At 64.7% G+C, this 55,741-nt stretch carries 52 protein-coding genes and 1 tRNA gene (2 of these 53 cut by a window edge); 23 read left to right on the top strand and 30 right to left on the bottom strand.

Translation table 11 applies throughout. From position 1 onward, the window contains the following. The 7 genes from ACP2YP_RS00495 to ACP2YP_RS00465 all read right to left on the bottom strand — a co-directional run. On the bottom strand, positions 1-263 hold the 5' portion of the coding sequence (locus ACP2YP_RS00495) for an Hsp20 family protein (RefSeq protein ID WP_426421714.1). It extends 163 nt beyond the left edge of the window; 263 of the gene's 426 nt are visible here — the first part of the coding sequence; it begins with the start codon at positions 261-263; its stop codon lies beyond the left edge, outside the window. Between the two features lie 245 nt (positions 264-508). Continuing rightward, complete coding sequence (locus tag ACP2YP_RS00490; protein ID WP_426421713.1) at positions 509-1,594, bottom strand: sn-glycerol-3-phosphate import ATP-binding protein UgpC; 1,086 nt, start codon at positions 1,592-1,594, stop codon at positions 509-511. Between the two features lie 6 nt (positions 1,595-1,600). Then, positions 1,601-2,449, bottom strand: a complete 849-nt coding sequence (ugpE, locus tag ACP2YP_RS00485) for a sn-glycerol-3-phosphate ABC transporter permease UgpE (RefSeq protein ID WP_426421712.1) — start codon at positions 2,447-2,449, stop codon at positions 1,601-1,603. After that, positions 2,449-3,330 (bottom strand): sn-glycerol-3-phosphate ABC transporter permease UgpA, encoded by an 882-nt coding sequence (ugpA, locus tag ACP2YP_RS00480; RefSeq protein ID WP_426421711.1) that lies wholly within the window; start codon positions 3,328-3,330, stop codon positions 2,449-2,451. The genes ugpE and ugpA overlap by 1 nt, the downstream gene beginning before the upstream one ends. A 54-nt stretch (positions 3,331-3,384) precedes the next feature. Further along, a complete protein-coding gene (ugpB, locus tag ACP2YP_RS00475; protein ID WP_426421710.1) occupies positions 3,385-4,701 on the bottom strand; it encodes a sn-glycerol-3-phosphate ABC transporter substrate-binding protein UgpB in 1,317 nt (438 codons plus the stop codon). A 229-nt stretch (positions 4,702-4,930) separates the two neighbouring features. Further along, a complete protein-coding gene (locus ACP2YP_RS00470; RefSeq protein WP_426421709.1) occupies positions 4,931-6,133 on the bottom strand; it encodes a CaiB/BaiF CoA transferase family protein in 1,203 nt (400 codons plus the stop codon). A gap of 176 nt (positions 6,134-6,309) precedes the next feature. Next, positions 6,310-6,735, bottom strand: a complete 426-nt coding sequence (locus ACP2YP_RS00465; protein WP_027531600.1) for an organic hydroperoxide resistance protein — start codon at positions 6,733-6,735, stop codon at positions 6,310-6,312. A gap of 156 nt (positions 6,736-6,891) precedes the next feature. On the opposite strand from ACP2YP_RS00465, the gene ACP2YP_RS00460 reads away from it, so the two are divergent. Then, positions 6,892-7,350 (top strand): MarR family winged helix-turn-helix transcriptional regulator, encoded by a 459-nt coding sequence (locus ACP2YP_RS00460; RefSeq protein WP_426421708.1) that lies wholly within the window; start codon positions 6,892-6,894, stop codon positions 7,348-7,350. A gap of 1 nt (position 7,351) precedes the next feature. Here ACP2YP_RS00460 and ACP2YP_RS00455 read toward each other — a convergent pair whose 3' ends face one another. The 3 genes from ACP2YP_RS00455 to ACP2YP_RS00445 all read right to left on the bottom strand — a co-directional run bounded on the left by ACP2YP_RS00455 (position 7,352) and on the right by ACP2YP_RS00445 (position 8,459). Then, positions 7,352-7,594 carry a GIY-YIG nuclease family protein gene (locus ACP2YP_RS00455; protein WP_426426438.1) on the bottom strand — a complete coding sequence of 81 codons (243 nt, stop codon included), beginning with the start codon at positions 7,592-7,594 and terminating at the stop codon, positions 7,352-7,354. A gap of 287 nt (positions 7,595-7,881) precedes the next feature. Next, positions 7,882-7,957 (bottom strand) — tRNA-Ala (locus ACP2YP_RS00450). A 91-nt stretch (positions 7,958-8,048) separates the two neighbouring features. Further along, positions 8,049-8,459 (bottom strand): TIGR02300 family protein, encoded by a 411-nt coding sequence (locus tag ACP2YP_RS00445; protein ID WP_426421707.1) that lies wholly within the window; start codon positions 8,457-8,459, stop codon positions 8,049-8,051. Between the two features lie 157 nt (positions 8,460-8,616). Between ACP2YP_RS00445 and aroA the strand changes: the two genes are divergently transcribed. The 13 genes from aroA (at position 8,617) to ACP2YP_RS00380 (ending at position 21,241) form a co-directional block, all read left to right on the top strand. Continuing rightward, complete coding sequence (gene aroA / locus ACP2YP_RS00440; protein WP_426421706.1) at positions 8,617-9,954, top strand: 3-phosphoshikimate 1-carboxyvinyltransferase; 1,338 nt, start codon at positions 8,617-8,619, stop codon at positions 9,952-9,954. After that, on the top strand, positions 9,951-10,589 hold the full coding sequence (gene cmk, locus ACP2YP_RS00435; protein WP_426421705.1) for a (d)CMP kinase: 639 nt from the start codon (positions 9,951-9,953) through the stop codon (positions 10,587-10,589). The genes aroA and cmk overlap by 4 nt, the downstream gene beginning before the upstream one ends. Before the next feature lie 265 nt (positions 10,590-10,854). Continuing rightward, positions 10,855-12,561, top strand: a complete 1,707-nt coding sequence (gene rpsA / locus ACP2YP_RS00430) for a 30S ribosomal protein S1 (protein ID WP_426421704.1) — start codon at positions 10,855-10,857, stop codon at positions 12,559-12,561. A gap of 184 nt (positions 12,562-12,745) precedes the next feature. Then, entirely contained in the window at positions 12,746-13,726 is a 981-nt protein-coding gene (gene sppA / locus ACP2YP_RS00425; RefSeq protein ID WP_426421703.1) for a signal peptide peptidase SppA, read from the top strand. Between the two features lie 182 nt (positions 13,727-13,908). Continuing rightward, on the top strand, positions 13,909-14,214 hold the full coding sequence (locus ACP2YP_RS00420; RefSeq protein WP_007598410.1) for an integration host factor subunit beta: 306 nt from the start codon (positions 13,909-13,911) through the stop codon (positions 14,212-14,214). Between the two features lie 71 nt (positions 14,215-14,285). Continuing rightward, entirely contained in the window at positions 14,286-14,678 is a 393-nt protein-coding gene (locus ACP2YP_RS00415) for a DUF1049 domain-containing protein (protein ID WP_426421702.1), read from the top strand. 64 nt (positions 14,679-14,742) lie between these two features. Continuing rightward, entirely contained in the window at positions 14,743-15,402 is a 660-nt protein-coding gene (locus ACP2YP_RS00410; RefSeq protein WP_426421701.1) for a phosphoribosylanthranilate isomerase, read from the top strand. Beyond that, positions 15,399-16,616 carry a tryptophan synthase subunit beta gene (gene trpB / locus ACP2YP_RS00405; protein WP_426421700.1) on the top strand — a complete coding sequence of 406 codons (1,218 nt, stop codon included), beginning with the start codon at positions 15,399-15,401 and terminating at the stop codon, positions 16,614-16,616. Before ACP2YP_RS00410 ends, trpB begins: the two co-directional genes overlap by 4 nt. After that, positions 16,613-17,449, top strand: a complete 837-nt coding sequence (gene trpA, locus ACP2YP_RS00400; RefSeq protein ID WP_426421699.1) for a tryptophan synthase subunit alpha — start codon at positions 16,613-16,615, stop codon at positions 17,447-17,449. Before trpB ends, trpA begins: the two co-directional genes overlap by 4 nt. Before the next feature lie 110 nt (positions 17,450-17,559). Continuing rightward, positions 17,560-18,501, top strand: a complete 942-nt coding sequence (gene accD, locus ACP2YP_RS00395) for an acetyl-CoA carboxylase, carboxyltransferase subunit beta (RefSeq protein WP_426421698.1) — start codon at positions 17,560-17,562, stop codon at positions 18,499-18,501. Continuing rightward, a complete protein-coding gene (locus ACP2YP_RS00390) occupies positions 18,498-19,841 on the top strand; it encodes a bifunctional folylpolyglutamate synthase/dihydrofolate synthase (RefSeq protein ID WP_426421697.1) in 1,344 nt (447 codons plus the stop codon). Before accD ends, ACP2YP_RS00390 begins: the two co-directional genes overlap by 4 nt. A 139-nt stretch (positions 19,842-19,980) precedes the next feature. After that, entirely contained in the window at positions 19,981-20,721 is a 741-nt protein-coding gene (locus tag ACP2YP_RS00385) for a metallophosphoesterase family protein (RefSeq protein WP_426421696.1), read from the top strand. 85 nt (positions 20,722-20,806) lie between these two features. After that, a complete protein-coding gene (locus ACP2YP_RS00380) occupies positions 20,807-21,241 on the top strand; it encodes an SRPBCC family protein (protein WP_426421695.1) in 435 nt (144 codons plus the stop codon). Between the two features lie 72 nt (positions 21,242-21,313). Here ACP2YP_RS00380 and trxA read toward each other — a convergent pair whose 3' ends face one another. The 11 genes from trxA to ubiE form a co-directional block, all read right to left on the bottom strand. Then, positions 21,314-21,634, bottom strand: coding sequence for a thioredoxin (gene trxA / locus ACP2YP_RS00375; protein ID WP_426421694.1), 321 nt, complete (start codon positions 21,632-21,634; stop codon positions 21,314-21,316). Between the two features lie 69 nt (positions 21,635-21,703). Continuing rightward, positions 21,704-25,216: a double-strand break repair helicase AddA gene (gene addA / locus ACP2YP_RS00370; protein WP_426421693.1), complete on the bottom strand. Its 3,513-nt coding sequence runs from the start codon at positions 25,214-25,216 to the stop codon at positions 21,704-21,706. Continuing rightward, positions 25,210-28,356: a double-strand break repair protein AddB gene (gene addB / locus ACP2YP_RS00365; protein ID WP_426421692.1), complete on the bottom strand. Its 3,147-nt coding sequence runs from the start codon at positions 28,354-28,356 to the stop codon at positions 25,210-25,212. Before addB ends, addA begins: the two co-directional genes overlap by 7 nt. Before the next feature lie 220 nt (positions 28,357-28,576). Then, the gene (locus ACP2YP_RS00360; RefSeq protein ID WP_426421691.1) at positions 28,577-29,299 is read right to left on the bottom strand and encodes a nucleotidyltransferase family protein; all 723 of its coding nucleotides are present in this window, start codon (positions 29,297-29,299) and stop codon (positions 28,577-28,579) included. 124 nt (positions 29,300-29,423) lie between these two features. Next, entirely contained in the window at positions 29,424-29,741 is a 318-nt protein-coding gene (locus tag ACP2YP_RS00355; RefSeq protein WP_426421690.1) for a PilZ domain-containing protein, read from the bottom strand. Between the two features lie 87 nt (positions 29,742-29,828). Next, positions 29,829-31,349: a tRNA (adenosine(37)-N6)-threonylcarbamoyltransferase complex ATPase subunit type 1 TsaE gene (gene tsaE / locus ACP2YP_RS00350; RefSeq protein WP_426421689.1), complete on the bottom strand. Its 1,521-nt coding sequence runs from the start codon at positions 31,347-31,349 to the stop codon at positions 29,829-29,831. Next, a complete protein-coding gene (locus ACP2YP_RS00345; RefSeq protein WP_426421688.1) occupies positions 31,346-33,850 on the bottom strand; it encodes an ATP-binding protein in 2,505 nt (834 codons plus the stop codon). Before ACP2YP_RS00345 ends, tsaE begins: the two co-directional genes overlap by 4 nt. 365 nt (positions 33,851-34,215) lie before the next feature. Then, complete coding sequence (gene dut / locus ACP2YP_RS00340) at positions 34,216-34,674, bottom strand: dUTP diphosphatase (protein ID WP_426421687.1); 459 nt, start codon at positions 34,672-34,674, stop codon at positions 34,216-34,218. Further along, positions 34,671-36,119, bottom strand: coding sequence for a bifunctional phosphopantothenoylcysteine decarboxylase/phosphopantothenate--cysteine ligase CoaBC (coaBC, locus tag ACP2YP_RS00335; protein WP_426421686.1), 1,449 nt, complete (start codon positions 36,117-36,119; stop codon positions 34,671-34,673). Before coaBC ends, dut begins: the two co-directional genes overlap by 4 nt. Positions 36,120-36,174: 55 nt before the next feature. Further along, positions 36,175-37,749, bottom strand: a complete 1,575-nt coding sequence (ubiB, locus tag ACP2YP_RS00330; RefSeq protein ID WP_426421685.1) for a 2-polyprenylphenol 6-hydroxylase — start codon at positions 37,747-37,749, stop codon at positions 36,175-36,177. Further along, positions 37,746-38,507 (bottom strand): bifunctional demethylmenaquinone methyltransferase/2-methoxy-6-polyprenyl-1,4-benzoquinol methylase UbiE, encoded by a 762-nt coding sequence (gene ubiE / locus ACP2YP_RS00325; protein WP_426421684.1) that lies wholly within the window; start codon positions 38,505-38,507, stop codon positions 37,746-37,748. The genes ubiB and ubiE overlap by 4 nt, the downstream gene beginning before the upstream one ends. An 81-nt stretch (positions 38,508-38,588) precedes the next feature. Between ubiE and mutM the strand changes: the two genes are divergently transcribed. Then, on the top strand, positions 38,589-39,488 hold the full coding sequence (gene mutM / locus ACP2YP_RS00320; RefSeq protein ID WP_426421683.1) for a bifunctional DNA-formamidopyrimidine glycosylase/DNA-(apurinic or apyrimidinic site) lyase: 900 nt from the start codon (positions 38,589-38,591) through the stop codon (positions 39,486-39,488). A gap of 38 nt (positions 39,489-39,526) precedes the next feature. On the opposite strand, the gene ACP2YP_RS00315 is transcribed toward mutM, so the two are convergent. Both ACP2YP_RS00315 and ACP2YP_RS00310 read right to left on the bottom strand, forming a co-directional pair. Then, entirely contained in the window at positions 39,527-40,246 is a 720-nt protein-coding gene (locus ACP2YP_RS00315) for an AAA family ATPase (RefSeq protein WP_426421682.1), read from the bottom strand. A 220-nt stretch (positions 40,247-40,466) separates the two neighbouring features. Then, positions 40,467-41,207, bottom strand: a complete 741-nt coding sequence (locus ACP2YP_RS00310; protein ID WP_426421681.1) for an AAA family ATPase — start codon at positions 41,205-41,207, stop codon at positions 40,467-40,469. 243 nt (positions 41,208-41,450) lie between these two features. On the opposite strand from ACP2YP_RS00310, the gene ggt reads away from it, so the two are divergent. Continuing rightward, complete coding sequence (gene ggt, locus ACP2YP_RS00305; protein ID WP_426421680.1) at positions 41,451-43,130, top strand: gamma-glutamyltransferase; 1,680 nt, start codon at positions 41,451-41,453, stop codon at positions 43,128-43,130. 181 nt (positions 43,131-43,311) lie between these two features. Here the strand turns inward: ggt and ACP2YP_RS00300 are convergent, their stop codons facing one another. After that, positions 43,312-44,673: a serine protease gene (locus ACP2YP_RS00300; protein WP_426421679.1), complete on the bottom strand. Its 1,362-nt coding sequence runs from the start codon at positions 44,671-44,673 to the stop codon at positions 43,312-43,314. 218 nt (positions 44,674-44,891) lie between these two features. Between ACP2YP_RS00300 and ACP2YP_RS00295 the strand changes: the two genes are divergently transcribed. After that, on the top strand, positions 44,892-45,695 hold the full coding sequence (locus ACP2YP_RS00295; protein ID WP_426421678.1) for a HesA/MoeB/ThiF family protein: 804 nt from the start codon (positions 44,892-44,894) through the stop codon (positions 45,693-45,695). A gap of 9 nt (positions 45,696-45,704) precedes the next feature. On the opposite strand, the gene ACP2YP_RS00290 is transcribed toward ACP2YP_RS00295, so the two are convergent. Beyond that, entirely contained in the window at positions 45,705-46,712 is a 1,008-nt protein-coding gene (locus tag ACP2YP_RS00290; RefSeq protein ID WP_426421677.1) for an aldo/keto reductase, read from the bottom strand. Between the two features lie 119 nt (positions 46,713-46,831). On the opposite strand from ACP2YP_RS00290, the gene ACP2YP_RS00285 reads away from it, so the two are divergent. Beyond that, positions 46,832-47,743, top strand: a complete 912-nt coding sequence (locus ACP2YP_RS00285) for a LysR family transcriptional regulator (protein WP_426421676.1) — start codon at positions 46,832-46,834, stop codon at positions 47,741-47,743. Positions 47,744-47,880: 137 nt separating this feature from the next. On the opposite strand, the gene ACP2YP_RS00280 is transcribed toward ACP2YP_RS00285, so the two are convergent. Further along, a complete protein-coding gene (locus ACP2YP_RS00280; RefSeq protein WP_045004896.1) occupies positions 47,881-48,882 on the bottom strand; it encodes a 2-hydroxyacid dehydrogenase in 1,002 nt (333 codons plus the stop codon). Positions 48,883-49,202: 320 nt separating this feature from the next. Between ACP2YP_RS00280 and ACP2YP_RS00275 the strand changes: the two genes are divergently transcribed. After that, positions 49,203-49,733: an SH3 domain-containing protein gene (locus tag ACP2YP_RS00275; RefSeq protein WP_426421675.1), complete on the top strand. Its 531-nt coding sequence runs from the start codon at positions 49,203-49,205 to the stop codon at positions 49,731-49,733. A 144-nt stretch (positions 49,734-49,877) separates the two neighbouring features. On the opposite strand, the gene irrA is transcribed toward ACP2YP_RS00275, so the two are convergent. Next, a complete protein-coding gene (gene irrA / locus ACP2YP_RS00270; RefSeq protein ID WP_426421674.1) occupies positions 49,878-50,369 on the bottom strand; it encodes an iron response transcriptional regulator IrrA in 492 nt (163 codons plus the stop codon). 347 nt (positions 50,370-50,716) lie between these two features. On the opposite strand from irrA, the gene fabA reads away from it, so the two are divergent. From fabA to fabI, 3 genes are all read left to right on the top strand, one after another. After that, positions 50,717-51,238, top strand: a complete 522-nt coding sequence (fabA, locus tag ACP2YP_RS00265) for a bifunctional 3-hydroxydecanoyl-ACP dehydratase/trans-2-decenoyl-ACP isomerase (protein WP_426421673.1) — start codon at positions 50,717-50,719, stop codon at positions 51,236-51,238. Positions 51,239-51,277: 39 nt separating this feature from the next. Further along, complete coding sequence (gene fabB / locus ACP2YP_RS00260) at positions 51,278-52,501, top strand: beta-ketoacyl-ACP synthase I (protein ID WP_426421672.1); 1,224 nt, start codon at positions 51,278-51,280, stop codon at positions 52,499-52,501. Positions 52,502-52,645: 144 nt separating this feature from the next. Then, positions 52,646-53,446 (top strand): enoyl-ACP reductase FabI, encoded by an 801-nt coding sequence (fabI, locus tag ACP2YP_RS00255; protein WP_426421671.1) that lies wholly within the window; start codon positions 52,646-52,648, stop codon positions 53,444-53,446. Positions 53,447-53,554: 108 nt separating this feature from the next. Here fabI and ACP2YP_RS00250 read toward each other — a convergent pair whose 3' ends face one another. From ACP2YP_RS00250 to ACP2YP_RS00240, 3 genes are read right to left on the bottom strand one after another with little or no spacing between them, the layout of a single operon-like run. Beyond that, a complete protein-coding gene (locus ACP2YP_RS00250; RefSeq protein WP_426421670.1) occupies positions 53,555-54,151 on the bottom strand; it encodes a glutathione S-transferase family protein in 597 nt (198 codons plus the stop codon). Beyond that, positions 54,148-54,612 (bottom strand): GNAT family N-acetyltransferase, encoded by a 465-nt coding sequence (locus tag ACP2YP_RS00245; protein ID WP_426421669.1) that lies wholly within the window; start codon positions 54,610-54,612, stop codon positions 54,148-54,150. Before ACP2YP_RS00245 ends, ACP2YP_RS00250 begins: the two co-directional genes overlap by 4 nt. Before the next feature lie 7 nt (positions 54,613-54,619). Beyond that, on the bottom strand, positions 54,620-55,546 hold the full coding sequence (locus ACP2YP_RS00240; protein WP_426421668.1) for a LysR substrate-binding domain-containing protein: 927 nt from the start codon (positions 55,544-55,546) through the stop codon (positions 54,620-54,622). Positions 55,547-55,660: 114 nt separating this feature from the next. On the opposite strand from ACP2YP_RS00240, the gene katG reads away from it, so the two are divergent. After that, positions 55,661-55,741 carry the beginning of a catalase/peroxidase HPI gene (katG, locus tag ACP2YP_RS00235; protein WP_426421667.1) on the top strand. 2,085 nt of this gene lie beyond the right edge of the window, so the window shows 81 of its 2,166 coding nt (coding positions 1-81); it begins with the start codon at positions 55,661-55,663; the stop codon falls past the right edge of the window.

The following is a 55,741-nucleotide window of genomic DNA, read 5'->3' as shown; positions in this document are numbered from 1 at the left end:
ATGTATTGCCGGGTCTTGTCGTCCTGCTGCCGTCCGCGGATCACGAGCTGGTTTTCCTCAATGCTTACATCGAGTTGGTCGCGGGTGAATCCGGCGACCGCCAGCGTGATGCGCAGCCGCTCGGGCTGGCCGTCCGACCGGTCGCACCTCTCGATATTGTAGGGAGGATAACCGTCGGCGCCTTTGACGACGCGACCGAGCACGCGCTCGATCTCGTCGAAGCCCAAAAGGAACGGACTGGAAAGCGTGGGAACACGAGACATAGTTTACAAAGTCCTCTCGAAGCGACTTTGGCATTTCAGGGCCCGGAACCGGCGCCCCTTGGTCAGCAATATGGGCATATCCCCGTGCGGGTTCAAGCACGTAGCGGAGGGCTTTGGATTCACTGCTTCCGCGGTCGCCCGGCCATGACGAATCTGCGGGGCGATTTATCCAATGAAAACAGACCCCCTCTACTGTGCATGGGGTTGTTTTCGGGTTTCTTGTCGGCCGGACCTTTCGGAACCGGTCAGGCCTCGATCCGCGTCCGCCCGTCGCCGCTGAACAGGTGCAGCTTTGGGCGCACGGAGGCGACACGGATCCTCTCACCGATAGCGGGGGCTTCGGTTCCGGGGATGCGGACGATCACCTCGCCGGGTGGCAGCTCGCCCGGCGTGGCGGCGACACGCTGCTCGTCCTGGGCGCGCGAGCCGTAAATAAAAGTTTCGGCGCCGACACGTTCGATCGCTTCCACGGTGAGCGGCAATGCGACGCCGCCGGCAGGCGTCTGGTCGGTGATGACAAAATCTTCCGGACGGATGCCGAGGATGCCGGCCTCAGTTGCGCTGCCGCCGAGCTGCGACTTGATCTCCTCGGTGCGCGTCGACATCAGGTTCATCGGCGGTGCCCCGATGAAGGAGGCGACGAAGGTCGTTGCCGGCTTCTCGTAGATCGCCAGCGGATTGCCGACCTGCTCGACCTGGCCGCCGTTCATCACGACCAGGACGTCGGCGAGCGTCATCGCCTCGAGCTGGTCGTGGGTGACGTAGATCGACGTCGTGTTGAGTCGACGCTGCAATTTGCGGATCTCGACGCGCATCGCGATGCGCAGCTTGGCGTCGAGGTTGGAGAGCGGCTCGTCGAACAGGAACACTTTTGGCTGGCGCACGATGGCGCGTCCCATGGCGACGCGCTGGCGCTGGCCGCCGGAGAGCTGGCGCGGCTTGCGCTCCAGCATGGGCGCGAGCTCGAGCACGCGCGCGGCTTCCTCGACGCGGGTCTTGACCTCGGCTTCCTTCATGCCGCGATTGCGCAGGCCGTATGCCATGTTGTTGAAGACGCTCATATGCGGATAGAGCGCGTAATTCTGGAACACCATCGCGATGTCGCGATCGGCGGGCTCGACCTGGTTGACGATTCGGCCGCCGATGTCGATCTCGCCGCCGGTGACGGTCTCCAGCCCCGCGACCATACGGAGCAGCGTCGACTTGCCGCAGCCGGAGGGGCCAACCAGTACGCAGAACTGGCCGTCGCCGACATCGACGTTGACGCCTTTGATGGCCTCGAAGCCGCCGGTATAAGTCTTGCGGACGTTGCGCAGCGTGACGTTGGCCATAACTCTCTACTTCTCCGTCTCGACCAGACCGCGCACGAACAATTTCTGCATGGCGACGACGACGAACACGGGGGGCAGCATGGCCAGCACGGCGGTCGCCATCACGACCGGCCATTCGGTCAGCGCGTCGGTGGTGGTGATCATCTTGCGGATGCCGACCTGGATGGTCTGCATGTCGTCGCGCGTGGTGATCAAGAGCGGCCAGAGATATTGATTCCAGCCGAGGATGAAGAGGATCACGAACAGCGCCGCCATGTTGGTGCGCGACAGCGGCAGCAGCGTATCCCAGAAGAAGCGCAACGGACCGGCGCCGTCGATGCGCGAGGCTTCCAGCAATTCATCCGGCACGGTCATGAAGAATTGCCGGAACAACAGCGTCGCGGTGGCGGATGCGATCAGCGGCAGCGCGAGGCCGGCATAGCTGTCGAGCATGTGCAAATCGGCGACGATCTTGTAGGTCGGATAGATGCGCACCTCGACCGGCAGCATCAGCGTGATGAAGATGATCCAGAAGATCGGCATCCGGAACGGAAAGCGGAAATAGACGATCCCATAGGCCGAGATGATCGAGATCGCGATCTTGCCGACTGCGATCAACAGCGCCATCACCAGCGAGTTCAGCATCATGTTGTAGACCGGCTCGCGGGTCGAGCCGCTCGTGCCCACGAAAATGGTCTGGTAGTAGACTTCGAAGAGATGCCCGCCCGGCAGCAGCGACATCTGTCCGTTCGCGATCAGCGCGTTGTCCTGGGTCGAGGCGACGATCGCGATGTAGACGGGGAACGCGACGATCGCGATCCCGATCCAGAGAATGAAGTGGGCGACGTAGCGCCGAAAGCCTTCGTCTTCGACCATCAGTAGGTCACCTTGCGTTCGACGAAGCGGAACTGGATTCCCGTGAGCACGATGACCATGACCATCAGGATCACCGATTGCGCCGCGGAGCTGCCGAGATTGCCGCCGAGCAGGCCGTCGGAATAGACCTTGTAGACCAGCGTCACCGTCGACGTTCCCGGACCGCCGCGCGTCATGGTGTCGATGATGCCGAACGTGTCGAAGAAGGCGTAGACGATATTGACGACCAGCAGGAAGAAGATGGTCGGCGACAGCAGCGGGAAGGTCACGGTCCAGAACCGCCGCATCGGGCGCGCGCCGTCGATCGCGGCGGCCTCGAACACGCTTTTCGGAATGGCTTGCAGGCCGGCGAGGAAGAACAGGAAGTTATAGGAGATCTGCTTCCAGGCGGCCGCGAGGATGATCAGCGCAGCGGCCTGGTTGCCGTCGAGCAGCGGATTCCAGTCGATGCCGGCGGCGCGCAGGTAACGCGCGAGCACGCCGAGCGAGGGATGCAGCATGAAGATCCAGAGCACGCCGACGACGGGCGGCGCCACGGCATAGGGCCAGATCAGCAGCGTGCGGTAGAGCATCGAGCCGCGCAGCGGCTTGTCGGCCATCACGGCGAGCAGCAGCGCGAAGGACAGCGACGACACCGCGATCGCGAACGAGAAGAAGAAGGTCCGGACGATCGCTTCGAAATAAGCGGGGTCCCTGAACAGCTCAATGTAGTTGTCGAACCAGACGAAGTTCGACGAAAGACCGAAGGCGTCCTGCAGCAGGAAGGACTGGATCACCGCCTGCAAGGCCGGCCAATAGAAGAAAATCAGGACGATCGCGAGTTGCGGGGCAACCAGCGCGTAGGGCAACAGCTTTGATTGGAAAATGGCTTGCTTTTGCATGATGGGGGTGACGCCGGCAGGCCGCTCATCGTGCGGCCTGCCGGCGCCTTCGCCTTACTTTACGGCGGTCTTTTCGAACTGGCGCAGCATCGTGTTGCCGCGCTCGACAGCCGCATCCAGCGCCTGCTTGGCTGTCTTCTTGCCGGCCAGCGCCTGCTCGATTTCTTCCGACCAGACATCACGCAGCTGAACCATGTTGCCGAGGCGCAGACCGCGGGAGTTCTCGGTCGGCTCCTTGTTGGTCAGCTCGAGCAGCGGGGTCTCGAGATAGGGCTGATCCTTGTAGAAGCCCTCGGCCTTGGCCTTGTCATAGGCGGCCTTGGTGATCGGCAGATAGCCCGAGGCCTTGTGGATGTAGACCTGACGATCGGTGTCAGAGAGGAAGGTCAGGAATTTTGCAACGCCCTTGTAGTCGTCGGCCGACTTGCCGCCCATCACCCAGAGCGAGGCGCCGCCGATGATCGAGTTCTGCGGCGCGCCTTTGGCATCCGGATAATAGGGCATCGGCACGGCGGTGAAGTTGAACTTGGCCTGCGCCTTGACGTTGCCGAAGAAGGCCGACGAGGTCAGGTAGATCGGGCATTCGCCCGAGGTGAAGCGGCCTTCGCCGGTGTTGGTGCGGCCGGCGTAGTCGTAGGTCTTGTCCTTCTGGAGCTCGACCAGGTTTTCGAGATGCTTGACCTGCAGCGGGCCGTTGAACTCCAGCACGGTGTCGAAGCCGTCGAGGCCGTTGGCCTTGCTGGCGAGCGGCACGTTGTGCCAGGCGGAGAGCTGCTCGAGATTGACCCAGGTGATCCACGAGCCGGAGAAGCCGCAGGTGGCGTGGCCGTTGGCGTGGAGCTTCTTGGCAGCTTCGAAGGTCTCAGGCCAGGTCTTGGGGATCTCGACATTTGCCTTCTTCAGCTCGTCGAGGTTCACCCACATCACGGTCGACGACGAGTTGAAGGGGAAGGACAGCATCTCGCCCTTCGAGGTCGAATAGTAGCCGGTGATCGCGGGAAGGTAGATCTTGGGATCGAATTTCTCGCCGGCCTCGGCCATCAGCTTGTAGACGGGCTTCACGGCGCCGGTCGCGGCCATCATGGTCGCGGTGCCGACTTCGAACACCTGCATGATGTGCGGGGCGTTGCCGGCGCGGAAGGCCGCGATGCCAGCGTTCATCGTGTCGGCATAGTTGCCCTTGTAGGTCGGGATGACCTTGTAGTCGCTCTGCGACGCATTGAAGTCGTTGGCGAGCTTGACGATGACGTCGTTGTTGGCGCCGGTCATCGCGTGCCACCACTGGATTTCAGTCGCAGCCAGCGCCGGCGAAGCCGTCATGCCAACCGTGACCGCAAAAGCGGCAGCCGCCCCAAAATGTCGAAGAGCCATCAAGTAAACCTCCCTTGGCCGTCCCTTGGCCGTCAAAAAGATCGCTTGCGCTAGCAGCGCCATATGACGTTCACATGACTGTGTAAGCGGCCGAAGCGAAGGCAGCAAGCGCTGCCAAAAGGGAAGTCGTCAAATGGGCGAACGCGCGCTCGGGCAGCCTCCTCCGTTCGCGGTGCACATGCGTGCCCGCGCCGCAGTGCGGCATTTGCTTGGGTGAGGCGGCAGGGTCCTAGCGCTTGCGCTCGGTCCCACAGACCACGCCGTTGGCGACCATCGCGTCGATCTCCGCCTTTGAGTAGCCGAATTCACCCAACACCTCCTGGGAGTGTTGGCTGAACTTCGGCGGCAGGCGGCGCAGGCTCGGCTTGCTGCGATCGAGCCGGATCGGCGAGGCCACGCCCTTGTACCAGTCCTTCTCGATGACATCGCCGCGCGCGATCGTGTGCGGGTTGGTCAATGCCTGGTCGATCTTCTGCACCGGGCCCGCGGGCAGGCCCGCAGCCAACAGGCGATTGCACAACGGCTCGGCCTCGTGCTGGCTGAACACCGCGGCAAGCTCGGCGCGCAGCGCGTCGCGATTGGCGATGCGGTCCTTGTTGCGGGCAAAGCGCGGATCGGTGCCGAGCTCGGGCTTGCCGATCTCGTTGGCGAGCTTGCGGAAGGTGCCGTCATTGCCGACGCCGATGAAGATGTTGTCGGTCTTGGTCGGGAAGATCGCGTAGGGCACGAGGTTGGGATGCTCGTTTCCGGTGAGGCCCGGCGGCTTGCCATGCATGAAATAATTCGCGGTGTGCGGATGCATGATGGCGAGGCCGGTTTCGTACAGCGTCGTCTCCAGGAACTGGCCTTTGCCCGAACGTTGCCGCTCGGACAGCGCCATCAGGATGCCGATCGCTGCGTAAAGACCGGTGGTGATGTCGACCAGCGGCACGCCGATCCGCATCGGCCCGCTCTCGGGCGAGCCGGTCGCCGCGATCATGCCGGTCATCGCCTGGATAATCGCGTCATAACCGGGATTGCCGCCGCGCGGGCCGTCGGCGCCGAAGCCGCAGATCCGGCAATGCACCAGGCGCGGATATTTCTGGCTGAGCACATCGTTGCCGATGCCCCATTTCTCCAGCGTGCCCGGCTTGAAATTCTCGATCAGGACGTCGGCCGTCTCCAGCATCTTGAGCAGCACGACGCGGCCGCCCTCGGAAGCGAGGTCGAGGCCGATCGAGCGCTTGTTGCGGTTGATGCCGACGAAATAGGCCGCGTCGTCCTCGTGGAAGGGAGGACCCCAGTCGCGCACCTCGTCGCCTGCCGGCGGCTCGACCTTGATGACGTCGGCGCCATGGTCGGCGAGAATCTGGGTGCAGTAGGGACCGCCGAGCACGCGCGTGAGATCGATGACGCGCAGTCCGCTCATTGCGCCGGTTGCGGCTTCAGTCATTTCCTTCGCTTCCCCTGTGTCGATATTTGACCACAGGCCTAGCGAGGTTCGTCCAAGCCAGCAATGGCTTGTCGCGTAGAGGGTCATGCAGCGCCGGCGGCAATCCCGCAGCATGGCAAATCGAGCGGAAGCGGCCGGCCCGAGAGGGATCCCGGGCCAGCCAATCCACCGTCAGATCAGACGACCGTCAGGCGAACGTCGACATTGCCGCGCGTCGCGTTGGAATACGGGCACACCTGGTGCGCCTTCTCGACCAGCGCCTCGGCGTCGGCGCGGGACAGCCCCGGCAGCGAGACCGCCAGATCGATGTCGAGGCCGAAGCCGCCGGCCGAGCGCGGGCCGATGCCGACGGTCGAGGTTACGGAGGCGTCGGCAGGGACCTTCGGGCCGCCCTGCGAGGACACGAACTTCATCGCGCCGATGAAGCAGGCGGCATAGCCGGCCGCAAACAGCTGCTCGGGATTGTTGCCGGCGCCGCCGCCGCCGCCGAGCTCCTTCGGCGTGGTGAGCTTGACGTCGAGTGCGCCGTCGAGGGTCGCCGCATGGCCGTCACGGCCGCCGGTGGCTTTTGCGCTGGTCTTGTAAAGGACGTTCACGGACATTTTCGTCTCCTCGGGGTCTTCGGGTTGGGGTACAATCTGTATCGCAAACAATTATATTGCGCGCAATTGAAATCTGCATGCCTCACATTTAATTGTTCGCAATTGAATGTCGGCCCGCCCGGTCCCACAATGCGGGTCAATCTCATGAGATTCCCTATGGCCCGGAAATTATCGACCCTGGATCCGCAACGCCTCGACAACCAGATCTGCTTCGCCGTCTATTCGGCCGCGCACGCCTTCAACCGCGTCTACAAGCCGCTGCTCGACCGGCTCGGCCTGACCTATCCGCAATATCTGGTGATGCTGGTGCTGTGGGAGCGCGACGACGTGCCGCTCAAGGATATCGGCGAAAAGCTGTTTCTCGATTCGGGCACGCTGACGCCGCTGCTCAAGCGGCTCGAAGCCGCGCACCTCGTCAAGCGCACGCGCTCCAGCGAGGATGAGCGTCAGGTCCTGATCGCGCTGACCCCGCAGGGGCACGCGCTGAAGGACAAGGCGCGCAGCGTCCCGCAGTCGATCCTGGCCGCGTCGGATTGCTCGGTGTCGGAGCTGGTCGCGATAAAGGACGAGATCGTCGCGCTGCGGGATCGGTTGAATGCGGTGATTGGGGAGTAGGCTAGCGGAGCCGCTTTTTCGAGAAGGCGCGGCCTGAGTGTGATTTGAGATATTTCTCGAATGCAAGGGCCTTCATCTTGTCGGGAAAAGCGCAGTACCAAACCAACTTCCATGGCTTGAACTTGGCTGTGTGAGCGGATTTGCCGGCATTGTGCTCAGGCACCCGTCGCTTCAGATCTTCCGTGGCGCCAATGTATTCCTGGTCGGGGAATTCGATGCTGCGGAGAATGTAGACGTACCACATTGACGCCTCGCGTCTGGGCAGTCGGATAGCGGAGCAGAGGATGGGATAGAACGTGAGGCAGTCCGTGCGGGCTTCGCCGGACACCACGCTTCGTCCTTCGGGCTACGCGCGGCTGCGCCACGCGTAGCCTGAAGGGCCGCACTATATTGGCGGCTTCTGCCTATGTCGTCGATAGTTTGATCAGGATCGTCACCGGTCCGTCTTCGCCCTACGGGCTACGCCGGACACCACGCTTCGTCCTTCGGGCTATGCGCGGCTGCGCCACGCGTAGCCCGAAGGGCGAAGCGTGGTGGAGCCAGGCGGGATCGAACCGCCGACCTCTTGCATGCCATGCAAGCGCTCTCCCAGCTGAGCTATGGCCCCTTAAGTCCTGGGACGATCCTATCGGATCACTCCCGACCGGCGAGCCTGGTGACTCGCGCGGTGCACCCTTTTTCACAGATCAGGGCTGATCTCAAGTCTCTTCATCACCTCCGACATCACCAATGATGTCGGTCACGTCCTCATCGCCTTCTTCCTCGTCGGCAATGAAGGTCGAATCATCGTCATCGTCATCGTCGAGGGTCTCGTCGACCTCGATATCGTCCTCGGATTCGGGGACGACAGCCTTGACCTTGCCGGTGTTCTCCTCGGCATCGGCCTCCTCCAGCGAGACCTCCTCGACCTCCGCCGGCTCCGGCGGGGTGTCGGCGGCGGCTGCAGCGTGGCGGGCTTCGGCGCCGCGCGGTACACGCGCCGGCGCCACGGGCGCGATCGGCACAACTTCGCCGGTATAGGGCGAGATCACCGGGTTCTTGTTGAGGTCATAGAATTTCTTGCCCGTCGTGGGGCAAATACGTTTGGTTCCGAGTTCGGACTTGGCCACGGCAGAGGAATCCTGGGATGTCTGAAAAGCGGTGTTTCACTTGGCTAGTTGGCGGCCCGCTGTCAATAGCGCATTACGAGAGAAAGACATGCCGGTGACGGCGGGGAGACCATGTGGTACCTGCCCCAGCCTCTCAGGCGCATCCGAGGACACAATCTTGACCCATTCCGACAAGCCCACGCCGCTGCAGTCGCGCGCAAGCGGCCCCCTGACCGGGAAAGTACGGGTGCCCGGGGACAAGTCGATTTCCCACCGTGCCCTGATCCTGGGCGCGCTCGCCGTCGGCGAGACCCGGATTTCGGGTCTCCTGGAGGGCGAGGACGTCCTTAACACCGCCAAATCCATGCAGGCCCTCGGCGCCAAGGTTGAGCGCACCGGCGATTTTGCCTGGAAGGTAAAAGGCGTGGGCGTCGGAGGCTTCGCCGAGCCGAAGGCGGCGCTGGATTTCGGCAACTCCGGCACCGGTTGCCGGCTGGTCATGGGCGCGGTCGCCGGCTGCCCGATTGCGGCGGTGTTCGACGGCGATGCCTCGCTGCGCAGCCGCCCGATGCGCCGGATCCTCGATCCGCTTGAAAAGATGGGCGCCAGGGTTGTTTCCGGAGGCGAAGGCGGCCGCCTGCCGCTGACCGTTCAGGGCGCGCGCGATCCGCTGCCGATCACCTACAAGACGCCGGTTGCCTCGGCCCAGATCAAGTCGGCGGTGCTGCTGGCGGGCCTGTCTGCGCCGGGCACCACGACCGTGATCGAGAACGAGGCCAGCCGCGACCACACCGAGCTGATGCTGAAGCATTTTGGCGCGGATATCACCTCGGTCGCCGAGGGGGCTCACGGCCGCCGCATCACGCTGGTCGGCCAGCCCGAGCTGCATGGCGCGACCGTCATCGTGCCCGCTGATCCGTCCTCAGCGGCATTTCCGGTCGTCGCGGCGCTGATCGTTGAAGGCTCCGATGTCGTTCTTTCCGACGTGATGACCAATCCGCTGCGCACCGGTCTTTTCACGACGCTGCGCGAAATGGGCGCGTCCATCGAGGAAAACGAAGTGCGCGGCGACGCCGGCGAGCCGATGGCGCAGCTGCGCGTCCGCGCGTCGAAACTGCGCGGCGTCGAGGTGCCGCCGGAACGCGCACCCTCGATGATCGACGAATATCTCGTGCTGGCGGTTGCGGCTTCGTTCGCCGAAGGCACGACCATCATGCGCGGCCTGCAGGAGCTGCGCGTCAAGGAATCCGACCGGCTCGAGGCCACCGCAGCCATGCTCCGCGTCAATGGCGTGAAGGTTACTGTTTCCGGCGACGATCTGATCGTCGAGGGCCGCGGCCACGTCCCCGGCGGCGGCACCGTCGCCACGCATATGGACCACCGCATCGCGATGTCCGCGCTGGTGATGGGCTGCGCGTCCGATCAGCCGGTGACGGTCGACGACATCGCCTTCATCGCCACCAGTTTCCCGGACTTCATTCCGATGATGCGGTCGCTGGGGGCCGAGTTTTCATGATCATCGCGATCGACGGACCCGCAGCCTCGGGCAAGGGCACGCTCGGCAAGCGCCTCGCCCATCACTACGGCTATCGTCATCTCGATACCGGCGTGATCTATCGCGCGGTCGCCTACGCCCTGATGCAGTCCGGCCATGACCTCCGGGATGAGGCGGCCGCGGTGCAGGCCGCGCTGGAGCTCGATCCCGAAAAGTTCGGCAATCCCGCCCTCAAGACCCAGATGGCCGGCGAGGGCGCCTCCATCGTCTCGGCGATCCCCAGAGTTCGCGAGGTCCTGCTCAATTTCCAGCGGCAATTCGCCGCCGGTCCGCCCGGCGCGGTGCTGGACGGCCGGGACATTGGAACCGTGATCTGCCCCGATGCCGACGTGAAGATTTTCGTCGTGGCTGACCCAAAAGTCCGCGCCCGCCGCCGCACCATGGAGGCGAGGGCGCGGGGCGAGGAGGCCGACGAGGCGGCGGTGCTGGCCGACATCATCCAGCGCGACGAACGGGACAAGAACAGGCCGATTGCGCCTTTGAAACCGGCCGCGGATGCTTACTTGCTAGATAACTCCCAACTGGATATAGAAGGCGGCGTCCGGGCCGCCATCGACATTATCGAGGCTGTCCGAGCGGGCCGGTCGCGGGGTTAAACCGCAGCCGTCATTGGAGGAAGTGCCCGCTCCCGCTCTTTGAGGTCGATACTCTCGGTCCCTGTTGGGGGCCGACGCGATCCAGGCTCCGGACAAAGATTTCCACGTATCGAACGTGCGGGCCTCAGCCGGCCCGCTTCCGCTGTTCCGGTCGCAGACCCGAGCAACGAGCGGTCGCTCGAAGGTTTTGTGGACCTTCCGACACTGCACGTCCGATACGCCCAAAAACCCAACGGCCGGCAAGACTTCCGCAACTGGAGAACAAATGGCTTTGACTTCCGCTGATACCTATAGCCCCTCGCGCGACGATTTCGCCGCGATGCTCGACGAGTCTTTCGCAGGTGGCAACCTGCAGGAGAGCTCGGTCGTCAAGGGCAAGGTGGTTGCAATTGAAAAGGACATGGCCGTCATCGACGTCGGCCTGAAGACCGAAGGCCGCGTTGCGCTGCGCGAATTTTCCGGCCCCGGCCGTGAGAGCGAGATCAAGGTTGGCGACGAGGTGGAAGTGTTCCTCGATCGCATCGAAAACGCCCTCGGCGAAGCCGTGCTGTCGCGCGACAAGGCGCGCCGCGAGGAGAGCTGGGGCAAGCTGGAGAAGGCGTTCCAGAACAACGAGAAGGTCACCGGCGTCATCTTCAACCAGGTCAAGGGCGGCTTCACCGTCGACCTCGACGGTGCCGTGGCCTTCCTGCCGCGCTCGCAGGTCGACATCCGTCCGATCCGCGACGTTGCGCCGCTGATGAACAACGCGCAGCCGTTCCAGATCCTCAAGATGGACCGCCGCCGCGGCAACATCGTCGTCTCCCGCCGCACGGTTCTCGAAGAGACCCGCGCCGAGCAGCGTCAGGAGCTGGTGCAGAACCTCGAAGAGGGCCAGGTCATCGACGGCGTGGTCAAGAACATCACCGACTACGGTGCGTTTGTTGACCTCGGCGGCATCGACGGCCTGCTGCACGTCACCGACATCGCATGGCGCCGCGTCAACCACCCGACCGAGGTGCTCTCGATCGGCCAGACCGTGAAGGTCAAGATCATCAAGATCAACCACGAGACGCACCGCATCTCGCTGGGCATGAAGCAGCTGCTGGACGATCCGTGGCAGGGCATCGAAGCCAAGTACCCGCTGGGTGCCCGCTTCACCGGCCGTGTCACCAACATCACCGACTACGGTGCGTTCGTCGAGCTCGAGCCGGGCATCGAAGGCCTGATCCACGTCTCCGAGATGTCGTGGACCAAGAAGAACATGCACCCCGGCAAGATCGTGTCGACCTCGCAGGAAGTCGATGTGCAGGTGCTGGAAGTCGATTCCGTCAAGCGCCGCATCTCGCTCGGCCTCAAGCAGACCATGCGCAACCCGTGGGAGGTCTTCGTCGAAGGTCATCCGACCGGTTCGGTGGTCGAGGGCGAAGTCAAGAACAAGACCGAGTTCGGTCTGTTCCTGGGCCTCGAGGGCGATGTCGACGGCATGGTCCACCTCTCCGACCTCGACTGGAAGCTTCCGGGCGAGCAGGTGATCGACAACTACAAGAAGGGCGACGTGGTGAAAGCCGTGGTGCTCGATGTGGACGTCGAGAAGGAGCGTATCTCGCTCGGCATCAAGCAGCTCGAAGGCGACCCCTTCGCCGAGCCGGGCGATGTCAAGAAGGGCGCGGTCGTGACCTGCGAAGTGCTCGAAGTGAAGGAAAGCGGCATCGAGGTGAAGATCGCCGGTACCGACTTCACCACCTTCGTCAAGCGCTCGGAGCTCGCGCGTGACCGTAACGACCAGCGCGCCGAACGCTTCGCCGTCGGCGAGAAGGTCGATGCCCGCGTGATCCAGTTCGACAAGAAGGCCCGCAAGGTCCAGGTGTCGATCAAGGCGCTCGAAGTTGCCGAAGAGAAGGAAGCCATCGCGCAGTACGGCTCCTCGGATTCGGGTGCGACGCTCGGCGACATCCTGGGCACCGCGCTCAAGAACCGCGACAGCAAGTAGGCGAAACGCAGGTTTTGCTGACATCAAAGCCCCGGCGCGAGCCGGGGCTTTTTTGTTGTTGCCCCATCCAGGCTGCGCGGGGCCTTGTTTTCTTCAAATTGCGCCGCAATTGATGTATCCAGACAAGCCATTGGTCAGGTTGTGACGGCACAACGCCAGCGGCCTTTCATTTGGAGATATTCCGATGTCGCTCGATTCGGACATCATCGTCGATCGCCGCAGGATCCGCCGCAAGCTGACGTTCTGGCGCGTGATGGCCGCGCTGATCGCGATCGCTGCGATCGCGGGCTTCGCACTGATCGCGACACCCGGCGCGGGCGGCAGCTTCGCTACCGCAGGCTCAATCGCGCGCGTGCAGATCGATGGCCTGATCCGCAGCGATTCCGACCGCACGCGGGCGCTGGAGCGGCTGGAGAATTCGCAGGCCGCCGCCGTGATCGTTCACGTCAATTCGCCGGGCGGCACCACCGCCGGCTCCGAGCAGCTCTACGATTCCCTGACGCGCCTGAAGGCGAAGAAGCCGCTGGTCGTCGTGGTCGAGGGACTTGCCGCATCCGGCGGCTACATCACCGCGATTGCGAGCGACCACATCATCGCCCAGCAGAGCTCGCTGGTCGGCTCGATCGGCGTGCTGTTCCAGTTTCCCAACGTCTCGGAACTCTTGAAGACTATCGGCGTCAAGGTCGAGGAAGTGAAGTCCACGCCGCTGAAGGCCGCGCCCAACGGTTTTGAGCCGACCAGCCCCGAGGCCCGGGCCGCGCTGGATGCGCTGGTCAAGGATTCCTATGCCTGGTTCAAGGATCTGGTGAAGCAGCGCCGTGGCTTGGATGACACGCAGCTCGAAAAAGTCGTCGATGGCCGCGTCTTTACCGGCCGCCAGGCGATCGATCTCAAGCTGATCGATCAGCTCGGCGACGAGAAAACCGCCGTGAGCTGGCTCGAGGAGCAGAAGGGCGTCAAGAAGGGTCTGAGCGTGCGCGATTACAAGCTCGAGCCGCGCTTTGGTGACCTGCCGTTCCTCAAGACGGCTGCTGCCGTGACGCTGGAAGCGCTGGGATTCGGCTCGATTGCGCATCAAATCGCGCAAACCGGAGTCGTGCAGGCGGTCGATCGCGTCGGGATGGATGGAATGCTGGCCCTGTGGCAGCCGGCTGGGTCGAATTGACCGGGAATAAGCGGAACAACGCGAGTTTCGAACCTTTTTCCCGTCTGACGGGTAGCTGCGCAGCCCGCTTTTTCGGCATTTGTCACGCATTTTCACGACGCTCAACCTTCATTTAGCGTCTTGACAGATCACGGTATTTTCACGGAAATGGTCATCCGCACGCTTCCGGGTCCTATCTCTCGATGATCAAATCCGAACTTGTTCAGCGTATCGCCGAGCACAACCCGCATCTGTACCAGCGGGATGTCGAGAACATTGTGAACGCGATTCTCGAGGAGATCGTAGCGGCACTCGCGCGCGGCGACCGCGTTGAGCTGCGTGGCTTCGGTGCTTTTTCGGTGAAGCACCGCCCCGCGCGCGCCGGCCGCAATCCGCGCACCGGCGCCCATGTCCCCGTCGATCAGAAGAGCGTTCCGTTCTTCAAGACCGGCAAGGAAATGCGCGAGCGGCTGAACCGCGATCATCCGGATCCGGGCGCCCCGGATTAAGTCTGTCGTCCGGGCTTTACCGAACGGCCGCATGATGCGGCAGCAAGCTTGATTCAAGACGAGCGCTCGCGATGCGAAAGTTCCTGACCGCGCTGATCGTGATTCCGCTGGGCCTGATCCTGGTGACCTTTGCCGTCGCCAACCGGCATTTTGTCACTGTCTCCTTCGATCCTTTCATGGCAGCTGATCCGGCCCTGTCGGTCACGCTGCCGCTGTTTCTGCTGCTGATCCTGGTGGCCGCCTTGGGCGTCATCGCCGGCGGTTGCGCCGTCTGGTTCGGCCAGCGGCACTGGCGGCGCGCCGCGCGCCGGCATGAGGCGGATGCGATGGCCGCCCGTGTCGAACTGGCTGATCTGCGGGCCCAGACGGCCCCGGCAAAGCCCGAGGCCCAACGCCTCCCGGTACCCTCCGGGGTGGGCCTTTACGGGGCCATCGGGCGAGACAAGCAGCGCGCGACGTTGTAGAAGCGGCCCGACCGGAAAACCCGTTTCCCGGCCGCAGCTTGCGGCCTCCACCTGCTTTGAGACCATGTCCCTGCTCGTCAAAATCTGCGGCCTGTCCACGCGCGAGACGCTCGAAGTAGCGATCGACGCGGGCGCCGACATGGTGGGGTTCGTGTTCTTTCCGCCGTCGCCGCGGCATGTGTCGCTGGAGGCGGGGCGCGATCTCGGCCGCCAGGTGAAGCGGCGCGCGCTCAAGGTCGCGCTCACGGTCAATGCCGATGACGCCACGCTCGGCAACATCATGGACGCGCTGTCGCCCGACATTTTCCAGCTCCACGGCAAGGAGAGCGTGGCGCGGCTGCGCGACATCAAGTCGAAGTTCGGCCGCCCCGTGATGAAGGCGGTGCCGGTCGCGACATCAGCCGATCTCGCCGTGCTGCCCGGCTACGCCGCGGTCGCCGACCGCATCCTGTTCGACGCGCACGCGCCGAAGGATGCGACCCGGCCCGGCGGCCTGGGGGCGCCGTTCGACTGGCACCTGCTGGAAAATCTCGATCTCAAACTGCCCTACATGGTCTCCGGCGGGCTTCACGCCGACAATGTCGCCGAAGCCCTCCGCGTCACCGGTGCCGGTGGCGCCGACGTGTCCTCGGGCGTCGAGAGCGCTCCCGGCGTCAAGGATCCCGAGTTGATCAAGGCCTTCATTCGCGCCGCGCGCGCCACTCAAGAGTTGAGCGTTCGATGAACATCGCCAAACCAAATTCCTATCGCAGCGGCCCCGACGAACGCGGCCATTTCGGCATTTTCGGCGGACGCTTCGTCGCCGAAACCTTGATGCCGCTGATCCTCGATCTGGAGAAGGCTTACACCGCGGCCAAGGCCGATCCAGCCTTCCAGGCCGAGATGAACGGCTATCTCAAGAACTATGTCGGCCGGCCTTCGCCGCTCTATTTCGCCGAGCGTCTCACCGAGCATCTCGGCGGCGCCAAGATCTATCTGAAGCGCGAAGAGCTCAACCACACCGGTTCGCACAAGGTGAACAATGTGCTCGGCCAGATCATGCTGGCGCGGCGCATGGGCAAGAGGCGCATCATCGCCGAGACCGGCGCCGGCCAGCACGGTGTCGCCACCGCGACGCTGTGCGCGCGCTTCGGCCTCGAATGCGTGGTCTATATGGGCGCCGTTGACGTCGAGCGGCAGCAGCCCAACGTGATCCGCATGGAGATGCTTGGCGCCAAGGTGATGCCCGTGCAATCAGGCACGCGCACGCTGAAAGACGCAATGAACGAGGCGCTGCGCGATTGGGTCACCAACGTGCACGACACCTTCTACTGCATCGGCACGGTAGCGGGCCCGCATCCCTATCCGACGCTGGTGCGCGACTTCCAGTCGATCATCGGCAACGAAACCAGGACCCAGATGCAGGAGGTCGAGGGACGCCTGCCGGATTCGCTGGTCGCCTGTATTGGCGGCGGCTCGAACGCGATGGGCCTGTTCCATCCCTTCCTCGACGACCCCTCCGTCGAAATCTTTGGTGTCGAAGCCGCTGGCCACGGGCTCACGCAGTTGCATGCGGCCTCGATCGCGGGCGGCCGTCCCGGCGTGCTCCACGGCAACCGCACTTACCTCTTGATGGATGCCGACGGCCAGATCCAGGACGCGCATTCGATCTCGGCCGGCCTCGACTATCCCGGCATCGGACCCGAGCATTCCTGGCTGCACGAGGTCGGCCGCGTCAATTATCTCTCCGCGACCGATGACGAGGCGCTCGCCGCGTTCCAGCTGCTCTCGAAGCTCGAAGGTATCATTCCCGCACTCGAGCCCGCGCACGCCATCGCCAAGGTGATGGAGCTCGCGCCGAAGCGGCCGAGAGATCACCTGATGGTCGTCAATCTCTCCGGCCGCGGCGACAAGGACGTCCCGCAGGTCGGCGACATCCTGAAGGGCAAGACCAAGTGACCACCCGTATCGACACCCGTTTCGCCGAGCTGAAAAAAGCCGGCCGCTCGGCCTTCGTCACCTTCGTGATGGCCGGCGATCCCGATCCGGCGACGTCGCTCGAGATCATCAAGGCGCTGCCGAAGTCGGGCGCCGACGTGATCGAGCTCGGCATGCCCTTCACCGATCCGATGGCCGACGGCCCGTCGATCCAGGCCGCGGGCTTGCGCGCGCTCAAGGTCGGCATGACGCTGAAGAAGACGCTCAATCTCGTGCGCGACTTCCGCAAGGACGACAATTCGACGCCGATCGTGCTGATGGGCTACTACAATCCGATCTACATCTACGGCGTCGACAAGTTCCTTGTCGATGCCAAGAGCGCCGGTATCGATGGCCTGATCATCGTCGACCTGCCGCCGGAAGAAGACGACGAGCTCTGCCTGCCCGCGATGAAGGCCGGCCTCAACTTCATTCGCCTGGCGACGCCGACGACCGACGACAAGCGCCTGCCGGCTGTGCTCGCGAACACCTCGGGCTTTGTCTACTACGTCGCCATCACCGGCATCACCGGTGCGGCTGCGGCGGACGCCACGGCTGTGAGCGGGGCGGTCGCCCGCATCAAGCGCCACACCAAGCTGCCGGTTTGCGTCGGCTTCGGCATCCGCACCCCGGAAAATGCCCAGGCCATTGCTTCGCATGCCAACGGTGCCGTGGTCGGCACCGCGCTGGTCGACGCGCTCAAGAACAGTCTCGATGCCGAGGGGCGCGCAACCGCCAAAACCGTTAACGCCGTAGCCGAGTTGACGGCGGCCCTGGCCCAGGGCGTCAAGGGCGCGAAACAAGCGGCCGAATAGGCCACAATTCCGCTTCTGGAGCGGGCGACACGGCGGCTTGCCGGGCAAAGGCCCGGCCGCCATATAGTCCTTCAGGCGATCCCCTGCGGGTTCGCACATCGGAGCAAACCATGAACTGGCTTACCAATGTGGTCCGGCCGAAGATTCGCAACATGCTGCGGCGGGAGACGCCGGAGAATCTGTGGATCAAGTGCCCGGATTCCGGACAGCTCGTGTTCTACAAGGACGTCGAGGCCAACCAGTTCGTCATCCCCGGCTCGAACTACCACATGCGCATGGGCGCGGTGGCGCGTCTGAAATCGATCTTCGACAATGAGACCTGGTTCGACGTCGCCCTGCCCGAGGTCACGCCTGATCCGCTGAAATTCCGCGACGAGAAGAAATACGTCGACCGCGTCAAGGACGCGCGCGCGCGCACCAACCTGAACGATGCGGTCAAGGTCGGCTACGGCAAGCTCGAGGGCGCCGGTGTCGTCATCGCTGTGCAGGATTTCGATTTCATGGGTGGTTCGCTCGGCATGGCTGCCGGTGAAGCCCTCGTGCGCGGGCTCGAGCTCGCGGTCGAAAAGAAGTCGCCGTTCATCGTGTTCGCCGCGTCCGGCGGCGCGCGCATGCAGGAAGGCATCTTGTCGCTGATGCAGATGCCGCGCACCACGGTCGGCGTGCAGATGCTGCGCGAAGCAAAACAGCCCTATATCGTCGTGCTGACCAACCCGACCACCGGCGGCGTCACCGCATCCTATGCGATGCTCGGCGACGTGCAGATCGCCGAGCCCGGCGCGCTGATCGGATTTGCCGGCGCGCGCGTGATCGAGCAGACCATCCGCGAAAAGCTGCCTGAGGGTTTTCAGCGCGCCGAATATCTGAAAGAGCACGGCATGGTTGACATGGTCGTGCATCGCCACGAACTGCGTCCGACTTTGGCGCGGCTCTGCCGCCTGCTGACCAGGGCGCCGGCGCAGGAGAGCGCGTCGAAATCGGTGCAGCCTGTCGTCAGTCCGGCCCAAATCGTATCGGCCGCTGAGACGGCGCCGGCTGCGCCCCACGCGTGAACGTGTCCTCTGACAGCGCAAAGCCGTCGCTCGACGCATTGATCGGGCGGCTGTCGGCCCTGCATCAGAAGCGCATCGATCTCGGGCTCGAGCGGATGCAACGCCTGCTCGAGCGGCTCGGTCATCCCGAGCGCAAGCTGCCGCCGGTGATCCACGTCGCGGGCACCAACGGCAAGGGCTCGACGGTGGCCTATCTGCGCGCGACGCTGGAGGCCGCCGGCCTGCGCGTCCACGCCTACACATCGCCCTATCTCGTCCGCATCAACGAATGTTTCCGGCTCGGTCGCGTCGGCGGTGGCGTGCTGGTCAGCGACGACGAGTTGCGCGCGGCGCTGGAAGAGGTCGAGCGCGTCAATGCCGGCGAGCCTGCGACGGTGTTCGAGCTCAAGACTGCCGCCGCCTTCCATCTGTTCGCGCAAAATCCTGCCGACGCGGTACTGCTCGAAGTCGGCCTTGGCGGCCGGCTCGATTCGACCAATGTAGTCGATGCGCCCGCGGCCTGCGTGATCACGCCCGTCAGCATGGACCACATGGATTTTCTCGGCGACACCCTGGCGTCGATCGCCGGCGAGAAGGCCGCGATCATCAAGCGCGGTGTGCCAGTGGCATGCGCCGAGCAGGCGGGCGAGGCGATGGCCGTGATCGAGGCGCAGGCCAAGCGCATGCGCGCGCCGCTGTTTGCCGCCAACGAAAGCTGGCACGTCAATGTCGAGCATGGGCGGCTGGTCTATTCCGACGAGCGCGGCCTGATGGATCTCGCGGCGCCGCGCCTGTTCGGCCGTCATCAGTTCGACAATGCCGGCCTTGCCATCGCGACGCTGCGCGCGATCAGCGCCTTCAAGATCAACCAGGCGGCATTCGAGGCCGGCATCCTCAGTGCCGAATGGCCGGCGCGGATGCAGCGTCTCACCTCGGGCGAGTTGCTCTCCTGGGGTCCGCAGGGCTCGGAGATCTGGCTCGACGGGGGACATAATGCCGAAGGCGGCCGCGTCGCGGCCGCTGCGCTCGGCGATCTCGAGGAACGGGTATCGCGGCCGCTGGTCGTCATCGCCGGGATGATGGCCAACAAGGACGCGAAGGCGTTTCTGGCGAATTTCGCCGGCCTGACCCGTCACATCATCGCGGTGCCGATCCCGGACACCGAGAACGCGATGCCGGTCGATCGTCTTGCGGACGCGGTCCGCAGCCTCGGCATGCGCGTCGAGATCGCCCCCGGCATCGAGGCCGCACTGCGCGCCTTGTCGCGGCTCGCCTACGAAGTGCCGCCGCGGATCCTGATCACCGGCTCGCTCTATCTCGCGGGCCACGTGCTAGGGCTCAACGGCACGCCTCCTGCATAAGCTCTCGTGTCCCGGACGCGGTGCAGCGTGCAACGCTGCTCCGCAGAGCCGGGACCCAGAATGCCGCCATATGGGCCCCGGCTCAGCAGCGCACCGCTGAAGAAGCGCTGCGCTGCGTCCGGGGCAAGAGAGAACGCCAATGCGCTTTGCCGTGATTGCCGACATCCACGGAAACTATCTGGCGCTGGAGGCGGTGCTTGCCGATATCGGCGCGCAAGGAATCTCCGACATCGTCAATCTCGGCGATATGCTGAGCGGGCCGCTCGACGCGCGGCGCACCATCGAGATCCTGATGACGCTCGACGCCGTGCATGTGCTCGGCAATCACGACCGCTATCTACTCGATCGTCCCCCGGAGAAGATGGGCTCGTGGGACCGCCCCGCGCATGCGCAGCTTGATGCCGCGCAGCTCGACTGGCTGCGGGTGCAGCCGGTGACGCGTGTGTTTCGGGATCAGGTCTTCCTCTGCCACGCGACGCCCGAGGATGACGAAGTCTATTGGCTCGACACCGTGCATCCCGACGGCACCGTGGCGCTATCGCCGCTCGACCGGATCGAGCAGTTCGCGCAAGGCGTGACGCAGTCGCTGATCCTCTGCGCCCACACCCATCTGGCCCGCGCGGTGCGGCTTCGCGACGGCCGCCTGATCGTCAATCCCGGCAGTGTGGGCAGCCCAGGCTATCGCGACGTGCATCCGTTCCCGCATCTGGTCGAGGCCGGCACGCCGCACGCGCGCTATGCGATTCTCGAACGCGTTGACACTGCCTGGCAGGTCACGTTCCGCCAGATCGCCTACGACCATGAAGCGATGGCCGCGCTCGCCCGCCGCAACCATCAGCCGGAGCTCGCGAACGCGCTGGCGACGGGGTGGATCAAGTAGCTCCGCCTCGCTCCATCCAACCTACGGTTTGACTCCCTGATATGTACGCTTGTTATATGCGTACATCTCAAGGAGGGAGTGCGCCATGAGCGACGGACATGTCTGGCGAAACGAATATGCCATCGAGACGTCTGCAACTGCGGAGACGATCTGGAGCATCTTTCGCGATGTCCCCGGCTGGAAAAACTGGAATGCGGGTATCGAGCGGATCGACATTGACGGGCCATTTGCGACCGGCACCTGGTTCACGATGAAGCCGCCCGGCGAGGAAGCGCTGCGCTCGCAACTGATCGAAGTTCGCGAGAACGCGTGCTTCGTCGACGAAACGCAAGTCGGCGATCTCGTCATCAAGGTCGCTCATCGCATCGAGTCGCTCGGACCAGGGCGCACACGTATTGTCTACGCCGTCGACGCCAAAGGCTCGCAAGCGGCCGAAATTGGTTCGGTTGTCGCATCAGATTTTCCCGAAGTCCTCGCGAGCCTGGCCAAGCTCGCGGAGGGTAAGGCCGGCGAGAAATAGACCCGGGCTGCGGGCAAAATAAAACGGCCGGCGATCAGCCGGCCGTTTCGAAAAAATCTTCTGCGACGTGGATCAGACCGCGGAGGTGATCCACTGCTGCAGCTTCGCCTTCGGCGCCGCGCCGACCTGGCGGGAGGCCATCTCGCCGCCCTTGAAGATCATCAAGGTCGGGATCGACATCACGCCGTACTTCGACGCGGTCTTCGGGCTCTCGTCGACGTTGAGCTTCACGATCTTGACCTTGTCGCCCATCGCGCCGGCGATCTCGTCGAGCGCGGGTGCGATCATGCGGCAGGGGCCGCACCATTCGGCCCAGAAATCGACGACCACGGGGCCGTTCGCCTTGAGCACTTCGGCTTCGAAATCGGTGTCGGAAACCTTGCTAACGGCCATTGGAGTACCTCACTCGGTTGAAAGCGAATCGGCGCGACCTGGAATCGCGCCCGTGATCATCGCGTCAACCTATGAACGGCCCCTTGCCGGGTCAAGGACACTCACGCCGACATGAAGGGATGCCAGCGCCGCGTCCAGCGCGGGGGCTGAAATCTCCATATATTCAAGGGCCTCGGTCCAGAGCAGGACGGCTCTGACCGGCTTTTGGGGGTAAAGCCGCGACAGCACCGCCCGGTACAGCGCAAGCTGCCGGACATAGGCGGCGGGCGCCTCTGCGGCGCTCTTCGGCGCGGTCTGGTTGGTCTTGAAATCGACGATCAGCACCTCGTCCGGCGTCACCACCAGTCGGTCGATCTGCCCCGACACCAGCGCCGGGGATCGGCCCGGACGCTCCAGCCGGCCGACGATTGCGACCTCCGCCCGGCTGCCGGCGGCAAAGACCGGCGCGAAACGTGGTTCGGCGATCAAGGCGAGCACCTTGTCGGCCAGCGCGGCACGATCGGCTTCCATCCAGTCCGCGGCATTGCGGGTCATGTAGCCAAGCGCGGCCTCGCGCCGGCGCTTGGCGGTGATGTCGGGCAGAGACTGCAGCAACCGGTGCACCAGCGTGCCGCGTTGCAGCGCCAGTGCGCGCGACTGGACTGATTCGCCTGACCGCACCGCGCGGCCTTCTTCGGCCGACTGGCCGGAGGGGCGCACCGGATCGTCGTCGATGGTCTCGCGCGGCGCCGGCGTCCGCAGCCAGTCCGGCAGCGTGATCGTTCGGTCGATGGAAGTCGCTGGCGTGCCTAGCGCCACGACATCCTCTGGACGCGCGAATCGGGTCACCTTGCCGAGCGGCGTTTCTATCGTCTGCTTGTCCAGGCCGGAGCCGGTGAGCCCGGTGTCGATCAGGTCGTACCAGCTCAGCTTGCGGACGGTTCTCATGTTGCCGGGCAGGCAGCCGCCGACGATCAGACGATCGGCCGCGCGCGTCATTGCGACATAGAGCAGGCGGCGATATTCGTCCTCGGTCTCCTCGATCATGGCCTTGCGGGCGTCGGCGACGGGCTTGGGATCGTCCGCCTTGCGCCCGGCCCAGACCACGACCTCGCCGCCATTGCCGCGTGGGACGTGAATCAGCCGGACCCGTTGCGAATCCGCGGGCGATGAGGTGGTGTCGACCATGAACACGACCGAAGCTTCCAGGCCCTTGGCGCCATGCACTGTCATCACCCGCACCTCGTCGCGGGTGATTTCCATGTCGCGCTTCACCTCGGTGTCCGCCGAGCGCAGCCAGGCCATAAAGCCCTGCAGCGAGGCCGGAGCCTTGCGCTCGCAGTTCAGCGCCAGCTCCAAAAATTCGTCGAGCGCGTCATTGGCCTCATGGCCGAGCCGGCGCAGGATCCGCGCGCGACCGCCGTCACCGCCGAGCAGCCAGGCATAGAAGGCAAACGGCGTCTCCTCGCGCGCACGGATCTCGCAGGCCTCAAGGCGTCGCAGCACTGTCGCGAATTTCTCGCTTCCAGCGGCATGCTCGCCGAGCGCGCGGCGCAGCGATCCCTTGCGGTCATGGGCGAGCAGGAACAGGTCGTCGTCATCGAGACCGAACAACGGGCTCTTCAGCGCCACCGCAAGCGCGAGATCGTCCTGCGGCAGCAGCAGCGCGTCCGCAAGGTTCATCAGATCGATGATCGCGATGTGCTCGGTCAGCTTGAGCCGGTCGGCGCCGGCGACCGGAACGTTGGCATGCTTCAGCGCCTGGATCACCGCGTCGAACGCGTTGCCGCGCCGGCGCACCAAGATCAGCATGTCGCCATAGCGCAGTGGACGCCGCTCGCCTTCATGTCCCGTCAGCGTGCCGCTCTCGACCAGCCGCTTGATCTCGGCCTGGATGCGGCGGGCGAGTTTGACCTCGGGACTGGTGACGGCGACGCCGTCGAACGGCGCGCGCCAGCCCTCGATCTCCTGCCGATCATCGGCCTCGGCAAGGTCCCACAGCTCGATCACGCTTGGGCCCGCGTCAGCGAGCGCGTTGTGCAGGGGATGCCCGATCTCGACCGAATGGATGCTCTTGTAGATCTGGGGATCGCGGAAGACGTGGTCGACCGAATGCAGGATCGTGGCGCCCGAGCGGAATGAATAGGTGAAGGCGACCGGATCGAATTTCAGCCCGGCCGCGCTGAACTTGCGATGCAGCTCGCGCCGGCGCGCGTCGAATTCGTGCGGCGCTGCGCCCTGGAACGAGAAGATCGACTGCTTCTCGTCGCCGACCGCGAAGACCGTGCGGCTCAGCCCTTCGCGCGCGCCTTCGCCGGCGGTGAATTCCGAGATGATGTGCGCGACGATGTCCCATTGCCGCGGGCTGGTGTCCTGAGCCTCGTCGATCAGCACGTGATCGACGCCGCGGTCGAGCTTGTAATGCACCCAGCCCGAGGAGATGCGGTTGAGCATCGCCAGCGTTTTGTCGATCAGGTCGTCGTAATCGAGCAGCCCGCGTTCCTGCTTCTCGCGGCGGTAGTTCGCAGCGGCGGCGGTCGCGATATGAAGAAGGGCTGCGGTGCGGTCGCGCACGGTCACGGCGCGGCGCTTCTCAATCAATGGATCGAGCCGCTGCGCCTCGTTCTCGAACAGGTGAGCGATGGACGGGTGATCTTTGCAAAATTGTTTGGTGAGAAGCGTCTTGCGCGGTTGCTTCTTATCATCGGTCAGAAAGACGCCGAGATAAGCATCAACCTGCGCACCGCCGGAAAACGCCTTTGCCGATCGCAAGCAATCGGCTTGGTCCTTTTCAGTCCTGTTTCCATCATCAAGCGCAAAGGCGATGTCGTCCCAGCGCGAGCGTGGCAGGAACGGGCCATCGAGAATCTCCGTCTCAACGTCCTCGATGCGGTCGCTCGCATCGACGTCCAGCACGGCTGCCATCTGCTCGGCCGCTGCACCGGCGTCGCCGGCCTCGTCGGTCCAAGCCATGAAATGGTCGCGGCTCAGGCAAGCTTCGCGCACGACTTCCTTGAAGGTGACGTCGGCGGCACTCGCCATCGCGGTCAGCAGCGCGCGGCCGGTGACGGTCTCCGGATCGCGCGCGGCTTCCAGCAGCACCTTCAGATTGGCGCGCTCCATCATGTCGGTCTGGTCGCGCTCGTCGATCACGGCGAAGCGCGCAGGCACGTTGGCCTCGAACGGGAATTGCTGGAGCAGGCGCGTGCAGAGCGCGTGGATGGTCTGCACCTTCAAGCCGCCCGGCGTCTCCAGCGCGCAGGCAAACAGTTTTCGCGCTTCGCGGCGCACTTTTCGGTCGGGGTGAGGAATACCGACCGCGCGGATCGCCGCGTCGAGCCCGGTATCGTCAAGCGTCACCCAATGGCCAAGCGTGGTGAAGACGCGCTCGGCCATGTTGGCGGCGGCGGCCTTGGTGAAGGTGATGCAGAGGATCTTTTCCGGCGGCACGCCTGACAGCAGCAGGCGGATCACCCGCTGCACCAGCACATGCGTCTTGCCCGAGCCGGCATTGGCCGACACGAAGGCCGACGCGGTCGGATCGGAGGCACGCGCCTGCCGCGCGCGCACTTCATCCGGGATGGGGCGGGGCGCCTTCACCATTCCTCGATCCCCAGGCCGCCGGCCGCGGACCATTCCTTGATCCGGGCGAGATCGTCATAGGCGCCGTAGCGGTTGGACCACATCGGCAGGTTCAGCGAGGTGTAGGGCTGGTTCTCGTCGTCGAAGGCGCGGATCAGCGCTTCCAGCTTGGCCCGCGCTTCCGCCGCAGCAATATCCGGCGGCTGCGGCTCGTCGCCCTGCTTGTACTTGAGCTCGAGGATGCGCTCCTCGCCCGGCGGGTTGTTGCCGCTCAGGCGGACATAGACGAGCTGGCTCACGGACGAGCCAGCGTCGATGCCGCGGAAGCCGCCCTCGCGCAGGATCGCGGCTTCGAGTGTCAGTTGCGGCGACAGGCCCATGCGGACCTGCTTGCCGGTCGGCGGCTGGCCGGTCTTGTAGTCGAGGATGGCGTAACCGCCGCCCTGGCGCCGCTCGATGCGGTCGGCGCGCGCGGAGAGACGGAAGCTGCGTTCGTTGTCGAGCTTGATCGAGATCTCGCCGCGGGTCTCCGCGGTGATGGCCTCGATCACATCGCGGCGCGCCGTCTCCCATTCGCCGAACCAGTGCGCGATGCGCTGAAAGCGCGGCCACCACAGCGCGCGCGCCTCGGGCCGTTCCATCAGCGGCTCAAAATGCTTTTCGCCGATCGCGCGCAGCACGCGGGCGGGATCGGGCGGCAGATGTGCAGCGTAGGTCTCGGTGAACTCGCCGAGCGCCTCATGGATGGCCGAGCCGCGGTCAGCGGCGGAGAGCGGCATGTCGACGGGATCGAGCGCATTGAGCCGCAAGATGTGTTTTGCGTAGATCGTGTAGGGATCGCGCAGCCAGTCCTCGATCGCAGTGACCGACATTTTCAGTGGCCGCGTCGCGCGCGGTGGCCGCGGTTCCGGCTGCTTGATCGGCGTGACCTCGGAAGGCTGGTCCAGCGCGCTCGCGAACTGCACGTATTTCTCGCCGGCGCGAATGGCGGCGTTCCAGAGATCGTCGCCCGCGACAGCTTCGAGCCGGTGCAGGAAGCGCGAGGCCACCGCTGGTGCGCCGCCGGCCTTGGCGGAATGGGTGAGGATCACTTCGCTGCCGCCGAGCAGCTGTGCAAAGTCGTGGGCGGAGAGGCCGATGCGGCGCTCCGGCAAATCAAGACCAAGCTCGTGGCGCATCGGCCGGCTCAGCCAGGGATCGATCCGCGGCGCGGGCGGCCAGACGCCTTCGATCAGCCCGCCGACGATGATGCGATCGGCCTGCATGAGACGCGATTCCAGCGGGCCGTAGATCTGCAGCCGCGCGCCCGGCTTTTCCCGTCGTCGCACCGCGCGATCGCTGAACGCGGTCTGGAAGACGTCGGCGTAGTCGGACAACGTCACCAGCAATCCGCTGGTGGTACCGCCGCGCAGGAGATCGTCGAAGGCGCTGGCGAGCGCGAGGCCTTCACGTTCCTCGAAGGCGAGCGGAATGCCCTGCTCGTCGCGCGACAGCTCGATCATGATCTCGCGGTGGCGGTGCGCGAGCTCTGCGAAGTCAAACGGCTTCGATGACGCTAGACTCTCGATCGGCGCCAACGCTTTTTGCAAGGCATCGATCAGCGCCTGAATGCGGTCGAGGTGTTCCGGCTTGAGGCGTGCGCGAGGCTCGGCGTGATGCAACGCGGACACCTCGCTGCGCCACAGCTTTGCTAGTTCCTCACGAAAACGGTTGAACTCGCGCAACAGGCCGAAGGTAGCCGCCGGCGGCCGCGTGCCGCGCAAGATCGCGAGCTCCAGCGCCTCGATCGCTGTCTTCCATGCACCCGGCGCGCGGCCGAGCCGGCACAGCGGATGTTTCAGCATCGCCAGCAGCGTCGGCGGCTCCAATCCCTTTGTGGCCGCCGCCGCCGCGAGACGGGCAAACACGCCGGCGGAGGTTTCCATCAAGACGTCGCCGCCGGAATCGTCGAAGGCGAGATCCCATCGCGCCAAGGCGGCTATCACCCGCCGCGCCAGCGCGCGATCCGGCGTCACCAGCGCCGCCGATTTGTCGAGATGCCGGGCCTCGCGCATCGCAATGGCGATCGCAAGCGCCTCCATCTCGGGGTTGGGTGCCTCGACCACTGCGAGATTTTTCATGCCGCCGGCGATCTTCGCGGCGACCTCCGGCTGCTTCAGCCTGTCGTGCCAAACTTCCGTCTTGGCCGATGGCCGCATCGATTCGGATGCGAGGAGGTCGCGGCCGCCTTCCGCCGGTGGCTGGAGGAGATGGACATCGCTGCGCTTGATACCAAAACGATCCAGCAGCGCATGCATGGCATATTGCGGATGGTTCGACGCCGGATGCTCCACGAATTTGCCGAGCGCGTCGCGCACGCCGCCGATGGTTCGCCAGGCGTCGTCGTCGAGATCGGTGTCGAGCCCCGGCAGCACCACGGCGCCATGCGGCAGCGAGGCGACCGCATGCAGGAATTTTGCAGTGGCCGGCATCGAGCCGGTCGAGCCGGCCGCGATCACGGGCCCATGCGGATGCGCGGTCAGCCGCTTCGCTTCGGCCGCGATCAGGAGATCGCGCCGCGCCGCAGGCTCGATCCGGTTGATCTCGGCGAGATGGCTGGGCCAGGCGATGCGGGCGATGCGCAAGAATTCGAGCGAGTGCTGCCAATAGCGATCGAGGTTATCAGGCACGAGCCCATCGAGCGCGTTCCAGTCGACGCCGCGCGTGACCATGTCGTCGATCAGGCGGGCGAGGTCGCCGGCGAGCGCAAGCGTCGAGGCGGGCCCGCCAACCACCAGCGGCGCGAGCACGGGGCCCTTGGCCCAGGCGGCGACGAGTTGCGCCAGCGTCAGCCGTCGTTCGAGCTCGCCGAGCCGCGGCGGAATCTCGAGCGGCGTTGCGCCGGAAAACTGCTCGCCCTCGTCGGCGAAAGCGAGTTCGTCTTCATCAATGTCGCCGAGCGCGACGATGCGCGGCAGCACCACGGAATCCGCCGCCATCTCGTCGAGGAATATCTCGCGGACGACGCGCATGGCGCGCCGCGTCGGCAAATAGAGCGTGGTGTCGGCGAGCCGCGCCGGTTCCTTGCGCGCCTCAAATCCGTCGACCAGCCGGCCGTCGAGCAGGGCTGAGACGATCGTGCGCAGGAACGGAGCTGAGATTGGAACGCTGAAAACGCGCATGGGCTGCCTGATTCGGGGATCAGGCGCCAATATAGGGAGGCGGGTTCAAATGGATATGGGCTGGGCGAGATCGTCCCCGCTGTTCGCGGGGCTGGAGCAGGTGCCGTAGGGTGGGCAAAGGCGCACTTGCGCCGTGCCCACCATATTCGTTATCCGGGAATAGCTTGAATGGTGGGCACGCTTCGCTTTGCCCACCCTACGGCACCATGTTTGGAGCGGCTTACGCCACGCTCTCCAAAAACGCCTCTTCCGCGGCGTGGATGGCGTCGGGTGTGCCGACATGCATCCAGACGCCGTCGAGGCGGAGGCCGAACAGGCGCTCCTGCTCATTGGCGCGGTCGAACATTTTCGTCAGCGAGAACTCGCCCTGCGGCGCCTCGGCGAAGATCGCCGGCGACAGGATGGCCGCGCCCGCATAGACGAACGGGACGATCTCCTTTTCCTTGCGCTTGCGCAGCGCCCCGTCGGGCAGCATGCCGTAATCGCCGCGGCCGCTATAGCCGATGCTGGTTGCGGTCGGCGCCATCAGCAGCAGGATGTCCATGCGCGCGGGGTCGAAATTTTCCGCAAGCCGCGCCAGATTGGAGCGCACACCGTCGATCCACAGCGTGTCGGAATTGACGTGGAAGAATGGCGCATCGCCGAGCAGCGGCAACGCCTTGACCACGCCGCCGCCGGTGCCGAGCACCTGGTCGCGCTCGTCCGAAATGGTCACGCGTGGATGCTGGCGCGTTGCGGTATGGTTGATGATCTGGTCCGGCAGATAGTGCACGTTGACCACGGCCTCGGTCACGCCGGCGCGGCCGAGCTTGTCGAGCACATGGTCGAGCAGCGGCTGGCCTGCGACCGGCACCATCGGCTTCGGCATCTGATCCGTCAGCGGACGCATGCGCAGGCCGAACCCTGCGGCGAGCACCATGGCTTTGGTCGGTTTGACGGACATGCGTCGCTTTCTCGAGCCTCTGAAATTCGCGTTTGCAGCAATCCTAGCACGGACCGGACTCGACCGCACCGCATCTGAACGGCCTTAACCACCCCCCGTGACGGTTGTACGACGTGTGTTGCCGCTACGCCCCAACGGCTGTGGAACGCGCCTTTTTCTTCTTGTCGCCTTGCTTGAGGAAATTGACGCCGATCTGGTCACCATTCACCCAGGCCAGTTCGCAGCGCCGGTACGCTAACCCGGTGGACGACAGTACGAGAAAAAATTCCTTCAGATGCAGACCTTCGACCGAGCCGTCGATGGTCAGCTTGGCGCCGCTTTCGGAGACGTCCTCCATGGTGCATTCGCGCCGCCAGGTGCCGTCGATCCCCATCATCTGGGCCGGCACCCCACGTTCGAAAACAACCCTGCTGTTCCCGCGCTGGTCCGTTTTGACCGCCATCTGTCCTTGCTCCAGCCCTGATTTGTCCGGCTGCCTGCGGGCGATGATATCGGTGCGATGGCTAACAGCGGGTAAACCGGCTCCGGCTCAGGATTGGGGCGGCGGGACGTTGGCGAGATACCAGTCGCGCAGGGAGCCAAGCGCCGGATGCGCCAGCGAACGCTGGAGATAGGTCCAGATCCGCGGCTGGTGGCGCAGATAATGCGGCTTGCCGTCGCGGCGGTTGAGGCGGGCGAAGGTGCCGAGCAGGCGCGTGTTGCGCTGCGCCGACATGATGGCATAGAGCTCGGCAAAGCCGGCCGGATCGAAGCTTGCATCCTCGGTGCGACGCGCCTTGATGTAGCGCGACAGCAGCGTCAGCTCGAGCGCTTCGGGCACGTCGATGCGTGCATCCTGCAGCAGCGACACCACGTCGTAGGAGTGCGGTCCGAGCACGGTGTCCTGGAAGTCGATCACGCCGACGCGTGCCATGCCGGTGCGGTCCGCGAGCCAGATCAGATTGGGTGAGTGGTAGTCGCGGATGATCCAGGTCTTCGGCGCGGCCAGCGGCTTCTTCAGCAGCTCGCGCCACATCGCAAAGAATTCCGCGCGCTTCTCATCGCTCAGTGGCGCGTTACGATCGGGCAGATACCATTCCGGCATCAAACCGATTTCAATCAGCAGCGCATCGGTGTCGAAAGCGGGAATGGTATAGGTCTGCCCGTCCAGCGGCAGCGTCTCCGGCAGCGTCTTGCCGTGCAGCACGGCCAGCACGTCGGTCGCGGCTTCATAGCGCTCAGTGATCGGGCGTGGCGGATCGCCTTCGATCACGCCTTCGCTGCCGAAATCTTCCGAGATCAGAAATCCGTGGTCGAGATCGAAATGGTGGATCGCGGGCGCCGAGATGCCTGCCGCGCGCAGGCCTTCGCCGATCGCGACGAACGGCTTGATGTTCTCCGCAAGATGCACCGCGGCACCGTATGATTTTCCGTTGTAGATCGCTACGCCATCGGGGCGCTGCGGAGAGTTCATGAGGATGACGACGCCGTCGTCGCGGACCAGTCGCGCGTAGGAGCGCGTCGAGGCGTCGCCGGCCATGCACTTGCGGCCTGCGTCGATGTAGCCGGAGGCGTCGAGGAATTCGCGCAGTGCCTTCAGCCGCGCGACTGTCGCCGCAGCCTTGCCGTAGCCGGTGATGTCGGCGGCGCGCGCATTCGAGCCCAGCGCCTGGCGATGCGTCAGCGCGATGTCGATCCGGTCCGCGGGCATCGCCGATGGCGCACGCTCGGGCCATTCGATCAGCACCAGCGTCGCATCCGGCAGCAGCGATAGCCCGATCTCCTCGAGCTCGCTCTCATCCTCGACGCGATAAAGGTCCGCATGCATCACCGGAAATGCCGGCAGCTCGTAACCCTGCACCAGCGTGAAGGTCGGGCTCGGCACTTCCAGCTCTTCGTCACCGGCGAGGTAACGGATCAGGCTGCGCGCCGCGGCAGTCTTGCCGGCACCGAGATCGCCGGTGAGCGTGATGACATCGCCGGGGCCGACCAGCAGCGCGAGATCGGCCATCAATTGCGCGGTGGCCGTCTCGTTGTGAAGCGCGACAGAGAATGTGGCCGGCGCGATCATTCGGCGGCGTCGCGATGCGCCGCCTGGTCGGTCGGGAAGTCGCAGATCACGACCGTGCCTTTGCCGACGACCGAATCCACCTGCACCTTGCCGCCATGCAGCTCGACGAAGGAGCGCACCAGCGACAGCCCGAGCCCGGCGCCGCGATGACGCGAGCCCTGCGAGCGGCTTTCGAACCAGTCGAATACTTTGTCCTTCATGTCGGCAGGTATTCCAGGTCCGGAATTTGTCACAATAAAGACCACGCTGCGCTCGGTGCGGCGCGCGCTGATCCCGACGGTGGAATCCTGCGGCGAGAAGCCGACGGCGTTGGCGAGCAAATTATAGAGCACCTGCACCACGCGCTTCTCGTCGCCGACGAAGCTGCCGACATCGGGCGCGATCTCGACCTTGAGGCGGATGCGGTCGGTCGCGAGCCGGTCCTGGATGCCCTCGGCGGCGAGCTCGATGGTCTTGCTGACATCGACTGGGCCGAGTTCCAGCTTCATGGCGCCGGCGTCGATGGTAGCGAGATCCAGGATGTTGTTGGTCAGCGCGAGCAGCGCATTGGTCGATTTGGTGACGTAGTCGAGATATTCGGCCTGCTTCGGCGTCAGCGGCCCGGTCGAGGGGTCGCTGAGGAAATGCGCGAAGCCGATGATGGTGGTGAGCGGCGAGCGCAGCTCGTAGGAGACGTGGTGGACGAAATCCACCTTCATCTGGTCGGCGGTCTCCAGCGCCTCGTTGCGCTCGCGCAGCGCGCGCTCGACGTTCTCGGTGTCGGTGATGTCGAGGAAGGTCAGCATGGTCGCACCGTCATGCAACGGACGGATCATGCCGTCGAGCACGCTGCCGTCCTTGCGCTCCAGCTTGATCGGCACGTCGCCACGGTTCTCGATCGAGGTGATGGCCTCGCGGATCTGGCGCCAGACCACGGGGTCGTCGAACAGCTGATGGCACCAGCCCTCGACAGTCTGGATATGCGGTTCCTCGCGCATGGCGTCGTTCGACAGCTTCCACATCCGCAGGAACGCCGGATTGAACAGCTGCGCCCTGCCGTTGCTGCCGAACACCGCGACGCCCTCGGCGAGGCTGTCCAGGGTCTCGCGCTGGACCCGGATCATGCCGTCGAAGCGACGGGCGAGCTCGAGGCTCTCGGTGACGTCGTCGAACAGATAGGTGACGCCGCCCTCGGGATTGGGCGTGGTGACGACCGACAGCGCGCGGCCGTCGGGCAGGTACCAGGTGTCCTTGGCGGCCTCGACCGCGCGATAGGCCTCGTGCAGTTTTGCTTTCCAGGCGCGGAAGTCGGGCTGCTCCGGCAGCTTGCGCGCCGCGCGGAGCTGGTCGAGCACGCTGGAATCATCGGGTTGGGCGTCGAGGAAGGTGCGGTCGAGGTCCCACAGCCGCCGGTAGGAATCGTTGTAAAAGGCGAGCCGGCGATGGCCGTCGAACACGGCGACGCCAGACGAGAGCTGGTCGAGCGTGCGGCGATGCGCCTCCGCCATCCGCACCAGGGCTGCGCTGAGCGCATCCGCCTCGCTGGCGTCGATCGCGACGCCGACACTGCTGTTGCCGACATTGACGGCGCGCACGTCGTACATGCGCCGCTCGCCGCCGGTCACGATCGGCAGCCGCGAGGTAAAGCTCGCGCCGTCCTTCAGGCTGCGCTCCATGGCGGTGCGGTCGGCGCTGTCGAGCAGCTCGAGCTTGCGCTGCTGGGCGTCAATGATGCTGGTCGCTTCCGTCGCGCGCACATAGGCTGGATTGGCGAAGGTCAGTGCGCCGTTCTCGCCCTTGGCCCAGATCGGCCATGGCGCAGCAGCGGCGAAGCCGCGCAGCATCTCGGTCTCGTCGGAGAGCGCCCTGTAGCGCAGATTGGTCTCGGCCAGATCGCGCCGCAGGCCAGAGAGTTCGCGAATCCGGACAATGGCTTGGCCGCCGATGGCGCGGCCGATCGCTTCCAGCGTATGGCCATTGGCGGTGGTCAGCGTGAGCTGGAAGCCGTCGCCGTGCTCACGCAGCGCATCGACGGCGTGGTCCATCTGCAGCGCCGGTTCCGGCGGCAGCCAGGTTCCGAAGGCGAGCACGCGCTGCGGCGACGAATCACGCGGCAGCACCATCGAGATGTCGCCGGAGACCTGTGCGCGATGATCGCCGGCCGGCCAGGAGATCAGGACCTGCGGTTCGGCGAACAGCAGCGCGCCGAAGCGATCGGACTGGAGCTGGAGTTCCCGGATCCGCGCGCGCAGTCCCGCCTCGTTCTCGGCCGTGCGCACGCGCGTGCGCATCAGCAGGATCGCGGCCACGACCGTGAAGCCGAGCAAAGCCAGCGCGGTGGCCAGCACCGCGACCTCCTGCCGGTTGAAATCCAGCAATATCGAGAGAGTATCGACGAGGTCGGCGGCTTCCGCCGGCTCAGCCGGCAGCAGCGCTGCGAGAGCGCCTCCGAATAGGCCGTTGCGCGCCAACGAAGTGCACGACAACAGCGTCCGACGCATCGACACGATCACGCCTGACATAGTTGCCCCAAGACCGCACGAATTTACGCGCGGCGACCCCCGCCGCACGCGAATCAAACGACAATACCCTCACCGTGACTCGGCCGGTAAGAGTCCAGATCGTGAACGCAAAGGCGGCCCCCTAAAAATGCCGGCCACGCGGTTCCAATGCACGTAGTTCCTCGGGATGATTCGGCTGGAATTGCCGCACGTTAGCATGTCGGATTACTCGCCACGAAGCCAGTGCGCTCCCTCCCCCGCTTGCGGGGGAGGGTTGGGGAGAGGGTGTCTCCGCAACGGGACGCTCCCTGCGTGGAGAGAGCCCTCACCCGCCACGCTCTGCGAGCGTGCCGACCTCTCCCGCAAGCGGGAGAGGTGTAAAAAAACTAGCGGCCGGTCGAGCCGAAGCCGCCGGCGCCGCGATCGGTCGACGACAGCGTCGTCACGGGAACCAATGCGGCCTGGACCACGGGTGCGATCACCATCTGCGCGATGCGCTCGCCGCGCTTGATCACGAACGGCGCGGTGCCGTGGTTGATCAGGATCACCTTGATCTCGCCGCGATAGTCGGCGTCGATCGTGCCGGGCGAATTCAGCACGGTGACGCCGTGCTTGGCCGCAAGCCCGGAGCGCGGCCGCACCTGGGCCTCGTGTCCGGGCGGCAGGGCAATCGCAAGCCCTGTCGGCACCAGCGCATATTGGCCGGGCGAAAGCGTCATCGGCTCGCTGTCCGCCACCGCCGCCGTCAGGTCGAGGCCGGCGGCCTCCGTGGTCTGATAGGCCGGCAGCGGCAGCCCTTCCGAATGGGGCAGGCGCTGCAGTTCGACGGTGATTGTCGTGCTCAAGATGCAGGCTCCCGGGATTTGTCGGTGACGCCTTTTACGATATGCGCGACCAGTTCGATGGCGACCTGTTCCTTGGTCATCACCGGCCAGGAATCAACTGTGATCTCGCCGTTGTTCTCAGCATTCTTGCTGATGAGGTGCACGGTGTTGCGGTCGCCGCCCATCACGCCTGTGGCGGGCGAGACGTCGTTGGCGACGATCCAGTCGCAGCCCTTGCGGGCGAGTTTTGTCTTGGCGTTGTCGATCAGATGCTCGGTCTCGGCGGCGAAGCCGATCACCAGCGGCGGGCGCTTGTCGGCGAGCTTGGAGATCGTGGCGAGGATGTCGGGGTTTTCGACCAGCTGAAGCGGCGGCATGCCGGCCGAGGTCTTCTTCAGCTTCTGCCCGCCTTCATTGGCAACGCGCCAGTCGGCGACGGCGGCGGCGAAGATCGCGATGTCGGCGGGAAGTGCTGCCTGCACCTGCTCCAGCATCTGCCGCGCCGATTCCACACGCTTCACCGTGACGCCGGCGGGGTCGTCGAGATCGACCGGGCCGCTCACCAGAATCACTTCGGCCCCCGCGGCCTGCGCCGCCGCGGCAATGGCAAAGCCCTGCTTGCCCGAAGAACGATTGGCGATGTAGCGCACCGGATCGATCGGCTCGTGGGTCGGACCTGCGGTGATCAGCACGCGCTTGCCGGCGAGCGGGCGCGGCACCGCCGGCCGCAGCAGCCGCTCGGCAGCGGTCGCGATCTCGATCGCCTCGGACATGCGGCCGACACCGGCCTCGCCCGCTTCGGCCATCTCGCCGGAGTTGGGGCCGATCAGCAGCACGCCATCGCGTTGAAGCTGCGCAACGTTGCGGCGGGTCGCCGGATTGTTCCACATCAGCGGATTCATCGCCGGCGCGATCAGTATCTTGCGGTTGGTCGCGAGCAGGATGGCGCTGGCGAGATCGTCGGCATGGCCGTTGGCCATCTTGGCCATCAAATCGGCGGTCGCCGGCGCCACCACGATCAAGTCGCAGTCGCGCGCGAGGCGGATGTGGCCGGCGTCGAACTCGCTCTGGGGATCGAACAAATCGGTGTATACACGCTCATGGGAGAGGGCGCTGATCGAGAGCGGCGTGACGAATTGCGCTGCGGCCTTGGTGAGCACGCAGCGGACCTCGATGCGGCGCTCCTTCAGCCTGCGGATCAGGTCGAGCGACTTGAAGGCTGCGATCCCGCCACCGATGATCAGGGTGACGCTGGCCTCGGGGACGGCGCTGGAGCGCGGGGACGCGGGTGCAGGAGATGCCTCGGGCGGTACCGCAAACGGGGTCAGCGGCTCCTCACGGCCCTCGATCAGCTCCCGCAGGATGACCCGGACCTCCTCCTCGACCGACCGGTGGTTCTTGGCCGAACGCAGCCGCAGATAGGTTTTGACGTTTTCGTCGAGCTTACGGATGGTCAGGCTTGCCATGACGCCCCCAGCACGAAATGATAGCGATGCTATCACCCGTGTGCTTGCAGTGCAATCATAGATTCCGGACGGCGATCAGGATGCCGATGAAGGTCGCGGCAATGATCCAGAGCGCCACGGTGCGCCAGCGGTTCTTGCGGCCCTCGCTGCGCCCCATCGCGGCGATGCTCTCCGGCGACAGCCGAATGCCCTCCCGCGTCATGGTCTCGAGCTGCTCGAGCACCGCGACCGAGCGCGCGGCAAGATCCGGGAGGCGCGTCAGGATGCGGGCGAGGTCGCCGCCGCCGGCCAGCGCGCCCTGAACCCGACCGATCGGTCCGAGATTGCGCTCGATCCATTCGCGCACCACGGGATCGGCGACCTTCCAGATGTCGAGCCTGGGATCGAAGCCGCGTGCCACGCCCTCGACCACCACCATGGTCTTCTGCAGCAGGATCAGCTCGGGCCGCGTCGTCATGTCGAACAGGCCGGTGACCTCGAGCAGCAGCGTCAAGAGACGCGCCATCGAAATTTCCTCGGCGGTGCGATTGTGGATCGGTTCGCCGATGGCGCGGATCGCCTGCGCAAAATTCTCGACCGAGTGATGCGCGGGCACATAGCCCGCCTCGAAATGCACCTCGGCGACGCGGCGGTAATCGCGCGTGATGAAGCCGAGCAGGATTTCGGCGAGGAAGCGCCGCTCCTTCATGCCGAGCCGGCCCATGATGCCGAAATCGACCGCGACGAGACGGCCGGCATCGTCCAGGAACATATTGCCCGGATGCATGTCGGCGTGGAAGAAGCCGTCGCGCAGCGCGTGGCGCAGAAAACTCTGGATCACCTTGCGGCCGAGATCGGGTAAATCCACCTGCGCCTCTTCCAGGCGCTTGTGATCGTTCAGCGCGATGCCGTCGATCCACTCCATCGTCAGCACGTTGTGCGTGGTGCGGTCCCAGTCGACGGTCGGCACGCGGAAATCTGGATCGTCGCGCGTGTTCTCCGCCATCTCGGACAGCGCGGCCGCCTCGAGCCGCAAATCCATCTCCATCGCGACCGAGCGCGACATGGTGTTGATGACTTCAATCAGGCGCAGGCGCCGTGCTTCGGACGAGTAAGCCTCGGCCTTGTGCGCGACGAAGAAGAAGTCGGAGAGATCGCGGCGGAACCGCGACGCCACGCTCGGCCGCAGCACCTTGACGGCAACAGACTTGCGGATGCCATCGCGCATCACCTCGCCGCGATGCACCTGCGCGATCGAGGCGGCCGCTACCGGCGGACCGAAGCTTGCAAATACGTCCTTCAGCGGCCGTTCCAGCGACGTCGCGATTGTGGCTTCGGCTTCGGCTTGCGGAAACGGCGGCAGGCGATCCTGAAGGCTTTCGAGGTCGCGCGCCATGTTGAAGCCGACGACATCAGGACGCGTCGCGAGGAACTGGCCGAGCTTGAGATAGGCCGGGCCCATCCGTGTCAGCGCGCGCGAGATCCTTGGTCCCTGCTTGTCGCCACGGCGTTCGACGATACGCGCGAGTTTCAGCGCAAGCTGTCCGGGCGGCGGCACCAGGCTTGGGTCGACGGCGCCGAACACGCCCTCGCGCGCGAACACGAACGCGGCACGGATCAGGCGCGAAATGTGGGTGATGGCAGAGATCACAAACGCCAGCCCGAATGCAGTGCGACGATGCCGCCGGTCAGGGTCTGAAAGCTGACGCGAGAAAAGCCGGCGTCGCGGATCATGTCGGCGAACGCATTTGGCTTCGGAAACTTGCGGATCGATTCGACGAGATATTGGTAAGATTCGGCGTCGCCCGTCACCATGCGGCCGAGCGGCGGGATCACCCTGAACGAGAACAGATCATAGAGCTTGTCGAGGCCGGGCATCTCGACGGTGGAGAATTCCAGACACAGGAAGCGGCTGCCGGGCTTGAGCACGCGATCGGCCTCGCGCAACGCCTTGTCGATCTGCGGCACGTTGCGAATGCCGAAAGCGATCGTATAGGCGTCAAAGCTGCGGTCGGCGAAGGCGAGCGCTTCGGCATTGCCCTCGACGAAATCGACCTGGGTTTCGAGGTGGCGCTTGGCGGCACGCTCGCGGCCGACCGCCAGCATGTCGGAATTGATGTCGCATACGGTGGCATGGAAGCCCGGACCTGCCGCCTTGGCGGCCCGGAACGAGATGTCGCCGGTACCGCCGGCAACGTCGAGCAATGCAAACGGCCGGTCGCCCCGCGGCGGATCCAGCGCGTTGATCATGATGTCCTTCCAGACCCGGTGCAGGCCGCCGGACATCAAATCGTTCATCAAATCATAGCGCGACGCCACGCTGTGAAACACATCGTTCACCAGCGTCTGCTTATCCCCCAGGGGAACGTCTTTGAAGCCAAAATGCGTGGTTTCGCCCGGCCGATCCATTACTCTACTCCACGACGCGGACCATAGCGCGGCCGCCGCAATGGCGCTATCACACCGCCCTCATAAGGTGAATGCCTGACCATGCCTGAATTGCCCGAAGTCGAGACCGTCCGCCGCGGCCTTCAGCCCGTCATGGAGGGCGCGAAAATCGTCGTCGCGGAGGCCCGCAGGCCGGATCTGCGGTTTCCCTTCCAGCCCGATTTCGTGGCACGGCTCCAGGGACAGGTCGTCACGGGCCTCGGTCGTCGCGCAAAATATCTCATGGCCGATCTCGCCTCCGGCGACGTGCTGTTGATGCATCTGGGCATGTCGGGCTCGTTCCGAATCATCAAGCCGGACAACCAGGCTGCACCCGGTGAGTTTCACTATCCGCGGGGCAAAGACTCGACGCACGACCACGTGCTGTTTCGAATGTCCTCGGGCGCTGACATCGTCTTCAACGATCCGCGCCGCTTCGGTTACATGAAAGTGATCGCGCGCAACGCACTCGAGGACGAGCCGCTGCTGCGCGACCTCGGCCCCGAGCCGCTCGGCAACGAGTTTGATGCAACGATGCTGGCGCGGTCCTGTGAGGGCAAGACCACGAGCCTGAAGGCGGCGCTGCTAGACCAGCGCGTGGTGGCAGGGCTTGGCAACATCTATGTTTGCGAAGCGTTGCATCGTTCGCATCTGTCGCCGCGCCGAATCGCTGCGACGCTCGCGACCAAGGGTCGCAGGGGTGTTGGCGGGGGCGAGCCGACCGATCATGCGAAGAGATTGGTCGGTGCCATCCATACCGTGCTGAACGACGCCATCAAGGCCGGCGGCTCCAGCTTGCGCGACCATCGCCAGACCTCGGGCGAGCTCGGATACTTCCAGCACTCGTTCAGGGTCTACGACCGCGAGGGCGAGACCTGCAAGACGCCTGCTTGCGGCGGTACGGTGAAGCGTTTCACGCAGAACGGGCGGTCGACTTTCTGGTGTCCGAAATGTCAGAAGTGAACCGGAGCGGTTGCGGTGCCCAATCGAGGCTCGCGCAATCATAGACATGAGTCCCAGGGTACGTCGGGGTCTTCCTCATCGAGACGGCCGGGCGAAGCCGAGCGACCTCCGGCCACCAACTGACTTCGCAAACGCGTTTCGATCCATTCCCAGAGACGGCGGACCTCATCAGCCGCCTTGCCGTCCGGTGCGTATTCGAGAGCAGTGAGGCCGGCGGCGAGCGCATCCTGGTGATCATTGCGGGTCGCGATGAACGGCAGAGCCACGATGCCGGCAAGCTCGTGCTGCGTCTCGTGACTCAGCGAGAGCGCCGCGAGATTGCTGCGTTCGCCGCGGATCGGTGCCTGGTTAAGAATGAATGCAAATGGCCTCCGCGCAGCTTTGACGACGCGCAGCGTCAAAACGGTCGATTCGAGATCGACGATGCTTGGCCGGGTTGGCAGGAGGCAAAGGTCGGCACAAAGAATTGCGGTCCGCGTCGCCGCATTCATGCCGGCCGAGGTATCGATGATGGCGAGGTCAACTCCCTCGCGGCGAAGCTTCCGCAACTGCGGTTCGATCTCGACGGCGTCCTGAACGGCTTCGACGACCAGGTCATGCGCCGGTCGGCGGTGTTGCCAATTTGACAGCGTTGCCTGCGGGTCGGTGTCGAGCAGGCGAACCAGATTGCCGTCCTGCTGCGCCGCGAGCGCGATGCCGGCGGCGAGCGTGCTTTTGCCGCAGCCGCCTTTTTGTGTAGCGAAGACCAGTGTGCGCATCGAGCGGCCCTAGCCGACAACGAAGCGCATCTCGAACGCAATCGCTGTCATGTCGCGAATCACCTCTGAGGATGCCGCAGCATGACAGTTTTGTGAATGTTGTACGAATACGGATGCGAGTCGAAGCAATCCGGCAGGGCTGGTGGCCGGATTGCTTCGTCGCTTGGGCTCTTTCACCGGATAGCGAGGAGCCCGTCTGCGGCCTGAGCGATAGCCCCGCTCAGGACGCCAGAGTCGTCGTGTCGTTCGGTGCCTGTTCGGCGACGACGTGCAGCATGCCCTCGGCAGCCGAGATGACCTGGTCGATCAGAACATTGGTCGCCGAGATGTTGAGCCGGGTCTCAACCCACTGCCAGAGGCCGCGGACTTCCTCGGTCGACTTGCCGTTCGGCACGAATTCGCTGACCGCAAGGCCTGAGGCTAGCGAGTCCTGGTGATCGTTGCGCATCACGATCATGGGGCGTGCGAGCACGTCGCCGAGATCGAGCGCGGCTTCTTCGGCGACGGCGTTGGCCGCGTTGTCGATGCGCTGGCCGCGGATTGGCGTCTGGTTCAGCACGAAGCTGTAGGGACGTTTCCAGGCGCGCGCGACGCTGAGCGTGGAGATGGTCGCCTCGATGTCGGCGACGCTCGGGCGGGCCGGGATCAGGCAGAGGTCGGAATAGCGGATCGCGGCGGTGGTGGCGGCGCTGAGGCCGGCCGCGGTGTCGACGATCGCGAGCTGCAGACCGCTCTCGGCCAGCATCTTCAGCCGCGGCGCGAAATCGGCGGCGTGATAGATCGGCTCGACGACGATATCGTCATTGTTGCGGCGGCGCTGCCAGTTGGAGAGGGTGCCCTGCGGGTCGGTCTCGATCAGGCGGACGGTGAAGCCGGCCTGCTTGGCCGCCAGCGCGAGGCCGATGGCGAGGGTGCTCTTGCCACTGCCGCCCTTTTGGGTGGCGAGTACGATCGTGTGCATTGGAAGATCAATCCTTTGGAGTGCCTGGGTCCAGGGGTAACGCCACGCGAACGTGCATCGCTTCTTGATGCTGAGCTCTTCTCGCCCAGGACGTGCCCTGCCCGATCCAAAGGGGACCGCGGATGTCCGAATCAACGGTAATAATGATGGCAGAATCGGGAATGCCAGCTAATCCGTACCATTACTGGACCCGTAATCCTGCGTGTGATGTGCTCGCCGCAGTGAATAAGAAGGGCAAGCGGCATGGGCGGAAATTGGCGCGACAGGACGGCAACGAGCTTTGAATGCCAGAAGATGCCCGCGGTCTCGAGCCGCGGCATGGTGGTGAGCAACCATCCCCTCGCCTCCAGCGCCGGGATCGAGATGCTGGCGGCCGGCGGCAACGCCATCGATGCCGCCATTGCCACCCTGTTCACGTTGACCGTGGTCGAGCCGATGATGGTCGGCATCATCGGCGGCGGCATGGCGCATATCCAGCTGGCGGACGGCAGCCACCGCTTCATCGATGGCCAGAGCACGGTGCCCGCGGCGGTCCGCGACACCACCTACACGTCGAAGCCGGGCTCGGCCCATGACGTGTTCGATACCGTCGGCAACGAGAACCTCAACGGGCCGAAGGCGGTCGCCACGCCGGGATCGCTGAAAGCCTGGTGCGAGACGTTGCGCCGGTTCGGCACCATGAGCCTCGCCGAAATCATGCAGCCCGCGATCAAACACGCGGCGCGCGGCTATGCCGCGACGCCGTACTTGCACGAATGCATCAGCGAGAGCGCCGCCGCGATGCGCAAGGACAAGCCGATCGCGGCGATCTATCTGCCTGATGGAGAGCCGCTCAAGGTCGGCGAGCGCGTGGTGCAGGCCGAATATGCCGAGACGCTTCGCTATATCGCCGACCACGGCGAGGCTGCGCTCTACGAGGGGCCGCTCGGCGACATTCTCGTCGACTACATGGAAAGGGCCGGCGGCTTTATCCGCCGCAACGATCTCACTTCTTACAAGACCGTCGAGCGGCAGCCGATCCGCGCCGACTATCGCGGTTGGACAATTTTGGGGCCGCCGCCGCCTGCGGCCTCCGGGGTGCATATCGCGCAAATGCTCAACATCCTGGAGGGCTACGACATCGGCGGCCTCGGCTTCGGCACGGCCGAGACCATCCATTACCTCGCCGAAGTCATGAAGATCGCCTTCGCCGACCGCGCCGCGGCCAGCGGCGATCCTGACTATGTCGGCGTGCCCGTTGAGATGCTGACGTCAAAAGCCTACGCCGAGCAGCGCCGCCGCGCGATCGATCCGGCGCGGGCGCAAGCCTGGGGCGCCGGCGTGACGCAGCTCGAAAGCGCGCACACCACGCACATGACGGCAGCCGACGCCTTCGGCAACGTGGTCGCGACCACGCAGACCATCAACAATCTGTTCGGCGCCAAGATCATGATCCCGGGTCTCGGCGCCATCGCCAACAATTACATGAACCTGTTCGATCCGCGGCCGGGCCATGCGCTCTCGCTGGCGCCGGGCAAGCGCGTGACCACCTCGATGTCGCCGATGATGGCGCTTCGTGACGGCAAGCTGCGCTACGCGTTGGGCCTCCCCGGCGGAAAACGCATCTTCCCGAGCGCGATGCAGGCGCTGGTCAATCTGATCGATCACGGCATGAGCCTGCAGGAGGCGGTCGAAGCGCCGCGGGTCTGGACCGAAGGCAATGCGCTCGAGGTCGAGCAGACGGTGCCGGAGATCGTGCGCGCAAAACTCGCGGAGCTCGGCCACAAGGTTCAGCCGGTCGCAACGGTCGCCGGCGGCATGAACGGCATCGCCTTCCACGACGACGGCACCATGACCGGCGCCGCCTGCTGGCGCGCGGATGGCACGCCGGTCGGGATTTCTGGCGGCCTCGCGAAGAGCGGGATCAGGTTCAGGCTGAACTAGGTCTCGATGGAGCCCGCTTAGCTAACCACGGGCTCAACCTCTCCCGCCTGCGGGAGAGGTCGGCGCGTAGCGCCGGGTGAGGGCTCTTTCCTCATCGGGGCTGTCTCATTGCGGAGATACCCTCTCCCCGACCCTCTCCCGCAAGCGGGAGAGGGGGCGCACCTCTCGCGCAGCGCCCGCGTCACTTCCGCACGCAGATCACGCGCACGACGGCGGACTTCGCATCCGTTGACGTGCCGTTCGCGGCGACGCCATTCGTTTTCAGGAAATCGCGTACGGCATCAAGGGAAACCATCACCGCTTGTGATGCCGGCGCCGCCGTTGCAGGTCCCGCGACCATTGCCGGCTTCAACAGCGCAACGCCGGCGAACTTGCCCTCGCCATCAACCGCCGGCCCGCCGGAAAATCCAACGGCGGGTGGTGGCGACAGTGCAGCATCGCCGCCACCAACCGATGCCAGCGCGGCCCTGACGCTCGACACGCCCGCCGCGCCGCCCTGGCTTTGCGGATCGGCGATGCCGATGACATCGACGCTCGTCTTCGCCGCTCCGCCGGCGAGGCTGAGCGGCTTCAGGCTGCGCGCGCCATAGATGTGCAGCAGAGCGAGGTCGTGCTCCCCGTCCTCGGCGAGACGATCGGCATTGCCGTAGCCGCCGATGGTGATGGCGAGACAGGAATCGGTGACGAGACGGTCGGCCAGAATCGAGCCGTCATCGCTGACGACGATGCCGGTGCCATATTCGACGGTCTTGCGCGGCGGCGGCCCCGCCTGCGGTCCCGTTGGAAATGCATTGAACGCACTCGACATCGCGATCACGACAGGCTCGACCATGTTCTCGGTCGCCTGGTCGTACAAGATCGTCATGATGCGGACTTCGTCACCCTTGAAGGTGCCGCGCACGTAAAACTTCTTCAGGCCCTGCAATCCCGACAGCACGAAGAAATCGGGCTTCACCACGGTATAGTCGACCTTGCGTCCGGCCGGTTCCTTCTTCTCGGCGTCCGCGAGTTTTGCGGTCGTCGGGTTCGCCTCCTTGCGACGGCTGAGCAGCACCTGGACAGTTCCGGTCGGCGAGCTCCATTTCGAGCCATTGGCGTCTGTGGCCTGCTGCGGCACCAGTTTCGAGGGAATGCCGAGCCGCGCACCGCTGGTCATCTCCGTCACGATTTTCCAGCCGACGCTGTCCTGCTTGCGCCGCGCAGTCTCGGCGAGCGCGGCGCGCTCCTGCGGGTTGAGCACGCCGGTCGGTTTGCCGCCCTTGGCTTTCTGGTACTCCTTGATGGCGTCGACCATGCGCGAGCTGACATCGCCGGTGATGGCTCCGTTATATTCGCCGACCCAGGCAAGGTCGGACTGAAGCGACAGCCGCTCGGCCTGCGCCATCGCATCGGCGGTCTCCGATGGTGTCTGCAATACGGGCGGGCGGATCGGAACGGTCTGGACCACTTTCGGCTTGGTGCCGGGGACCTGCGGCGTCGTCATCTGGGCGCTGGCGCCTGTGGCAGATGTAAACATCAGTGTTGCCGCAAGCATCGATCTCATGACAAATCCAGCCAGCCCATTGAACGCGCTGCCATTGAAGCACATCTCGTTGGTCGCGAACAATGTTGCGGTGGTTCAGTTGACGACCCTCATCCTGAGGAGCCGCGCAAGCGGCGTCTCGAAGGATGAAGGCAGAGTTGCCGAAGAGTGGGCCTTCATGGTTCGAGACGGCGCTCCGCGCCTCCTCACCATGAGGGTCGAGAGAACGAAGGACGACGATGCTTAGCCCGGACGAACTTGAACGCTATGCCCGCCATATCGTCTTGCGCGATGTCGGCGGTCCCGGCCAGGCTGCGCTGAAGCGGGCCTCCGCGCTGGTGATCGGCGCCGGCGGGCTCGGCGCGCCGGCTCTGATGTATCTGGCTGCGGCCGGCATTGGCACGCTCGGCGTGGTCGATGACGACGTCGTGTCGCTGTCCAACCTTCAGCGCCAGGTCATCCATACGACGCCCGACATCGGCCGGCACAAGGTCGAGAGCGCGGCCGAGCGGATCGCGGCGCTGAATCCGCATGTCCGTTTCGTCGGCCACGCCACCTGGCTCAATGCCGACAATGCGCTGAGCCTGATCGGCGACTACGATCTCGTGCTCGACGGTTCCGACAATTTCTCGACGCGCTATCTGGTCTCGGATGCCTGCTTCTTCGCGAAGCGGCCGCTGATCACCGCGGCGCTCGGCACGTTCGACGGTTCGCTCACGACGATCCGCGCGCATGAGACAAACGAGCAGGGCGAATTCAACCCGACCTATCGCTGCCTGTTTCCGGAGGCGCCGCCGCCCGGCACCGTGCCGGCCTGCGCCGAGGCCGGCGTCATGGGCGCGCTTGCGGGCGTGATGGGCTCGATGATGGCGCTGGAGGCGATCCGCGAGATCGTCGGTTTCGGCAACGGCCTGGTCGGCCGTCTCCTGATGATTGATGCGCGCGCGATGCGCTTCGAGACGCTGCGCTATGCGCGCGATCCGGCCAATCCGCTCAACGGCGACGGGCCGGTCATGACGGATCTCAGCGCCCATCGCCCCTGATTGAAGCCGCTAAACGGTGGCCGGCTTCTCGCTGTCGAGATGCGCCATCTGCTCGGCGGCGTAGCGCGTGCCGGCGGCGACGTTCGGCGGGAAGGCTTTTGCCAGCGCGGCCAGGTGCGCCGTCGTCAGCGTCACCTTGGTCGCACCGAGCGCCTCGGTGAGCCGGTTGCGGGTGCGGGCGCCGACCAGCGGCACGATCTCCTTGCCCTGCGCCGCAACCCAGGCGATCGCGACCTGTGCCGGCGTTGCGCCAATCTCGGCTGCGATGGCGCGGAGCTGCTCCACCAGCGCGAGATTGGCGTCGAGATTCGCGCCCTGGAAGCGCGGCGTCATCAGCCGAAAATCCCTGCCGGCTTTGCCAGAGTCCTTCGACCAATGGCCGCTGATCAGGCCGCGCGCCAGCACGCCGTAAGCCGTGATGGCGATGCCGAGCTCGCGGCAGGTTTTCAGGATATCGCGTTCGATGCCGCGTTCGATCAACGAATATTCGATCTGGAGATCGGCGATCGGATGCACCGCGTGCGCGCGGCGGATGGTGTCGGAGCCGACCTCTGACAGGCCGATATGCCTGATATAGCCGGCCTTCACGAGCTCAGCGAGACCACCGATCGTTTCCTCGATCGGCACGGAGGGATCGAGCCGCGCTGGGCGATAGACGTCGATATAGTCGGTGCCGAGGCGCTGCAAGGAATAGGCGAGGAAGTTTTTGGTCGCGGCTGGCCGCGTGTCCATTCCGATGAAGTCACCGGCGGGACCGCGCAGCGCGCCAAACTTCACGCTGATCTGCACTTTATCGCGCGGGACATTTGCCAGCGCCTCGCGCACCAGCATCTCGTTGTGACCCATGGCGTAGAAATCGCCGGTGTCGAGCAGCGTGATGCCTGCATCGAGCGCGGCGTGAACCGTGGCGATGGCTTCGCCGCGATCGGCGGGGCCGTAGACCTCGGACATGCCCATGCAGCCGAGGCCAAGGACGGAGACGTTGGGGCCGGTCGAACCGAGTTTGCGCTGTTCCATGATGGGTCTCCTCGAAAAGGCGGCGGCCGATGGCGCCGCGTGGCGGAGGCACATATGCGCCCTGTCCATTACGGCGATAAGCTGGACAATGCGGAATGCCTTGTTCATCATATCGAACAATGGCTGATCCCGACCTGCGCGATCTCGACGCCTTCGTGGCGGTCGCCCGCACCCGCAATTTCAGGCGGGCGGCGGTTGAAATTCGCGTGTCCGTGTCGAGCCTTAGCCAGCGGCTGCGGGACCTGGAGGAGCGCCTCGGCGTCCGCCTGATGAACCGCACCACCCGCAGCGTCGCGCTGACTGAGGCGGGCGAGCTGTTGCTGTCACGGGTGGCCCCGGCCTTGCGCGACGTCGGCGATGCCCTGGATCAGGTCCGGGGCCTGCGCGAAGTTGCCTCGGGCCGCCTGCGCATCAACGCGCCGCCGCCGGCGGTGGACCTGGTGCTGGCGCCGATGGTCGGACCGTTTCTTAGCGAGCATCCGCAGGTCGACCTCGACATCGTCTCCGAGAGCGGCTTCGTCGACATCGTCAGCGCCGGCTACGATGCCGGCGTCCGTTACGGCGAACATCTCGCGCAGGACATGGTCGCGACCCCGCTGAGCGGTCCGCAGCACTATGTCGTCGTCGCCTCGCCCGATTATGTCGCGCGCCGCGGCAGGCCGAAACATCCGAAGGATTTGCTCGACCACGACTGCATTCGCGGGCGCTACTCGAGCGGCGTCATGCATGATTGGGAATTTGAAAAGGCCGGCCAGATCGTGAAGGTCGATCCGCCCGCAAAACTGATTTCGACCAACATGGGTCTAGCGATCCGCGCCGCGCTCGATGGCGTCGGCATCTGGACAAGCCTCGATGGCTATGTCGGCGACGCCGTGAAGTCCGGTGCGTTGGTCAGCTTGATGGAAGACTGGTGCGAGCCGTTCCCGGGCCCGTTCCTCTACTACCCAAGCCGGCGCCAGGTGCCACCGGCGCTGCGAGCGTTCATTGATTTTGTCGCCGACTGGCGTAAGCGAAATATGTCGCCAACCTAGACCCTCATGGTGAGGAGGCGCGAAGCGCCGTCTCGAACCATGCAGGCCCGGACCTCGCCTTTGGCCATCCTTCGAGACGCCGCTACGCGGCTCCTCAGGATGAGGGCGGAGAACTCATGACGCAGTAGATTGGAATCTCAGAGCATGCTCGGCAGCACGCGATCCGGCGGCTTGTGGGCGTCGAGGAAGGTGCGGATGTTGATGATCACCTTCTCGCCCATCTCGACGCGGCCTTCGATCGTGGCCGAGCCCATATGCGGCAACAGCGTCACCTTTCCGGCTTTGGCGAGCCGCACCAGCTTTGGATTGACCGCCGGCTCGTGCTCGTAGACGTCGAGGCCGGCGCCGCCGATCTCGCCGCCTTCGATCAGCTTGATCAGCGTGTCCTCGTCGGTAACTCCGCCGCGTGCGGTGTTGACGATGTAGGCGTCCTTGCGGATCAGCTTCAGCCGCCGCGCCGACAGCAGATGATAGGTCGCCGGCGTGTGCGGACAGTTCACCGAGATGATGTCCATCCGCGCCAGCATCTGGTCGAGGCTTTCCCAATAGGTCGCACCAAGCTCTTCGGCGATCTTCGGCGCGACGGGACGGCGGTTGTGATAGTGGATCTGCAAGCCGAACGCGCGGGCGCGGCGTGCGACCGCCTGGCCGATGCGGCCCATGCCGATGATGCCGAGGCGTTTGCCGCCGATGCGGTGGCCGAGCATCCAGGTCGGCGACCAGCCGGCCCAGGGCTTTCCTTCCGTCAGCACCGAGGCGCCTTCGATCATTCGGCGCGGCACCGCCAGGATTAGCGCCATGGTCATGTCGGCGGTGTCTTCGGTCAAAACCTTTGGCGTGTTGGTGACGGTGATGCCGCGGGCATGGGCGGCCTCGACATCGATATTGTCGACACCGTTGCCGAAATTCGCGATCAGGCGCAGCTTGCAGTCGGGCTGATTGACGATGTCGGCGCTGATGTGATCGGTGACGGTCGGAACCAGGATGTCGGCGGTGCGCGCGGCTTCCGCGATCTGCTCGGCAGACATTGGTGTGTCGTCAAGATTGATACGTGCGTCGAACAGCTCGCGCATCCGGGTCTCGATCGAGTCCGGCAGCTTGCGCGTCACCACGACGAGGGGCTTTTTCTTCACCGACATGTCCTGCCCTCATGAGGCGTTGCAGGCTGCCTCTGTCGCCAAAGGCCGGCCGTTGAGGCCTCATTAACCCGGTTGTTCGACACTGCCTTGGCCGTGTCGTCCCCGGCGTTTCCTTCAAGCTTTCCCCCCACTTTCCGGCCGGAAAATCGGGGCAAACTGGTTGTTCAGATGTCCGTCCTCTCTAGCAGAAGGCCGGGCCAAGACAAGAACCACGGGTTTGGCGGAACACCCGCGTGGGGCGGGAGAGGGGTTTACACGGCAGGTTTCGGAATTTGGGGTGAGGACCTGGTCTGGCCGGGTCTTCGACAGGAGACGGGTTGATGGCGTTGGGGCGTTTTTGTTCGGTGGTGGCGCTCGTTTGCACCTGGTTGAGCGCCTCGGTCAGCCCCGGGCACTCGGCCAAGGACAGCACCCCCCAGACGGCCAGCGGCCTTCCGGTGCCGCGCTATGTCAGCCTCAAATCGGATCACGTGAACGTCCGCGCCGGCCCGACCAAGGACAATGACGTGGCCTGGGTCTACACCCGTTCCGGCCTGCCGGTTGAAATCACCGCCGAGTTCGAGAACTGGCGCCGGGTGCGCGATTCCGAGGGCGCCGAGGGCTGGGTCTATCATTCGCTGCTGTCGGGCCGCCGCACTGCGGTGGTCACCATGAAGCATAAGGACGACCTCGCGCCGATCTATGACCGCGCCGATGCCGACAGCGCGGTGGCCGCAAAACTTCAGGCCGGCGTCGTCACCCAGGTGAAAAAGTGCATCACCAGCTGGTGCCACGTCACCGGCAACGGCTTTGACGGCTGGATCCAGCAGGAGCGCCTCTGGGGCGTCTACGCCGACGAGCAGGTGAATTGACGGCCGCAGGTAGAAGCAAAGCTGCTGCCTCAGCGTCATGCCCGGGCTTGTCCCGGGCATCCACGAGCTTCCTAGCGGGCCAAAAACGTGGATGGCCGGGACAAGCCCGGCCATGACGATCAAATTGGCAGTTGAGGATCGATCTCAGCGCTTCTTGCGCAGGCGCACGACCATGTCGATGCGCGCGATCTCGTAGCCTTCCGGCACCTCCGGCATCTTGGACAGCGCCAGATGCGGATCCTCGATATCGACCAGCTCGTGGCTGTTCTCGAGATAATAGTGATGGTGCGTGGTGACGTTGGTGTCGAAATAGGTCTTGGTGCCGTCGACGCTGACCTGGCGCAGCAGGCCGGCATCGGTCAGCTGGTTCAGCGTGTTGTAGACGGTCGCGAGCGAGACCGGGACCTTGGCCAGCGTCGCTTCCTCGTAGAGCATTTCAGCGGTGAGGTGGCGTGCACCCTTACCGAACAGCAGCCAGCCGAGAGCCATCCGCTGACGCGTCGGGCGCAGGCCGGCAGACTGGAGCATTTCATTGACGTCGTGCCAGGGGCAGCCGGTCAAGGCCGGCTGGCGGCCGGACTGAAGGGCCGTGACATGGGCGTCTTCGTCGCGATGAGTGGCGCTGTTTTCGCTCATTTCCAGAATTCGGGCACGCGTGAACACTATCTATTTGCAATATATGGACAGATAGATGCAGATGCAAGTTTCTCGCAACTAGAGCGGTTCTAATCAGCCAAGGAACCAGGCCCGGTCCCGGTCATTTTACCTTCATGTGATCGCTTTGCTACCCGAAAAGGCCTGTGTTAGAGAGCGCGCGGTTCCGCTTAACCGATTTTGGCGCAGCCGGGCATTGAGGCCCGGCCCGCAGTCGATCCGGCTCGGATTTGCGCCTGACGACGTCAATTGGCGTTGCTTTCCGAACGAAACGGGGCCCATTTTTGCCAGAAACGCCGCTCAATCGGGGTTCAAACAGAGGCTTCCGCATGCTGAACAGGCGCAACGGTTACGAATACGAAGATCTGCTGGCATGTGCCCGCGGCGAGATGTTCGGCCCGGGCAATGCCCAGCTGCCGCTGCCCCCGATGCTCATGTTCGACCGCATCACGGAAATCAGCGAGAATGGCGGCGAGTACGGCAAGGGCGTGGTGCGCGCCGAGCTCGACGTGAAATCCGACCTCTGGTTCTTCGGCTGCCACTTCAAGAACGATCCCGTGATGCCCGGCTGCCTCGGCCTCGATGCGCTGTGGCAAATGGTCGGCTTTTATCTGGGCTGGACCGGGGGCGAAGGTCGTGGCCGCGCGCTTGGCTTGAACGAATTAAAGTTCAGTGGCCAGGTGCTGCCCGAGGCCCGCAAGGTTGTGTACAACGTCGATATCAAGCGCATGATGCGCTCAAAGCTCGTGCTCGGCATTGCCGACGGATGGCTTTCGGTCGACGACCAGATTATTTATCGCGCCAAGGACCTGAAGGTCGGCCTGTTCAAGCAGGGCACGAGCCTGAGCTAAGCGCATCACCAAGAAGACAACGATTAAGGCGAGGCTGTCATGAGGCGGGTTGTGGTCACCGGGATGGGTATCGTCTCGTCGATCGGAAACAACACCCAGGAAGTGCTTGCGAGCCTTCACGAGGCGAAGTCGGGTATTTCGCGGGCTGAGAAATATGCCGAGCTCGGCTTCCGTTCGCAGGTGCAAGGTGCGCCGACGCTCGATCCTGCGACGGTGGTCGACCGCCGCGCGATGCGCTTCCTCGGTCAGGGCGCGGCGTGGAATCACGTCGCGATGGAGCAGGCGATCCAGGACTCCGGTCTGTCGCCTGACGAAGTCTCCAACATCCGCACCGGCATCATCATGGGCTCCGGCGGTCCCTCGGCGCGCACCATCGTCGAGTCCGCCGACATCACCCGCACCAAGGGACCGAAGCGCGTCGGTCCGTTTGCAGTGCCGAAGGCGATGTCGTCCACGGCGTCGGCGACGCTCGCGACCTGGTTCAAGATCAAGGGCGTGAACTATTCGATCTCCTCGGCCTGCGCGACGTCGAACCATTGCGTCGGCAACGCCTATGAGACGATCCAGATCGGCAAGCAGGACGTCATCTTCGCCGGCGGCTGCGAGGAGCTCGACTGGTCGCTGTCGGTGCTGTTCGACGCCATGGGCGCGATGTCCTCGAAGTACAACGACACGCCCGCCACCGCCTCGCGTCCCTATGACGTCAACCGCGACGGCTTCGTCATCGCCGGCGGTGCCGGTGTGCTGGTGCTGGAAGAGCTTGAGCATGCCAAGGCACGCGGCGCGCGCATCTACGGCGAGATCGTCGGCTACGGCGCGACCTCGGACGGCTACGACATGGTCGCGCCGTCAGGCGAGGGCGCCGAGCGCTGCATGCGCATGGCGATGTCGACGGTGAAGACCAAGGTCGACTACATCAATCCGCACGCCACCTCGACGCCAGCCGGCGATCCGCCGGAGATCGACGCACTGCGCCGTGTGTTCGGCGCCGGCGAGAAGTGCCCGCCGATCTCGGCGACGAAGGCGCTGACCGGCCACTCGCTGGGCGCGACCGGCGTGCAGGAAGCGATCTACTCGCTGCTGATGATGAACAACGGTTTCATCTGCGAGAGCGCGCACATCCAGGAGCTCGATCCCGTGTTCGCTGACATGCCGATCGTGCGCAAGCGCATCGACAACGTCAAAATCGGCACCGTGCTGTCGAACTCCTTCGGCTTCGGCGGCACCAACGCCACGCTGGTGTTCAGCCGGTTGGATGTGTGACGCTGCTATCCTCATGGACGCGCCGTTGATTTTCTCGTCATGGCCGGGCTTGTCCCGGCCATCCACGTCTTCGCCTCAGGTTCGGAAGGGCGTGGATGCCCGGGACGAGCCCGGGCATGACGAAGAGTGGAGAGTGATTGCGAGATGCAGGAACTGATGAAGGGCAAGCGCGGTCTGATCATGGGCATCGCCAATGATCATTCGATCGCCTGGGGCATGGCGAAGACGCTGCATGCCCATGGCGCCGAGCTTGCCTTCACCTTCCAGGGCGAGGCCCTCGGCAAGCGCGTCAAGCCGCTTGCGGAGCAGCTCGGCGTGGAATTTGTGCTGCCGTGCGACGTCGAGGACATCGCCAGCGTCGATGCCACCTTCGCCGTGCTGCGTGAAAAATGGGGCAAGCTCGACTTCGTCATCCACGCGATCGGCTTTGCCGACAAGAACGAGCTGAAGGGCCGCTACGCCGACACCAGCCGCGAGAATTTTTCGCGCACCATGGTGATCTCCTGCTTCTCGTTCACGGAGGTCGCAAAGCGCGCCGCCGAGCTGATGACGGAGGGCGGCAGCATGATCACGCTGACATTCGGCGCCTCGGAGCGATCGATGCCGAATTACAACGTGATGGGCGTGGCCAAGGCGGCGCTGGAAGCCTCGGTACGCTATCTCGCTTCCGATTTCGGACCGCGCGGCATCCGCGTCAACGCGATCTCCGCCGGCCCCATCCGCACGCTCGCCGGCTCCGGCATCGGCGAGGCGCGCGCGATGTTCGCTTTCATGCAAAAGCATTCGCCGCTCCGTCGCGGTGTCACCCTCGACGAGCTCGGTGGCTCGGCGCTGTATCTGCTGTCGGATCTCTCCGGCGGCGTGACAGGCGAAATCCACTATGTCGACTCCGGCTACAACACCGTTCTGATGCCGAGGCCGGATGATTTGAAGGCGTCTGAGTAGGACGCCGTAGGGTGGGCAAAAGAGCGCAAGCGACGTGCCCACCATCTCTCAACAATTGCGATGCGGATGGTGGGCACGCTTCGCTTTGCCCACCCTACGGGAGTTGGTTTAGCCCGCAGCGATTTTCTCTGCGCGCTGGAATGCCGGCCGCGTCATGCAGCGCGCGATATAGGCATCGAAGGCCGGGCGCGACGGCACCATCTTGAACAGGCGCACTGCGAAATTCAGGCCGGAGCCGATCGTGATGTCGGCCGCAGAAAATTCCTCGCCGAGGATCCACGGCCCCTTTTCGAGCGCAGCCTCCAATACGTCGAAGACCTGCGTCGCGCTGCCCCAGGCCGCGGTTGAGGTCGGCACCTCGATCTTGGTGAAGATCTGGATGATCGCCGGCTCGATGCAGCTCGGCGAAAAGAACAGCCATTGCAGATAGCGCGCGCGGCGCGGGTCGGTCACGTCAGGCGCGAGCTTGGTCTCGGGATAGCGGTCGGCGATATAGGCGCAGATCGCGGCAGCTTCGCCGAGCGCGGCATCGCCGTCGGCGAGCGCCGGCACCTTGCCCATCGGATTGACCTTCAGATAGTCCGGCGCCTTCTGCGCGCCGGTCGAAATATCGGTCAGCACGCGCTCATAGGGCAGGCCGCTCTCTTCCATCAGCCAGAGCGTCGAGAACGAGCGCGAGCGGGGCGACCAATAGAGCTTGATCATGGCGCATTTCCTTTGTTCTTCCAACGGTAGCACTTCATCATGAAGCCGGTCGTCGAGGCGATCTCTTCCTTCTCGAACACAAAACCTTCGCGTTCGTACCGGCGCCAGGCCTTTTCGTTCTCGCGCACGCAGTGCAGGTAAATCTCGTCCGGCAATTGCGTTCGCGCGAAGGTGAGCAATTGGCGACCAAGCGATTTGCCTTGATAGGCCGGCGCCACGAAAAGCTGGTTGAGATAGAATTTTGGCAGATGTAGCGCCAGCATGGCGGCGATCGTGCCGTCGTCGTCAGCGACGAACAAGCTCACGCCGTCCTCGATCTCGCGCCGCAGACGCGCGCGCAGATTGGCAAGCAGGAAGTTGCTCGCCTCGGCGAGTCCGGTTGAGACCCAGCTCTCCATCCAGACACGGGCGATCTCGTCATATTCGCCGGCGCGCGCTGGGCGGATGACCGGTTGTGACATCGGGACCTCAGGCCCGCTGGTTGCGCGGAGCCTGCCGCGGGCGTGCCTTGCCGGCCGACAGGCACACCACCTCGGAGATCTGAAGCAGCTGCCGCGCCAGCGGGCTGGTCTTGCGCCAGACCATGCCGATGGTGCGCGAGGGCTCGGGGTCGCGGAATCGCGACAGCGAGACCGAGGCCGATCGCGTCTCCACCGACACTGCCATCTCCGGAATCAGGGTGACACCGATGCCGGCGCTGACCATCTGGACCAATGTCGACAGCGAGTTCGCATCCAGCATTTCGCGCGGTGGCGCCGACTGCATGTTGCAGAACGACAGCGCCTGGTCGCGGAAACAATGGCCCTCTTCCAGCAGCAACAGCCGCATCTCGCGCATCATCTCGCGCGACGGCACCGGTGTGCCCGCATCCGAGCCCGGCCGCACCAGCAGGAATTTTTCCTCGAACAGGGCGACCTCGGTGAGCGAGGGTTCGGAGACCGGCAGCGCGACGATGGCGGTGTCGAGCCGGCCCTCGACCAGTTCCTGGATCAGCCGCGGCGTCATGGTCTCGCGCACCCGGATGTCGAGCTCCGGATGCATGCGCGTGAGGTTCTTGGTGATCTTGGGCAGCAGATACGGTGCGATCGTCGGGATCATGCCGATGCGCAGCCGGCCCGCGAAACGGTCCTGCGAGGCGCGAGCAAAATCGCCGAGCTCATCGACCGAGCGGAGGATGTCCCGGACGCGCTGTGCGAGCTCCTCGCCAAACCGGGTCAGCGCGACCTGTCGGGCGCTGCGCTCCAGCAGCAGGCCGCCGAGCGCTTCCTCCAGTTCCTTGATCTGCATCGACAGCGCCGGCTGCGAGATGGAGCAGGACTCCGCGGCGCGGCCGAAATGACCATGGCGCGCCAACGCGTCAAAATACCGCAGCTGGCGCAGCGTTATGTTGATCATCAGAAAATCCTATCGCAGCGATCATTAAAGTCAACTTCCCCTGATCGAACGCGACGCTTAGAGTGGTTTGACCTGGTCAATGGCGCGAGTGCGACGCCACCAGAGGAGGTATTCATGGACGACACTTCGAAGTGCCCGTTTTCGGGCGGAAAACCCACGCCGGTGAACCGCGACTGGTGGCCCACCCAGCTCAGC

The organism is Bradyrhizobium genosp. A (assembly GCF_049949275.1).
Lineage (GTDB): Bacteria > Pseudomonadota > Alphaproteobacteria > Rhizobiales > Xanthobacteraceae > Bradyrhizobium.
The sequence above is the reverse complement of the archived record's forward strand: the minus strand, read 5'-3'. Positions and strand labels throughout refer to the sequence as shown.

Coding starts and splice junctions, on each gene's coding strand:
- ACP2YP_RS00465 (WP_027531600.1), bottom strand. CDS start 6,735: ATGTCCGTGAACGTCCTTTACAAGACCAGCGCAAAAGCCACCGGCGGC.
- fabI (WP_426421671.1), top strand. CDS start 52,646: ATGCAGGAACTGATGAAGGGCAAGCGCGGTCTGATCATGGGCATCGCC.
- ugpA (WP_426421711.1), bottom strand. CDS start 3,330: ATGCAAAAGCAAGCCATTTTCCAATCAAAGCTGTTGCCCTACGCGCTG.
- sppA (WP_426421703.1), top strand. CDS start 12,746: ATGTCGCTCGATTCGGACATCATCGTCGATCGCCGCAGGATCCGCCGC.
- tsaE (WP_426421689.1), bottom strand. CDS start 31,349: ATGATCGCGCCGGCCACATTCTCTGTCGCGCTTCACAACGAGACGGCC.
- ACP2YP_RS00380 (WP_426421695.1), top strand. CDS start 20,807: ATGAGCGACGGACATGTCTGGCGAAACGAATATGCCATCGAGACGTCT.
- ACP2YP_RS00490 (WP_426421713.1), bottom strand. CDS start 1,594: ATGGCCAACGTCACGCTGCGCAACGTCCGCAAGACTTATACCGGCGGC.
- ACP2YP_RS00300 (WP_426421679.1), bottom strand. CDS start 44,673: ATGAGATCGATGCTTGCGGCAACACTGATGTTTACATCTGCCACAGGC.
- ACP2YP_RS00245 (WP_426421669.1), bottom strand. CDS start 54,612: ATGTCACAACCGGTCATCCGCCCAGCGCGCGCCGGCGAATATGACGAG.
- ACP2YP_RS00295 (WP_426421678.1), top strand. CDS start 44,892: ATGCTTAGCCCGGACGAACTTGAACGCTATGCCCGCCATATCGTCTTG.
- ugpE (WP_426421712.1), bottom strand. CDS start 2,449: ATGGTCGAAGACGAAGGCTTTCGGCGCTACGTCGCCCACTTCATTCTC.
- fabA (WP_426421673.1), top strand. CDS start 50,717: ATGCTGAACAGGCGCAACGGTTACGAATACGAAGATCTGCTGGCATGT.
- ACP2YP_RS00420 (WP_007598410.1), top strand. CDS start 13,909: ATGATCAAATCCGAACTTGTTCAGCGTATCGCCGAGCACAACCCGCAT.
- ACP2YP_RS00385 (WP_426421696.1), top strand. CDS start 19,981: ATGCGCTTTGCCGTGATTGCCGACATCCACGGAAACTATCTGGCGCTG.
- ACP2YP_RS00415 (WP_426421702.1), top strand. CDS start 14,286: ATGCGAAAGTTCCTGACCGCGCTGATCGTGATTCCGCTGGGCCTGATC.
- ACP2YP_RS00310 (WP_426421681.1), bottom strand. CDS start 41,207: ATGCACACGATCGTACTCGCCACCCAAAAGGGCGGCAGTGGCAAGAGC.
- ACP2YP_RS00280 (WP_045004896.1), bottom strand. CDS start 48,882: ATGTCGGTGAAGAAAAAGCCCCTCGTCGTGGTGACGCGCAAGCTGCCG.
- ACP2YP_RS00275 (WP_426421675.1), top strand. CDS start 49,203: ATGGCGTTGGGGCGTTTTTGTTCGGTGGTGGCGCTCGTTTGCACCTGG.
- coaBC (WP_426421686.1), bottom strand. CDS start 36,119: ATGGCAAGCCTGACCATCCGTAAGCTCGACGAAAACGTCAAAACCTAT.
- ugpB (WP_426421710.1), bottom strand. CDS start 4,701: ATGGCTCTTCGACATTTTGGGGCGGCTGCCGCTTTTGCGGTCACGGTT.
- ACP2YP_RS00240 (WP_426421668.1), bottom strand. CDS start 55,546: ATGATCAACATAACGCTGCGCCAGCTGCGGTATTTTGACGCGTTGGCG.
- trpB (WP_426421700.1), top strand. CDS start 15,399: ATGAACATCGCCAAACCAAATTCCTATCGCAGCGGCCCCGACGAACGC.
- addB (WP_426421692.1), bottom strand. CDS start 28,356: ATGCGCGTTTTCAGCGTTCCAATCTCAGCTCCGTTCCTGCGCACGATC.
- ACP2YP_RS00290 (WP_426421677.1), bottom strand. CDS start 46,712: ATGGAACAGCGCAAACTCGGTTCGACCGGCCCCAACGTCTCCGTCCTT.
- accD (WP_426421698.1), top strand. CDS start 17,560: ATGAACTGGCTTACCAATGTGGTCCGGCCGAAGATTCGCAACATGCTG.
- ggt (WP_426421680.1), top strand. CDS start 41,451: ATGGGCGGAAATTGGCGCGACAGGACGGCAACGAGCTTTGAATGCCAG.
- rpsA (WP_426421704.1), top strand. CDS start 10,855: ATGGCTTTGACTTCCGCTGATACCTATAGCCCCTCGCGCGACGATTTC.
- ACP2YP_RS00360 (WP_426421691.1), bottom strand. CDS start 29,299: ATGTCCGTCAAACCGACCAAAGCCATGGTGCTCGCCGCAGGGTTCGGC.
- trxA (WP_426421694.1), bottom strand. CDS start 21,634: ATGGCCGTTAGCAAGGTTTCCGACACCGATTTCGAAGCCGAAGTGCTC.
- mutM (WP_426421683.1), top strand. CDS start 38,589: ATGCCTGAATTGCCCGAAGTCGAGACCGTCCGCCGCGGCCTTCAGCCC.
- ACP2YP_RS00345 (WP_426421688.1), bottom strand. CDS start 33,850: ATGTCAGGCGTGATCGTGTCGATGCGTCGGACGCTGTTGTCGTGCACT.
- ACP2YP_RS00285 (WP_426421676.1), top strand. CDS start 46,832: ATGGCTGATCCCGACCTGCGCGATCTCGACGCCTTCGTGGCGGTCGCC.
- fabB (WP_426421672.1), top strand. CDS start 51,278: ATGAGGCGGGTTGTGGTCACCGGGATGGGTATCGTCTCGTCGATCGGA.
- ACP2YP_RS00315 (WP_426421682.1), bottom strand. CDS start 40,246: ATGCGCACACTGGTCTTCGCTACACAAAAAGGCGGCTGCGGCAAAAGC.
- ACP2YP_RS00455 (WP_426426438.1), bottom strand. CDS start 7,594: ATGTGGTACGTCTACATTCTCCGCAGCATCGAATTCCCCGACCAGGAA.
- ACP2YP_RS00355 (WP_426421690.1), bottom strand. CDS start 29,741: ATGGCGGTCAAAACGGACCAGCGCGGGAACAGCAGGGTTGTTTTCGAA.
- addA (WP_426421693.1), bottom strand. CDS start 25,216: ATGGTGAAGGCGCCCCGCCCCATCCCGGATGAAGTGCGCGCGCGGCAG.
- irrA (WP_426421674.1), bottom strand. CDS start 50,369: ATGAGCGAAAACAGCGCCACTCATCGCGACGAAGACGCCCATGTCACG.
- ACP2YP_RS00250 (WP_426421670.1), bottom strand. CDS start 54,151: ATGATCAAGCTCTATTGGTCGCCCCGCTCGCGCTCGTTCTCGACGCTC.
- cmk (WP_426421705.1), top strand. CDS start 9,951: ATGATCATCGCGATCGACGGACCCGCAGCCTCGGGCAAGGGCACGCTC.
- ACP2YP_RS00460 (WP_426421708.1), top strand. CDS start 6,892: ATGGCCCGGAAATTATCGACCCTGGATCCGCAACGCCTCGACAACCAG.
- ACP2YP_RS00410 (WP_426421701.1), top strand. CDS start 14,743: ATGTCCCTGCTCGTCAAAATCTGCGGCCTGTCCACGCGCGAGACGCTC.
- ubiE (WP_426421684.1), bottom strand. CDS start 38,507: ATGGATCGGCCGGGCGAAACCACGCATTTTGGCTTCAAAGACGTTCCC.
- ACP2YP_RS00470 (WP_426421709.1), bottom strand. CDS start 6,133: ATGACTGAAGCCGCAACCGGCGCAATGAGCGGACTGCGCGTCATCGAT.